Source organism: Flavobacterium saccharophilum, assembly GCF_900142735.1.
In the GTDB taxonomy this organism is placed as follows: Bacteria; Bacteroidota; Bacteroidia; order Flavobacteriales; family Flavobacteriaceae; genus Flavobacterium; species Flavobacterium saccharophilum.
This window is the reverse complement of record NZ_FRBY01000003.1, coordinates 576,716-634,386: the sequence shown is the minus strand read 5'-3', so window position 1 is coordinate 634,386 and position 57,671 is coordinate 576,716. Positions and strand designations below refer to the sequence as shown.

Genomic DNA, 57,671 nt, shown 5'->3' with positions numbered 1-57,671 from the left:
CTTCCGGTTTTAAAGCCTTGCCTAAATTTTTGTACATGCCTGAACTTCTGGGTAAGTCAACATTAAAATGATGATAGACATAACTAATAAATCCGGAGCAGTCAAATCCTGTTTTAGGATCATTTCCTGCATATACATAAGGCGTTCCCATGTATTTTTTAGCATAAGTTGCAATAGAATCCCTGGCGATATCCCTATCGGTTTTTTGTAGTTGAAATGTTTCTGTTTTAGGTTCTTCTTTTGAAGTAAAACAAGAACATAATACGACTGTTGAGAATATAGAGATGTAAAAGAATGATTTCATTTTTTTTGAATGTAGGTTTTTATAAAGATAGCTTCTTTTTAACTAGCAAAGAAGTGCTTAAGATGAATTTGTAAGAATAAAGAATAAAAAAGAACGATTTGATGTATTTATGTGGTGTTTTTTTATTGCATTTTGACGTTTTAGTATCTTTCTGACTTGTTCATTTCAAATATATTTGTGAATACTATTTCTATTTAACCAATAAATTATGTTTATCAGAAAATTTTCGTTTTTAATTTTGTTTTTGTTGATTTCGACCCTTTCGATTTCGCAGAATAAAACAACTTTTTTATATGCTGGCCGAATTGAAAAACTTCAAAATGACAATGTTGTTTTGATTGGAACGGCTTCCTCAGTTTCGTTTAATTTCACTGGAAACGAATGTTCAATTAAACTACAAAGTGTCGATTCGTACGAGCATCATAATTATGTTGCTATAGTTTTAGACGGAAAATATTTAGGAAAAATTAAAATTGAAAAAGGCGCTGCACAATCGTTCCCGATAAAAGTTACTTCAAATAAAAAAGAGCATCATCTTGAAATATACAAAAATACAGAAGCGCAAAGCGGTAATGTTTTATTTGCCGGAACAACTGCAAAACTGACTTCAATTTCATCTAAAAAGAAAAAGAAAATCGAATATATAGGCGATTCTATAACCTGTGCGGCAGCGAGCGATTCGGTTGATTGTGATAAAGGAGAATACATGGACCATCATAATGGTTATTATGCGTATGGACCGGTGATTTCCAGAGAAATTGACGTTGATTATCTTGTAAGTTCCGTTTCCGGAATCGGGATGTACCGCAATTGGAATGATGAGAATAAAGAGGAAGCCATTATGCCGGAGGTTTATCAAAATTTGTATTTGACGAAAGACCATTCAAAACCCAAATATGATTTTGCTTTTCAGCCAAATATTATCAGCATTGCTCTAGGAACAAATGATTTTTCTGGTGGAGACGGAAAAAAGGAACGTTTACCTTTTAATGCCGAAAAGTACATTTCTAATTACATTAATTTTATAAAAATGCTTTACGAACATAACCCAAAAGCACAAATTGTAATTACAAATAGTCCGATGGTTGGAGGCGAAAGAGGAATCGTTTTTGAAGATTGCCTGAATAAGGTTAAAGCAGCTTTTGCAGCAGATAATACTCATAAGGAAATCAAGATTTTCAAATTCAAACCCATGACACCAAAAGGCTGTTTAGGGCATCCTGATGTTGCAGATCAAAAAGTAATGGCTGATCAGTATGCCCCGTTTTTAAAAAAGCTGTTAAATGAAAAATAATATATTTAAGTTTGTTTTCTTTCTGATGATTTCCAGTACTATGATGGCAAACGTTTCCCTTCCGAATATTTTTGGCGACAATATGGTTTTGCAACGCAATTCTGAAGTAAAAATTTGGGGTTGGGCTAATCCAAAGGAAGAAATTAAATTGGTTTCAGGCTGGAACAATCAGGAATATAAAGTCGTTGCCAACAATCAGGCACAATGGGAACTCCATATCAAAACGCCGGAAGCGGGCGGACCTTATACCATTTCTATAAAAGGATACAACGAAGTTATTCTAAAAAATATTTTAATTGGAGAAGTTTGGGTTTGCGCCGGACAATCTAATATGGAAATGTCGGCAAGCTGGGGAATTGACAACGGCGAGGAAGAAATGAAAAATGCGACGAATCCAAATATTCGTTTTTTTACCGTTCCGAAATTAACCGCAACTACACCCCAAAATAATTTACTTGGAAACTGGACGGAATCGACTCCGGAAACCATGAAAAACTTCAGTGCCATTGGTTATTTCTTTGCCAAACGCCTGTGTGAAGATTTAAAAAATGTACCAATTGGATTAATTTCATCCAATTGGGGCGGAACTCCGGCGGAAATTTGGATGCCGGAAGAAGTCGTTCAGAACGATCCCATTTTATTAGAAAATGCCAAAAAACTAAACGAACAAGAATACGGACCAAGACAACCCGGACGTGCTTACAATGCTATGATTTATCCTTTTATCGGATTTAAAATTGCGGGAACGCTTTGGTATCAGGGCGAATCGAATGTAGGTTCTTTGGTTTACGACAAAACATTATCGGCTTTAATCTCTTCCTGGAGAAAAGCCTGGCAGGACGAATTCCCTTTCTACTTCGTCCAAATCGCACCTTATAAAACCGGTAGCAACAACTTCTCGAATGTTACGGTTAGAAATTCTCAAAGAAAAATATTAAATGAAGTTCCGAAAACCGGAATGGTTCTAACAAGCGATATTTCAGATACGATTGATATTCATCCAAAGAATAAAAAAGATGTCGGAATTCGTTTGGCCAATTTGGCTTTGGCTTATACTTATAAAGTCAATTCCAATTTGGTAAACGGACCACTTTTTAAAAACATTAAAATTGAAAAAAACAAAGTAGCCGTTTCTTTCGATTATGCTGACGGATTGTATTTTAAAAACAAAACATCGAATCAATTTGAATTGGCTGGAGCCGATGGAGTTTTTTATACGGCAGAAGCTTCGATAAAAAATAACAAAGTGATTTTGATGAGCAAGAAAGTTCCAAATCCAGCGAAAGTGAGATTCGCCTGGGGAAATACGATTCAGCCTGATTTGTTTAATAAAGTGAATTTGCCAGCTTCTTGTTTTATTACGGATTGATTTTTTTAGAGAATAGAACATAGAACATAGAAGATAGAGGCAAGAGTCAAGATTTTAGATTTTAGATTTTAGATTTTTTGCGCATTTTTTTTCACACTAAGAGATCCCGAGGCTTCGGGAAAAGTTCCGCAAAGTTTAGACACAAAGTATGTCATTCCGAGGAACGAGGAATCTCCACAAGTGGCTCTATAAAGATTGGCAATTCACTGTGTGGAGTTACTCGCGGGGATTCCTCGTTCCTCGGAATGACAAAAAATGCGAGGAAGCTTAGAGTTTTTTATATAAGTAAAAAACAACATTCTCATTTACCGTAAATCGCGTGAGGGATTGAGGCGGTATCCTTTTGTGAAGTGGAACGGAACAAAAGATATAGCCGAAAGCCCGACCCGGAGGGACACGCCCAAAATATAAACCACTATCTAACCATGAAAAATAAAAAATTACTAATTATTGGCGTTTTCGCCCTGTTTACTGGAAATATGAATGCACAAAAGAAGCCGTATCTGGATAAAACTAAAACCATTGAAGAACGTATCGATTTGCTTTTACCGTTGATGACTTTGGAGGAAAAAGTGGGGCAAATGAATCAATATAACGGTTTTTGGGATGTTACTGGGCCCGCTCCAAAAGGCGGAACTGCCGAATTAAAATACGAACACTTGCGAAAAGGATGGGTGGGATCGATGCTGACGGTTCGTGGCGTGAAAGAAGTTCGTGCGGTGCAGAAAATTGCAGTGGAAGAGACCCGTTTGGGAATTCCGCTGATTATTGGTTTTGATGTAATACATGGCTATAAAACGTTAAGCCCGATTCCGTTGGCAGAGGCAGCGAGTTGGGATTTAGAGGCTATTAAAAAATCGGCGGCGATTGCGGCTGATGAAGCTTCAGCATCTGGAATTAACTGGACATTTGGTCCGAATGTCGATGTGGCAAACGATGCGCGCTGGGGACGTGTGATGGAAGGTGCGGGTGAAGATCCTTATTTGGGGAGTAAAATTGCCATTGCGAGAGTAAAAGGTTTTCAGGGAGAAACTATTGCTGATTTGGCAAAAGTAAACACCATTGCAGCTTGTGCCAAACACTTTGCTGCGTATGGTTATGTTGAAGCGGGATTAGAATATAATATTGTAGATATCAGCAATTCTAAATTATACAACTCGGTTTTGCCTCCTTTTGAAGCGACTGTACAAGCTGGAGTTCGAACATTTATGAATTCTTTTAATACTTTAAATGGCGTTCCGGCAACCGGAAATACATTTTTACAAAGAGATATTTTGAAAGGAAAATGGAAATTTGATGGTTTTGTGATTTCAGATTATGCTTCGATTCGTGAAATGATTGCGCACGGTTATGCAAAAGACGAAGCCGATGCAACTGCAAAAGCGGTAAATGCGGGTTCTGATATGGATATGGAATCGTACTTATATGTGGCAAAATTGACTGGTTTGGTAAAAGAAGGAAAAGTAAAAGAAGCTTTGGTTGACGATGCCGTTCGCCGAATTTTGAGAGTGAAATTTGAATTGGGATTATTTGATGATCCGTACAGATATTGCGATGAAAAACGTGAAAAAGCAACGATTGGAAATAAGGCCAATAATGATGGTGTTTTGGACATGGCGAAGAAGTCGATTGTATTATTAAAGAACGAAAAGAATTTGCTTCCGCTGAAAAAATCAGGACAGAAAATTGCCTTGATTGGTGCTTTGGCAAATGATAAAAATAGTCCGCTTGGAAGCTGGAGAATTGCGGCGGATGATAATACTGCGGTTTCGGTTCTAGAAGGAATGCAGCAGTACAAAGACAATCAATTAACTTTTGAAAAAGGAGTTGATTTGTTGTCACAAAAAGCAACTTTTTTAACAGAAACGGTTTTCAACACAACAGACAAAAGTGGATTTGAAGCTGCAAAAACGGTTGCAAAAAATGCCGATGTTGTGGTAATGGTTTTAGGAGAATATGGTTTTCAGAGTGGCGAAGGACGCAGCAGAACAGATCTTAACTTGCCCGGTTTACAACAAGAATTATTAGAGGAAATTTATAAAGTAAATCCGAATGTCGTTTTGGTTTTAAATAACGGTCGTCCGCTTTCTATTCCTTGGGCTGCAGAACATGTTCCTGCAATTGTAGAAGCCTGGCATTTGGGAACTCAGACAGGTAATGCAGTGGCGCAGGTTTTATACGGAGATTATAATCCGAGCGGGAAATTACCAATGTCGTTTCCGAGAAACGTAGGACAGGTTCCAATTTATTACAACAAATACAGCACCGGAAGACCAATTGACAGCGATAAAAACGTGTTTTGGTCGCATTATATGGATGTGGAGAAAACGCCTCAGTTTCCGTTTGGTTTTGGTTTGAGTTACACTAAATTCGATTATAAAAATCTGAAATTGAGTAAAACTTCTTTTGCAAAAGGAGAAAAAGTTGAGGTTACAGTTGAGGTAACCAACTCAGGAAATTATGACGGAAAAGAAGTGGTGCAATTGTATATTCATGACCAGTTCGCTAGTATTGTTCGACCAATAAAAGAATTAAAAGGTTTCGAATTAGTAAACCTGAAAAAAGGAGAAACTAAAACTGTGACTTTTACTTTAACGGATAAAGAACTTGGTTTTTATGATAACGAAGGGAATTATTTAGTAGAGGAAGGAACTTTTAAAATTATGGTCGGAGGAAGTTCTGATAAAGGTTTGGAGAGTGGTTTTGAAATAAAAGGCTAGAAGTTTTTTGCCACAAAGACGCTAAGACACAAAGTTTTTTTTCGCCACGAATTCACGAATTATTTGTTCAAAAATTCGTGAATTCGTGGCGATTTCTATTTTAAATAAAAAGCTTAGCGTCTTAGTGTCTTTGTGGCAAAACTTCGTAAGTTTTTTTTACCTTTAAAACCTATTAAACGACAACCTTAAAACAATATAATGAAATATAACAGATGTGGAAAAAGCGGGTTACTGTTACCTGAAATTTCTTTAGGATTATGGCATAACTTCGGATCCGTAGATAATTTTGATAATGCCGAAAGTATCGCTGTGGAAGCTTTTGATAAAGGAATCACTCATTTTGATTTGGCGAATAATTACGGACCAGTTCCGGGTTCTGCAGAAACTAATTTTGGTAAAATTCTTTGGCACAATTTTCAGGGAAATTTGCGTGATGAAATCATTATTTCAACCAAAGCCGGCTACACGATGTGGGACGGACCTTACGGAGACTGGGGTTCAAGAAAATACTTATTGTCAAGTTTAGATCAGAGTTTAAAAAGAATGAAAGTCGATTATGTTGATATTTTCTATTCGCACCGCCCAGATCCGGAAACTCCAATTGAAGAAACTATGCAGGCTTTAGATTATGCCGTAAGAAGCGGAAAAGCATTGTACGTCGGAATCAGTAATTACTCGGCGGAGCAGACTCGTGTTGCAGTTGATGTTTTAAAACAACTGGGAACGCCATGTTTGATTCACCAGGCGAAATATTCAATGTTGGAACGTTGGGTAGAGAATGGTTTGTTGGATGTTCTGGAAGAGAAAGGAGTAGGCTGTATTGCCTTTTCGCCTTTGGCACAAGGACTTTTGACAGATAAATATTTAAACGGAATTCCGGAAAACTCAAGAGCCCACAATCCAAATGGGCATTTAAAGGAAAATGAAGTTACCGCAGAAAGAATTCAAAAGTTAGTTCAGCTGAATGAAATTGCTCAGAATAGAAATCAATCTTTGGCACAAATGGCTTTAGCATGGCTTCAAAAAGACAAACGAATTACATCGGTTTTAATTGGAGCAAGTTCTGTAAAACAATTGTGTAATAATATTGATTGTTTGCAAAATACAGAGTTTACATCAGATGAATTGAATGCGATTGAAAAGATATTATCGTAACAATTTTTAGATATGCATAATCGTAGAGACGCACAGCAGTGCGTCTCCGCCATGCATTAGAAGCACTGCTATGCGCCTCTACGGTAAAAAAGGACTTATTTTTTTAATTTTAAATTATAATTCCTGACAATCTCCAAAGTAGATTTATCCGAAGAAAAAACCGAATTCAATCCTTGTGGTTCTTGTGGCGGATCCGTTGTTAAAGGATCGCCCGGACTCCATTTTCCACTTTCATTTATGGCTTTTCCTTCGCCGCCAAATCCCCAGAAATTGGCGCCTTGCAACGGTCCATTGTTTTTAACGCTTTCGGCAACTCGACCAAAAATATAATTGTAAAAAACATCTCTGTTGGCAACCGATGCTGTTGGTAATAAACTTTCGTTTTCTCTTCCCAAACCAAACTCTTCTATAATTATAGGGCGTTTTAAATGATTGGCCACAGCGACATGTTTGTCAATATATTTCCCGGCATTTTCTAAAGTCGTTGGCAACGTTTTTTCAGCATTATCCGCTTTAAACCAATTCCAGTTTTTTGGCCAAATGTGCATTGTCAAATAATCAATATTCGGATTTTGATGCGTTCTTTCAAAAATCCCAATGTCATCATTCGAGCTGTTCAATCCTTCAGAACCTGTCGAAATCAAATGATTTTTATCCAAACTGTCCATCAAATTGACAATATTATTTAGCCAAACGGTGAATTTTGCTTCATTTTCTGGCGTAAAAGTGCGGGGTTCATTTCCAACCTGCCACGCCATAATCGTGTTGTCATCCGTATATTTTTTATGAGAATACGCATTCGTTCTTCCCATAATAAATTTTACATGATTTTCTAAAGCCTGCATACAAGGTTCGCAACTGTGAAACTGTTCCGTATACGCCATAAATTGTGGCCAGGTATTAGGCGCAATTCCAGGTACCGGAACCGGACCTTTGCCGTTCCATTCCAAATATTGCGACATTCCGCCCGACCATTCCCAGTTATTCGTCAAATACAAAACAGCGTACATTTTACGTTTTCGCATTTCGTTCATCAGGAAATCCAGTCCGTCAAGCAAATCTTCATCATACTTTCCCTGTTCATATTGCAACGCTGGACGAACGGTAAAATCATATTTTCCTCCATCGCCTCCAACCAAAATTCGAAGATTATCTATGCCGTTTTTCTGCATCAGCTCCAATTCGCGAAGTAATCTTTTACGATCGCCTATTTTTTTAGAAGCCAACAAACTTCCGTACCAATAATTTGTCCCAATGTATGCGTATGGTTTGTCGCCTTTGTAAAATTGCGTTCCTTTCACCGTAATTCTTTCCTGCGCCTGACAAGCCATTGAGGAAAAAATTAAAGCTAATCCGAGGGTTTTTAAAAATGTATTTTTCATTATTATGTTTTTTAGGAGCTATTTCCCGCTGTTCCTTCCAATCTTTTGTGCCGAACCCCGGCACAAAAGGATTTTCCCTCCCATCGGGGCTAGGGGTTTACGGTTTTTAAGAATTTTTTTTTGTTCAATTTCTTTAATCAATTCCAATTTCGTTCAGTTTGTCATTCCGAGGAACGAGGAATCCCCACAAGTAACTCCATCCAGTGAATCGCCAATCTTTGTCGAGCTTCTTGTGGGGATTCCCCGTTCCTCGGAATGACAAAAATGGAGAATAAAACTAGTGCAAATCCGTCAAAATCTGCCAAATCTGCGTGAAATTAAACCCTACTTCGGCAATTCATACATTTTCGGCAAAGAATTCACCAAAGCCGATTTTGTTTTTGAACTAAATGTTTTAAAATCACTTGCGTTCGAAACTGTGCCATTCGGAACCCAATAACCATCTTTGGTATTATTCCAAAATAGTACATAACTCACTTCAATATTGTTTGATGTCAAAGCACTGTATAAATAGGTAGAAAACCAATCTGCAACCGGAGGTTTTGTACTGGTAACCTGATAACCGGTTTCGGCCAAAGCTGTAATTTTTACTTTGGTTTTAGCCAAATCAGATATTATTTTTAATTTAGAATTAGCGATGTTTGCTCCGGCTGAGCCTTGATTGTCAAAATCTCCGTAATTATCCATTCCTAAAACATCTACATATTTATCGCCCGGATAGCGACTTAAATAATCAGTTTGGGTAGTAAAAGATCTGTCAGGTGAAAAAGCGTATAAAATATTATGAACGCCTTTAGTGTTTTTCAAATAATCAACCGTAAACTGATAAGCCGTTTTGTATTCATCAGGAGAGCAAAAACTAGCTCCCCACCAAAACCAACTTCCGTCAAATTCATGAAAGGGCCTGAAAATAATCGGAATCAATTCGCCATTTGCACCTTTTAAATTAGAAACTACACTGGCAATTTTGTCCAGTTTTTTCTTGTACCATTCGTGATTTGATCCGTTAGGCAAAATACTTTTAAAAGCAGTTGCTTTTTGTTCTGATGTCATTTCGGAGGTGTAAAAAGTTTCTTCTTTAGCAGGTTCTCTTAAATGCCAGCTAAACGTATTAATCATGCCTTTGGCGTAAGCAAGTTTCACATCAGCTACAATTTTTATTTCCTCTCCATAAAACCAGTTACCTACTTGATTATTGTTTGCTTTATCGGCAATAAACATAAAGTCTGAACCTAAAACAGCAGGATCATAACCCGTATTTTTTTTAATATCAGAATCTCCGCCTGCATCTTGGTAAAAACTATTAAAAGCTGCTTGCTGGCCAATAGCAAATTTAGTTTTGGCTAGTTTTTTTAAATTATAAAATAAAGCTACGGTTTCTTTTGTTGCATTTGCATCAACTAAATAAGATGCTGCATTTGCGGTGGTCAACGGATCAGTATCAACTATAACTGGTGGATCAACGACAACTTCCGGATCTGATTCGTCATTAGAAGAACAACCTGAAATTGTTAAAATAGATAAGCTTAAAAAAAGAATATTTAGAAGATGTTTTTTCATTTTGATTTGTTTTAAAAGCTAGTTTGATATACATGTTTTAGTCTTTTATTCTCTGAATAAGTTCCAGACAAGCGCGGCTGTTATGATAAGGACATTTCCAGAAACCTGCTTTGTCTTTTTCAATTAAGGAATAATCGCGATAAACGCCCCAAAACCATTCTCCGTTTTGCTTATCTAAAATGTATTTTTTTGTAAAATCCCAGTTTTTCAAAACGAGGTCTAAATACTTTTCGTCACCGGTTAATTGGTAAGCGTTATAAAAACCTATTAAAGCTTCGGCCTGAACCCACCAATGTTTTTCGGCAATCAATTCGTTATTTTCCGGATCTAATTCATACCATAAACCTCCGTCAGTATCCAAACCTTCCTGCGTAACTTCTGCCATTTGAATGGCGTGTTTTTTATAATTGGCAATTAAAGTTTCATCTTCTGAAATTTCAGCACAATGCAATAAAAGCCAGGCTGCTTCGATATCGTGTCCATAGGAGATCACGTCTGGTTTTTCGACCCATTCTTCATTAAAAAACAATCTTAAATGACCGGTTTCAGCATTGATAAAATGTTTCTCGATCGTTTGTAATAACGCAACAATAACATTTTGTAGCTTTTTGTCTTTCCAAACCTTAAACAAATTTGCATACGCTTCAACGATATGCAAATGGGTATTCATCGTTTTTTTTTCGTTGGCATCTTTCTCACTAAGACGCAAATCGGCAATAGGTTTCCATTCTCGTGTAAAAGCTTCTAAGTAGCCCCCATTGATGGAGTCGTAACTGTGTCTTTCTATTTGTAAATATAGATTTATGGCAATCTCCAGAGCCTTCTCCTCTTTAGAAATAACGTAATATTCTGATAGTCCATAAATCGCAAAAGCTAAAGCATAAATCTGATTTTTAGTATCTTTTGGAGTTTTATCAGCATTAATACTCCAGAATAAGCCTCCAAATTCAGCATCATAAAAATAGTTTGAAAGAAATTCAAATGCTCTGGTGGCTATTTTTTTATGTTCTTCATTTTTAGTAACCTGATAGCTTGCAGAAAAAGACCATAAAATTCGGGCATTCAAAACAGAACCTTTTTCTGCAGTAGCAATCAAATGATCGTTAAAATCAATCTGACCAATAAAACCTCCATTTTGATTGTCAAGAGTATGTTTTGACCAATATTCTAAAATGGAATCAAGTTCAGCTGATAATTCAGATTTAAGCTCTTTTAGTTTTGACACGGTAGAATTTATATGGCGTTATTTTTTTCAATTTGATTGATGATTGTTTTTACAGAACCTGCTGAAATAAAGGTGTCAGCTGGTGTATTAGTAACATAATCAACTAGTTTTGCAACAGATGAAACCGCAACATGCATTCTTGTATCTGATGAAGCGTAGTATACGTAAACAGTTCCGTCGGCATCTTCAATCCATCCGTTTGAGAACAAAACATTCGAAACATCACCAACTCTTTCAATACCTTCAGGTCCCATAAAATGACCCGCTGGTACGTGCGTTACTTTTGTAATGTCATTCAAATCAGTCATAAACATATAAAGTGTGTAACGTAATCCTGCAGCGGTATTACGAACACCGTGTGCCAAATGCAGCCAGCCTTTATCTGTTTTGATAGGAGCAGGGCCAAGACCATTTTTCAATTCATAAATGGTATGATATTGTTTTCCAAAGATGATCTTCTCGTCTTTTACAACCGGATTTGTCATATCATCAACATAACCTAAACCAATTCCGCCACCAGCGCCAACATCAATAAAGCCATCTTGCGGACGTGTGTATAAAGCATATTTTCCGTTTACGAATTCAGGATGTAAAACAACATTTCGCTGTTGACCTGTGTTTGAAATCAAATCAGGAAGTCTTTCCCAATTCACTAAATCTTTAGAACGGACGATTCCCGCATTGGCTACAGCCGAACTAGTATCGCCTTTAGGTGCTTTAGGATCTTTTCTTTCGGTACAAAAAATACCGTAAACCCAGCCGTCTTCATGATTGATCAAACGCATATCGTACACATTGGTGTCCGGTTCTGCCGTTTGTGGAATCACGCATGGTTTCTCCCAAAACTTGAAATTATCGACTCCGTTTGGGCTTTCCGCAATAGCGAAAAAAGATTTTCTGTCAATTCCTTCCACACGAACAGCCAATAAATATTTGCCATTCCATTTCATGGCACCGGCGTTAAAAGCAGCATTCATTCCGATTCGTTCCTGTAAAAACGGATTTGTTTTTTCGTTCAAATCAAAACGCCAGTTCAGTGGCACGTGAGCCGCTGTAACTACCGGATTTTTGTAGCGTTGGTATATGCCGTTTCCGGCATTTTCTTCAGGAGCATTTTTTTGCTCTATAAGGGTTTTATGTTCTCTCTCTAATGCTACTTTTCTATCCTGAAATGTAGTGGAAGTGGCTATTGTTGTCATAGTAATCTTTTTCTGGTATCTGTATGATTTTAAAGGATCTGGTTTCTTTTTTCGTTTAAATCTTGTTCTATGATTTGGAGTTTTTCTTCAGATAAAGGATAAAACAAAATAAAAGCGACTGATATAAAAGCTGCAATTGCAGGAAGTATACTTAACATTAATTGAATTCCGTTTTGGGCAACAGCAGTTTGTTCGACATTCGCCTGAAAACCGTAATAACCTAACAGCCATCCGGCTCCTGCACCCCCAATAGTCCAGCCAAATTTTTGTGACATGGAGGAAGCAGAGAAAACTAATCCTGTAGCTCTTCGGCCTTGTTTCCATTCCGAATAATCGGCGCTGTCGGCGTACATAGACCAAACAAGCGGGAAAAAGCAACCGGCGCAAATACTAATTAAAAACTGAAAACTCATTATGAGTAAAATATCTTCTTTTCCGAAGAAATAGAAAACTAAACTTAAAATGGAGCATAAAGCCATAGCGCCAATAAAGGTTTTCTTTTTTCCGATTCTATTCGCAATTGGCGTAGCAAGAATAACTCCGATGATATTAGCGGCCTGACCCAGAATCAGATATATCGACGTTGGAGTCATGTGAAAATCAGTTCCAAAAAGTGAAAAATCAAAATTGACACTACTGCTTACATAATATTTAAAGTAATAAACGGCAGCGCCATCACGGATAGAATTGAAAATTAAGGCACCAATTCCGGCGCCCAATAAAATCCACCACGGTCTGTTTTTTAATAAATCCCTTAAGTCTGCTTTTAAGTTGCTTTGTTCATCAGCAATAGGTTTCACTCTTTCTTTTGTGAAGAAAAAACAACCCCAGAAAAAAGCGGTTGTCATTACTCCAAAAACGGCAATTGTTGCCAACCATCCTGTTTTAGAGTTTAGGCTTCCGCCGAAATAATTTACAAGTGGTTCAATTAACCAAAGTGCTAATAAACTTCCTCCAAAAGCAAAAACCATTCGATAAGAAGATAACGTGTTTCTTTCTTTTCTGTCAGATGACATTACGCCTAAAAGCGAGGCATACGGCACGTTGATTAGCGAGTAAATCATCATCATTAAAGAATACGTTACATAAGCATAAATTATTTTTCCTTTTTCGTCAAAATCAGGCGTGTAAAAAGTTAAAACTCCAATTACGGCAAAAGGTATGGCGACCCACAATAAGTACGGTCTGAATTTCCCCCATTTGCTTTTAGTTCTGTCGGCAATGATCCCGACAATTGGATCAAAGCAGGAATCCCAGATTCTGGTGATTAAAAACATGGTTCCTACGACGGCTGGTGCCAATCCGAAAACATCGGTATAGAAAAAGAGAAGGTACATGCTGAAAATTTTCCAGAACATGGATGATGCAGCATCTCCAAGACCGTAACCTACTTTTTCTTTTAAACTAATTTTGTCGTGCATTGGGTTCTTTTTAGAGGTTGTAATTTAGATTTGGTTATTATTTTAATGCTTTCTGAATGTCTTTTTCAAATAAAGTTTTGTCGAGGTTGTAAAAATCAACAAAGTCTTTCTCGCTTAACTGACCTGAAAAGGGAGCGTAATAATGCATTTTTTGTTCTTTTTCCTGCCAGCCATGATTTCGCCACAATAAAACATAGGAGATTTTATAATCTCCAATGGCTTTGTCTAAAGTGCCTGTCCACCATTTTGGGTCTGGAACGGCTTCGTAACCAGCTTCGGCGATAGCAATTAATTTGTGTTTTTCTATCCCGATTTCGTTTACGATTTTAAGCTGATTCTGCACTTCGTTAATGAATTTTGTACCGTCTTTATCGTCATTATTCTGATAGGAATCAAAACTTAACATGTCAGCATAATCGTCGCCTGGGTAATGCATTAAAAAATCTTCTTTGGAGCTGAAGCTACTTGTGTTATAGACATAAATTAAATTATGAACGCCTTTTTTTTGAAGATATTCAATAGTGAATTTCCATAAAGATTTAAACTCTTCGGGAGTGCAATTTCCTTTTCCCCACCAAAACCAGCCACCAGTAAGTTCATGATAAGGCCTGAAAAGAACTGGAATGTTTTTTCCTTTTTTATCTTTTAAGGATAATAGGTAATTAGCTGCTTTGTCCAGCCAAATGGTGAATTTTTGATGATTTTTTCCGCCGGGTAAAACTGTTTTTGCAGCACCTGGTGTGTTGTCCCAGGCACTTTTTCCTGTTGCCGGATTGTCAAAGTGCCAGCTTATGGTGGTAATTCCACCTCTTGCATGGCTCTCTTCAATATATTGTTTCATTTTTGTAAATGGAATTCCATCAATATTGTTTGGACTGTCTTTTTCTAGTCCTGCTAAATCCCAACCGTATACTGCAGGATAATCTCCAACTACATCTTTTATGTCACTTCGGCCGTCTTCGTATTTCCATTTAACACCATAAGCCAGGTCATCCTGATGACCAAAAAGATAGCCTTTTTGAACTAATTGATTTAGTTTTTTATAAAGAGAAACAGTTTCAGGTGTCGCTTTTTTATCTGAAAGTGACAAATTAGTATTACTAATAATAGGTTTAGAAGAACATGAAGTTCCAATAAGTACTGTAAGTATTAGCATTTGTATGTTTTTTTTCATTCGGAATGATTTGTTTTTCAGTTCAATAAGTGTATATGTTACAATTGATAAATGTATAATAAAACCTTCAGTTTTTCAATCTTTAAATTGATATTGTTTTTTAGTTAAACTTATTGAAACGTTAAAAACTTATTATATTAAAAATGATTAATGTTTATTATTGATATACTTTTTGTAAAAATGATAATTCTATTTTTCAAAGATAATCCGATGTTTATCGTATAATTAGTATTATTTTATCAATTATATATCATATTATTGCAAATCAAAATGCAAGAATTATTTATTAAAATTGATTTTAAAGATGAGTAGTGCTAAAAATTTTTACAGGGAAATTGCTCCGCTTTCGGAAGGAGATAGTTTTTTGGTTTTCGACAGAGTTAAAGACAGTTTTGATTTTCCGGTGCATTATCATCCGGAATTTGAGATCAATTTTATTTTAAATGGAAAAGGAGTAAAGCGTGTTGTTGGAGATAATATAGAAGAAATTGACAGTGTCGAATTGGTTTTAATTGGGCCAAATTTATATCATGGTTGGGAATTAAGTAAATGTACAAGTAAAAAGATTCATGAAATTACAATTCAGTTTCATAATGATTTATTTCATGAATCTTTATTGTCCAGGCGAATTATGAATCCGATTCGCGATATGTTTAATCGTTCGATTCATGGTATTTTATTTTCTAAAAAAGTGGCCGAAGAATTAACGCCGAGGCTTGTAAGGCTTTCTAAACTAGACGGAATGGATTATTTTTTGGAAATTACTTCCTTGTTATATGATCTGGCTAATTCAAGAAATCAACGTTTGCTTTCTACTTATACTGTAGATTATGATACGTTTGATGATTATGATAAAATGAAATTGGTTTATGAATATGTCCAAAAACATTTTGCTGAAAAAATTACTTTAGAAGATGTTGCCGGTGTTGCCAGTATGTCGATAATTTCCTTTAACAGATTTATTAAAAAGCGAACCGGAAAAACTTTTGTCAATTATATAAATGATATTCGGATTGGATACGCGGCGCGTTGGTTGGTTGAAAAAGATATGAGCGTTTCAGAAGTTGCTTTTAAATCAGGTTTTAATAATATCGCCAACTTTAATCGTAGTTTTAAAGCTATTAAAAATTGTACACCTAGTCAATATAGAGAAGATTTTTCTGGATTAAAACGTATTTTGTAATGATACTTTTTTTGCACAAACAAATATTATTTTTAACGAAATCGTTTGCTTTTTCGATGATTCGTTAGTTTTAATTTATAATTTATACTGATTCATGATGGTGTGATTACGAAAAATGCAATTTTTTAATGTTTTTATTTTCATATATGTTTTTTTAAACTGATATAGTAAAAATATTATCATTAAATGATATAATACTATTGATTTGATGTTTGGTTCTGTTATAGATTTGTTAAATAATTTAGAAAATAAATCATACCCTTTTTATTAACTAATTATGAATAACAAATTTAAACTAACCAACATTTATTATGAAAAAACTAATGACTAACTTTATTCATTGGAACGCTAACCACAGAGCGGTTCCTTTGATCTTATTCTTGTTACTGACTAGTAATTTTATTACTGCTCAGGTAAAAATATCAGGAGTAGTGTCTGACGACAAGGGACTGACCATTCCTGGTGCCAACATTACTGTTGTTGGAACTAAAACTACAGCGTCATCAGACTTTGACGGTAAATATAGTATTGATGCTCCTGCCAATGGAACTTTAGTAGTATCATTTATAGGATTCGATTCGCAAAAAATAGCGATCGCGGGCAGAACAAAAATCAATGTTTCTTTAAAATCAAGTTCTGAAGATTTAAAAGAAGTTGTTGTAATTGGATATGGAACTCAGAAAAAGAGAGATGTCAACGGTGCAATATCTTCGGTTAAATCGACAGACATAGAGAATTTAAAACAAGTATCTGTTGATCAAATGCTTCAGGGAAAAGCTGCCGGTGTTTCTGTAACCAATAACTCAGGACAACCTGGGGGAGCGGCTTCTGTAAGGGTTCGTGGAACGACCTCGATTACCGGAACAAATGAGCCATTATATGTTATTGATGGTGTGCCAATTTCTGGCGACGCCACAGGAAAAGCAACAAGTGGTCAGACATTGGCCGGAAGAGATGGTTTTTCTTCTTCGGGAGGAAGTGGAAATACTGCTATGAGTCCGCTTTCTATGATTAATCCAAATGATATTGAGTCGATGGATATTTTGAAAGATGCTTCTGCAACTGCGATTTATGGATCTCGTGGGGCAAATGGAGTAATCATTATAACAACTAAATCAGGTAAAAAAGGAAGTGGTAAAATATCCTATGAAAATTATACTTCTTTTGCATCTGTAACTAATAAATTAGACGTTTTAACTTTGCCTGAATATGCAACTTTAAAAACAAATCTGGCTAAATTATGGGGTTTTCAAACGCGTCAGGAATTTTCTCATCCCGAATTATTAGGTCCAGGAACTAACTGGCAGGATGAGGTTTATAGAACTGCGCTTTCAAACAGCCACCAATTATCATTTTCCGGAGCTAAAGAAGGAACGAGCTATTATTTATCGGGAAGTTATTTGGATAACGAAGGAACTATTATAAATTCCGGTTTAAAAAGATATACGGTAAGATTAAATTTAGATTCTAAAATTAAAAGCTGGTTGAGAATTGGAGGAAATCTTACTGGAGGTATTACGAATGAAAGAATCACAGTAAATCAAAGTTACTCCGGGTTAATTTCGAATACATTATTACAATCACCTGATATTCCAGTTCGAAATGCTGATGGATCTTTTGCGGGACCACCTTCATCAGAACAAAGTGTAACTTATTATAACCCGGTTGCGGAAGCGCTAACCAGAGAAAATAAATTAGTCAGAAAAAATTTCTTAGGAAATATTTATGCTGAAGCGGAAATTTTTAAAGGTTTTAAATATCGTCTTGAAATTGCTGCTAATACTGAATTTTCTGAAAATGATGATTTTAGACCTTCATACGCCTGGGGAAGCCAAACTAATTTATTGGCAGATCTTGATGTAAGAAGACAAAACTGGTATTCAACTAATATCAAAAACTTATTGACGTACGAGAAAGCGATTGGTAAACATAAATTTACAATTCTTGCCGGGCAGGAAGCAAATGATTCTCATTGGGAAGGTTTAATTGCATCAGCTCAAGGTTTTAAAACCAATTCAATCCATACGATTAATTTGGCCGATGTTGATAATAACACAATTACACAATATAAAGGTAGTGCTTCGCTTTCATCACTTTTTGCTCGTGTTATCTATGATTTTAATGACAAATACAGTATTACAGCTTCGATCAGACAAGACGTTTCGTCTAAATTTGATCCAACAACAGACAACCAGAAAGGTGTTTTTAATGCAATTTCAGGATCATGGAGATTGTCTAGCGAATCTTTCATGGAAGGAACACGTAAATATGTAGACAATATTAAATTTAGAGTTGGTTACGGAGAAACAGGAAATCAACAAATTCCAAACAATAGTTATTCTGCTATGTTGGGAACTCAGAATTCAGGTTTAGGAAGCGGGTTTCTTCCATCCAATTATCCAAATCCTGATTTAGTTTGGGAATCATTGAATCAAACCAACTTTGGTATAGATTTTACAATGTTCGAAAATAAATTTTCAGCAAGTTTTGATGTTTATGACAAAAAATCTGAAGGTTTCTTATTTCAGGTGCCATTGCCTCTTTATTTAACTGGAGGAGGAGGTCAATATGGAGGAGTTTCTGCGCCATATTCTAATTTAGGTACAATGAGTAATAAAGGTTTTGATCTTACATTAGGTTATGATATGAGATCGACGGGTAATTTCAACTGGAATGCTTCTATGGTTATTTCGCAGTATAAGAATAATTTAGATGAAATTGCTAACGGAATTGTATTAACTCAGGAAGTAAATACGAATGGATATCAGCCAGTTGTGGTTACTAATACAACAGTTGGAAATCCAATTGGATTATTCTACGGATATAAAACAGCTAGTTTATTCAAAGATCAGGCAGCTTTAAATAGCGCACCAATTCAATTTGGTCAGCCAGTAGGAACCGGAGCCGGAGAAACAGCTTTAGGAGATGTAAGATATGTGGACGTTAATAATGATGGAAAAATTGATGCAAATGATAAAACGTTTATCGGAAATCCGCATCCAAAATTCACTTACGGTTTTACCAATAACTTCAAATATAAAAATGTAGATCTTTCTGTTTTTCTTCAGGGATCGTACGGAAATGATGTAATGAACTTAACCAGAAGAGGAGGTACAACTAATGCATCTTTATATGACAATCAATTAGTCGAAGCTTTAGATTATTATTCGGCAACTAATATGGGTAGTAATAATCCTCGTCCAATTGCAGATTCGGCAAACAATAATTTACTTATTTCTGATCGTTATGTTGAAGATGGTTCTTATTTAAGAATCCAAAACATTACACTGGGCTATTCTTTGCCTCAGGATGTTATTTCAAAATATAAAATGTCAAGATTAAGATTATACGCATCAGCTCAAAACTTATATACGTTTACAGACTATTCTGGTTACGATCCGGAAATTGGTTCATTTAATCAAAATGTTCTTTTGTCAGGAATTGATAACGGAAGATATCCGGTTGCCAGAACATTTTTAGTTGGACTTAACGTAGAATTTTAAAAATTAAAGAAAAATGAAAAAGAAATCTTTTTTAAATAGATATAGCTTGCTACTTATGGCAACGGCACTATTGGCTTTTGGATCATGTCAGGACGATTTTACAGACCGACCTTCTGAAGACGGAATAAGTTTAGATTCTTATTACAGCACAAACGATCAGGTAACATCAGCTACAAATGGTATGTACAGCAGGACCTGGTTTCAAATGTATAATAAGTTTTGGTGGGCATTAGAAGTAGGTTCTGGAAATATGTATTCCGGTTCTCCGGATGTTAGTGGATTAAGAACATTTTCATTAAACGGAAGTGATCCTGAGCTAGTAAACGGATGGTCATCATTATGGGCAAACGTACAACAATCGAATATGATTATTAACTTTTTGGAAACGAGAGTTGGTCCGGATGTTTCTGCAAGTGTTTTAAATAATACTATGGGAGAAGCTTATTTTATGAGAGCGACTGCTTATTTTGATTTGGTAAGATTGTGGGGACCAGTGCCAATTATTGAAAATCCCTTAGAATACACAAGTAATCCTTATGTAAACACCAATACTGTTGCGGATATTTACAAATTAATAACAATGGATTACTTAAAAGCAATTGATTTATTGGTTGATAAAAACAGAGGCGCTAATTATGCTAATAACGGACATGTTTCTAAAGGTTCGGCAAAAGCAATGTTGGCAAAAGTATATTTGTATCAAAAGGATTATGCTAATGCCAGAGCAATGGCTGAAAGTGTAATTAATAGCGGTGAGTTTAAACTTTTAGGAGGTGATCAATTGTCTTCAAAAAGCTTTGCTGATTTGTTTACTTATGCAAACAATAATAATGAAGAATCTATTTTTGCAATTCAATGGAAAGGTGATGGCGCTTACGGATCGGCGAATAATTGTAATACACAATTCGGTTTTCAGGACGGTACATTATCAACTTCAAATGCCTCTTATGCGGGAGTGTTTGGTCCGAGTCAGGATGTAATGCTTACATTGTATGATGCTGCTGATAAAAGAAAACATGAAACTGTAATGGTTGGTGGGGATACTTATCCAAATATTAAGACAACACAAGGAATTGGTTTGACGGTTCCAACGGGTAAAGATTTGGCTCAGGCTTCAGGCGGTGCGATTAAAAAATATTGTATTGGTGTTGTAAACGGAAATGTTACCGGTCAAGCCGATGGATGGGCAATGATGGATAATAACACTTATGTTATGCGCTATGCCGAGTTGTTGTTGATTCATGCTGAAGCTGTCCTGGGTGCTGGAGCAAGTACTACTGATGCTTCTGCTTTAAGTTCAATAAATGCAGTTAGAAGAAGAGCTGGTTTAAGTAACTTGACTTCAATAACTTTTAATGACATCTTTTTGGAAAGAAGAAAAGAATTATGTTTTGAAGGTGATTATTGGTTTGATTTAGGACGTATTGATAAGGCTAAAGCTATCGATATTATGTCAAAACAAAATAGAGGTGACAGATATGGTGCGCGCTATTACACTCCTATATATAGTGAAGATCATGCTACAAATGATTTTTATATGGATTATCCGGATAATGAGGTGGCGAAAAACCCAAAATTATTGCAGGCACCAGTTCCATACACTTTTAAATAATTATTAAAATTTGAACATTATGAAAAATATAAAAATAAAATTCCTTTTGCCTTTATTCGCAATGGTTGCGATGGTAATAGGATTGTTTTCTTCCTGTGATAATGATGACTCAGCTTCTGGAGGAAGTGGTGGTGCGCCATCTATTACAAGTGTAGCAAAAGCAGTTGAAGGTGATTTAGTTCCAACGAAAGTTGGTGACCCTAAAAACTATTATATCATTAGCGGTACTGGTCTTTCAACGGTTAAGAAAATTTATTTTAATGATTTTGACACTTATTTCAATCCTGTACTGGTTACAGACACTGAAATATTTGTTTTAATTGATGAGAAAACGCCATATGCAAATGCTAGTAATAAATTAAAGATTGTTACCGGTCGCGGAACTATTCTCTACGATTTTGTGGTAGCACCGCCAACACCAAAATTTGGAAGTTATAATCCGATAAATGCTTCAGAAGGGGAAGTGGTGACTGTTTACGGAGATTATTTCCTAAACCCGGTCATAAAAGTTGGAACGGAAGATGTTCCTGTGATTTCTTCTACTTTAACTGAAATCAAATTTAAAATGCCGGCTAATGCAAAAGACAAGTACGTTACAGTCACTAATATTTCAGGATCAACAGTTTCTAAAGCTGCAATTGGGTCTGCTATATATGATGATGTCTCTTATTACGGATTAACTTTTCCTTCTTGGAATAATCATACGTATCCGGTTGATGGTACGGCAGCACAAGGATTGGTTTATATAAAATCAAAAATGGCTGCCTGGGGAAGTTTGCAGGGCGATTGGTCGTGGTTTGATCAATTAAGTTCTTATGGAGGTATTCGCGTTACAATAAAAGCAGCGGTTCCTGGTGCTGTGAAATTTGTTTTTAATGGAGATTGGAATGATGCAACTGCTCCTGTATTGAATGTTACAACAGAATGGAAGACTTTTGACATTCCGTGGTCTGCATTATCTTCTTCAGACCGTGTTCAGAATATTACATTCCAAAATATGACTAAGAATGCAGACGGAGACGGTATAGAGAATACCTTTTCTATAGATGATATTGGTTTGTTTTTAAAATAAGAAGCATTAGTTTTTTTTGAGTTTTGTTCTAGTATTCCCTAATCTTCTCAATTAGGGAATCTTTTTTTTAGATATAATTAATTTGAATTTTTAAAGATGAAAAGAATCATAATAATAATTGCCTTGAGTTTTTCGAGTTTTGTTTTTAGTCAGGGAAATACACATGCGCAAGGAGCGGGTAAATTTGAAGGTTTGGCTATGACACCCCCAATGGGCTGGAATTCCTGGAATACTTTTGAAACCAATATCGACGAAAAATTAGTAAAGGAGACGGCAGATATTATGGTTTCATCCGGGATGGCTGCTGCAGGATACAATTATATAGTACTGGATGATGGGTGGATGACCAAAGAGCGTGATACTAATGGAGATTTGGTTCCGGATCCGGCTAAGTTTCCCGGAGGAATGAAAGCTGTTATTGATTATGTGCATAGTAAGGGTTTAAAATTTGGATTGTATAATTGCGCAGGAACGCAAACTTGTGCCGGTTATCCGGGAACACGCGGTTACGAATATCAGGATGCTCGTTTTTACGCTAAACTCGGAATCGATTTCTTAAAATATGACTGGTGTAATACACAAGGTATTACAGCCAAAGAAGCTTACACAACAATGAGTAATGCACTTAAAACGGCTGGTAAACCAATTGTTTTTAGTCTTTGTGAATGGGGTGATAATCAACCATGGGAATGGGGAAAACCAGTTGGGAATCTTTGGAGAATCTCAGGAGATATTTATCCTTGTTTCGATTGTGAGTACAAACATGAGGTAGGAAATTGGTCTTCATGGGGGTTTATGAAAATTGTAGATATGCGAAAAGACATTCGTAAATACTCTGGTCCGGATCATTGGAATGATTTTGATATGATGGAAGTGGGTAATGGAATGACAAATATTGAAGATAAAGCTCACTTTGCAATGTGGTGTATGATGGCATCACCTTTAATTGCAGGTAATGATTTCAGAAAAATGTCTAAAGAAACATTGGCCATTTTAACTAACAAAGAACTAATTGCGGTGAATCAGGATAAATTAGGAGTTCAGGGATTCAAGTATAGTGCAGAAGATGGTTTAGAAGTTTGGGTGAAACCTTTATCAGATGGAAATTGGGCTGTGACATTTTTAAACAGAAGTGACGTTGCTAAAAAAATCAACTTCGATTGGAAAAAGAATACTATTAAAGATGTTGATTTTGACTACGAAGCAGATTTCAGTAAGTCGGTTTTTAAATTAAAAGATCTTTGGAGGAATAAAGAGATTGGCAATACAAAAAAGAATTTTCAGGCAGATATCGCTGCTCATGATGTAATTGCATTAAAGTTAATTCCCTAAACATGATTTAAAATGAAATCAAAAGCTAATTTTTTTACACTCATAATGCTGTTTGTGTTTTGTACTTCAAAAGCGCAATTTGTAAAACATCATGGGCAACTTCATGTGGAAGGAACTCAATTAACAGATCAAAATAATAATCCAATTGTATTACGTGGAATGAGTTTTGGCTGGCATAGTATGTGGCCGAGATTTTATAATGAAAAGGCGGTAGATTGGCTAAAGAAAGATTTTAATTGTAATGTGGTTCGTGCAGCAATGGGAATTGAACTTGGGAAAATGGCTTATATAAAAGAACCGGTATTTTCAAAAGAGAAAATTGAAGCCGTTGTAAATGGCGCAATTAAATCAGATATATATGTTATTATCGACTGGCACAGTCATAATATTAATCTAAAGGAAGCTAAAGTCTTTTTTGCAGAAATGTCTAAAAAGTATGCTAAGTATCCCAATATAATATATGAAGTTTTCAACGAGCCAGATGACGAAGGTTGGCCAGAAGTTAAGGCTTACGCCGAAGAAGTAATAAAGGTAATTCGAGAAAATGATTCGAAAAATATTATTTTGGTTGGTTCGCCACATTGGGATCAGGATGTTAATCTTCCTGCCGCTGATCCTATAAAAGGATACAGTAATATAATGTATACCATGCATTTTTACGCGGCCACACACGGTAAGGAATTACGAGAAAGGACAGATGAAGCTCTGAAAATGGGTCTTCCGATATTTATTTCAGAATCTGCAGGAATGGAAGCATCTGGTGATGGATCATTAAATAGGAAAGCATGGAAGGAATACATAGAATGGATGGAAGATCGAAAGCTAAGTTGGCTAACATGGTCAGTTTCTGATAAAGAAGAAACGTGTTCTATTCTTAACAAATCTGCAAAATCTGAAGGAAAATGGAAAGATGAGGATTTAAAAGAATCCGGAATACAAGTTCGTCAATTTTTAAGAAAATATAATTCACAAGACTAGAAAAAGTTATTTTTAACTTAAAACAGCCTGTTCAGTTTATGAGCAGGCTTTTTTTGTTTTAATTGTAAAACTTTCCGCTTTTGATTTGAAAATTATATTGAGTGTTTTAAGCTTCTAAGAAGGTTTTTGATTGTTGTTTTTTGTAGGAATTTTTAATTCATAAATATAACGCATTCAAATATTTTTAAAAATTTAAATTCAATGATAAATTCTGTAAAAAATTCATTTACCCCTATTTTGTTAGGGTCTTTATTTTTTTTAATGCGTTTATTGGTTCTTTTTTGGTTGTTTTAGTGCTGTTTTTAATCGTGTACCCTAAAAATTTTCTGATTTTTATCAAAATTGCGTTAGGGATTTTTCAAAATTAAATCAGTATTAATGTCAAATAACGATTATTGTTAATTTAATTTTTGTAATCCATAATTCTGCTTGTAAAACGTCAAAAAAATAGACTTCAATTCTTTTACTCATACAAAAGTTAATAAATTCGCTAATGAAAATGAAGAGGTTTTAGGGGGAGATTAGAGGTTTTAGAAGTGACTTATAGTAGCATATACATATATAAAAGATTAACTAACCAGAATCAATTAATAACTAAAAACCAATTAGAACATGAAAAAAGTATTACACATTTTAGCCGCGATGTTAACGAGTTCTTTTGCATTTGCTCAAGAAGATGCAGAAACTCCAGTTTCACCTGCGACAACTTGGGGAGGATCAGCGGATGCTTATTATAAATATGATTTTTCAAAACAAATGAATGGATTAACGAGCTTTACCAACTCACAAGATTCATTTGAATTAGGAATGGCATCTGTTAATGCTGGTCATACTTTCGGAAAAGCATCTGTATTTGTAGATTTAGGTTTCGGAAAAAGAGCGGGAGAATTTTCATATAATGAAACAACAGATAAAGATATAAATGCAAAATTTTTAATTAAACAATTATTTTTCACATACCAACTTACAGAAAAATTTAAATTAGTTGCGGGAAGTTTTGGAACTCATATTGGATATGAGGTGCTTGATGCTGTAGGTAATAAAAACTACAGTATGTCATATGCGTTTTCTTATGGACCTTTCTTTAATACAGGAGTTAAAGCGCAATATACTTCAGGAAAGTTTACCGCAATGTTTGGTATAACTAATCCAACTGATTTTAAATCAGCTATGGATGCAGGTTCATCACAAAAAACATATATAGGCCAATTAGGATATATAGGTGAAACAGGAAGTGCTTATCTAAACTTTACGTCAGGAAGTTCTAATCCAGCATCTGATGAAAACAAGACGCAATTTGATCTTGTGGCTTCTAAAACGATAAGTGATTCTTTTGCTTTAGGATTTAATGCTACTTATGCAAAAACGGCAAATGATTTTGACAGCACTTTAGATGGTGATTGGTTTTCATTAGTTGGATACGCTAATTATTCATTTAATCCGTCTTTATTATTGGCTTACAGAATAGAATATTTTGATGCTAAAGATGCTGCTCCAAGTTTAGGGACATTAACAGGATCAAATGTATTTGCAAACACGATTTCATTGAACTATAAAGTTGGAAAACTTACTATAATTCCAGAGTTTAGATATGATGCTGCATCAGAAGATATCTTTTTAGATAGTGATGCTGCTCCAACAGGAGGGTCATTCTACGGATTAATTGCTACGACATACTCTTTCTAGAGATAAAGATTGATATTTTTTTTTTTTTTTTGGAGCTGTCAAAACATGTAAATGTTTTGGCAGCTTTTTTATTTTTACTTTTTTGCTACACATTAAGGGATTAAAAGATTTTCCTGGAGTAATACGAAAACCTGTGTAGAGGCAAAATTAACGCAAAGCGCGCCAAGGTTTCTTCTGTTTTATGTTGTGTTTGCAGGGTGATTATGAAGTTCGCAAAGCTGTATGTGATTAACCTTTGCGGGCCTTGCGTAAACCCTTTGTGAACAACGCAATTAAATAAGCCTAAACAGGAGAAAAGTAAATAAATCCTTTTAATCCTGTAATCTGCGACTAAAACGCTCCATTTTTAATTCGTGTAAATTCGTGTAATTTGTGGCAAACTTCTATAATTCTACAACAAAAAAAACGCGTTTCTAAATGTTTAGAAACGCGTTTTGTATTTTTATTAATGATCTTTATTGAATTTGCTTTTTGTAAATCGAATAAATAGTATCGATCGTTTTTCGATCTAAAACAGATGTTGCATCTGTTTGAATATAGTGTAATTTAAAAGCTTGAATTGCCGCTGACAGATTTTTGGTATTATAACCAATAATACGCAAAGCAGGTTCTATTTTGAAATCAAAAGGAGCTTCTTCCAGAATTTCATCCGGCCAGATTCCAAATCCCTTTTCTGCAAGAGTTTTCCATGGAAATAATGCGCTTGGATCTTGTTTTCTTCCTGGCGCAATATCAGAGTGTCCTAAGATATTCTGAGTCGGAATATTATAATCTTTTTTCAGTTTTGTTAAAAGTGCTACAAGGCTGCTAATTTGCGCTTCGGTAAAAGGTTTAAAACCATTGTTGTCAATTTCTATACCAATAGAGCATGAGTTTAAATCTGTATTTTTACCCCAGGTAGATGCACCTGCATGCCAGGCTCTTAAATAGTCGTTTAGCATTTGTACCACCTTTCCGTTTTCAGAAATTATATAGTGCGCACTTACCTGTGTTCTTGTTTTTGTAAAAGTGCTTATGGTCTGTTGTACAGAATCTTGTGCTGTATGATGGAGAATAATAAAGCTCGGTTTTCTTAAATTAAAATTAACCGTACCAATCCATTCTGTGTTAATGCCATTTAATAAAGCAGTTGAACCTGTTTTTGATAAGGTGTCTTTTACAATTCCTAATTGCGAAGCATACGAAGTGTCAATAACCACAGGACTAACAGCGGGAATTGTTTTGGCTTCTTTGCTTGTAATTTGATTTTCTAAAGTTTTAAGCTGTTGGTCGTAAACTTTTTCAGTAGATTTATAAGGATTTGTTGAGCAAGAAGTTATTATAATTGCTAAAATCAAATAATAAAAATGCTTTGTCGTCATGATTAGTTACATTTTAGGATAGGTTAAAACAATTATTCGTGAACTTTTGTTGCTTCTGTTTCCTCTTTTATTTTTTTTACTTCTTTTATGTCAGAATCTTTTTTCTTTTTATTTTTCGTTTTCTTTACCTCTTTAAAATTTGCCATGAAATTGGTATATTTTTCTATTTGATCAGGGTTTAGAAATGCAGTGATTTTTTTAGTAGTACTTTCTCTTAAAGCAGTCATTTGCTCAATTTTTTGATCCTGACTGCTCTCTTCGTTTTTCAAAAGAATTCCTTGCTCCCTAACGCTGTCAGCGATAACATTTGTAATTGCAATAGCTTGTAAGTCATCCAATTTTACCTCGGGTCTCATTTGCTCAACAATTTTTGCAGCAGTTTCTTCAGCCGGAATTTCTTTAGGTTTGCTAGGAGTGCTTTGTTGGCCAGCCATCATACTTCTATCCATTCCCATTCCGCCACCTCTACCGTAACCGCCACCACCGTAGCCATTATTATATCCATTTCCATATTGCGCCGAAACAGAATTGAAACACAATAAAGTGAAAACTAAAATAAAAAGTGTGTGTGTAGGTTTCATAAAGATATTTTATCTAAAATTGATAATAGTTTACCGTAAATTTAAGCAGGTTCTCCGTATAAATCAAATTCTGTTGCTTCTATTATGCGTATATTAACAAATTCTCCTGTTTTTACATAATGCTTAGAGGCATCAATTAAAACTTCATTGTCTACGTCCGGACTGTCAAACTCTGTTCTTCCTACAAAGTGTGCGCCTTCTTTTCTGTCAATAATACATTTGTAAACTTGTCCAACTTTTTCCTGATTCAAATCCCATGAAATTTGAGATTGTAATTCCATGATTTCATTCGCTCTGGCTTGTTTTACATCGTCTGGTACATCATCTTCCAATAAATAAGCATGTGTATTTTCTTCATGAGAATAAGCAAAACATCCCATTCTGTCAAATTTCATTTCCTGAACGAAGTCTTTTAAAATTTCAAAATCCTCCTGTGTCTCTCCTGGATAACCAACGATCAAAGTAGTTCTGATGGCCATTCCCGGAACTGCTGCACGGAAATCTTTTAATAATTGAGTTGTTTTTGCTTGTGTTGTACCACGACGCATCGATTTTAAAATAGAATCTGAGATATGTTGTAGTGGAATATCAATGTAATTACAAATCTTTGGTTCGCGTTTCATGACTTCCAAAACATCCATTGGGAAACCGGTAGGGAAAGCGTAGTGCAAACGAATCCATTCAATTCCTTCCACTTTTACCAATGCTTCTAAAAGTTCAGCAAGATTTCTCTTTTTATAAATATCAAGACCATAATAAGTTAAGTCCTGAGCAATTAAGATTAGTTCTTTTACACCATTTTTAGCTAAACCTTCTGCTTCTTTAACTAATTTTTCAATTGATTGAGAAACGTGTTTCCCTCTCATTAAAGGAATCGCGCAAAAACTACAAGGTCTGTCGCAGCCTTCTGCAATTTTTAAATAAGCGTAGTTTTTAGGAGTTGTGGTTAAACGTTCTCCTAGTAATTCATGTTTATAATCGGCTCCTAAAGCTTTCAATAGTTGAGGTAACTCAGTTGTACCAAAATATTGATCGACATTCGGAATTTCTTTTTCCAGATCCGGTCTGTAACGTTCCGATAAACATCCGGTTACGAAAACCTTGTCAACTAAACCTTTGTCTTTTTTATCTGCATATTCCAAAATCATGTTTACTGATTCGGCTTTAGCGTTATCAATAAAACCACAAGTGTTGATTACGATAATGTTTCCTTCCTCGGCTGCAGGCGCTTCATGTTGTACTTCTTTGCCATTGGCACGAAGTTGTCCCATTAATACTTCACTGTCATATACATTCTTCGAACACCCAAGAGTGATTACGTTAATTTTGTTCTTTTTTAAAGACTTGGTTCTCATACTTTTATAAATTGGAGTGCAAAATTACACTTTTTTATTCAAACACCACTTGTTTCGGTTTCTTTTAGATGATTTTTGTGAAGCTAATCTCCCGAAATTTAGGGATTCGCTAAATCGTTTACTCATTCCTCTTTGTAAAAGAAAAATCCGGGAGGTTTAAAAAGGGTATCTTACGAAGTTTTTAGGATTATCAGGGCTAAAAAAAATCCGCCAAGCCAGGCCTGACGGAAATTTCAAATTAATCTATTTTAATTTAATTACAATTCAAATAATAAAGTCAAAGAAACATTATTAAGTTTCGATGAAATGTTGGCGCCATCAGTAAAGCCGGTGGCAAAAAATCCCTGATTTGATTTTCTTTCTAAATAGGAATAAGCTAAATCTATTTTAGTGGCTCCAAAGCTATAACCTAAACCGCCTGAGTAGCTGTTTATGTCTCCAATTGTTGATCCGTTTTTGTAAGGGCTTCCTTCAAATCGGTAACCGCCTCTCAAGCTTAATCGGTTTATTTTGTATTCAGCCCCAACTCTTAATTCACCATTAGTAGTTAATTGATTGCTAATGTCTCCATTTAATCCGCTAAAGCCAGGGTCGTTTGTTGGTTTGTATTTTGTGTTTGAATAATCTTTGATCGCATAATCAACACTTATTAAGCCTGATTTTCCAAATACATAAGCACCGCTAAAAGTCCATTTGGCCGGAGTTTGTAAAGTATAGCGTTCGTAAACGTTTATAACGTTCGGGTTTATATTTGTATATAATTCAGGTCCGTTTGTGGCTTGTCTTGTTGTATATAAACTTTGATGAACTTCGTCGTAAAGTTCGTACCATGTATTGGATTCATATGCTAAACCAAGACGGAAAGCTTCTGTAACTTTGCCAATTGCTCCAAGTTGAAAAGAAAAACCGTTTCCGTAAGTATATAATTCATTATTGAAAGTTACGTTAGAGATAGTTTCTCTAGGGACTAATGGATTATCGTTAGATTCGTAAAAAGTAGTAGATTTTCTGTAATCGGTAACATGAACATTTAAATTGGCTCCGAAATAAATTCTATCCTTGTAGGATGTGGCAATATTGAAACTAACTTTACTATTGTATCCGCTGGTATACACTGAATTTTCCTGGTAATATTTTTCTCCTGAAGGGATATTGGTAACATAAGGGCTGTTAGGATTGGTTGTGTCCTCAGGATTTATTATAAATCCTTGATAGCCTAACATGGCTTGCTGTGCGGAGTAGCCTGACAAGTTTGGATATTGGGAATTAGGCAAGTTAGCACCTAGAAAGCCATATAGGTCACTAATTGATTCTCCTGGTTCAAGATTAACAAATTGTTGAGGCACGGGAGCTCCTCCATTGCTATTGTTTGCATATGCTAAGAAATAACCATCAATAGAATTGGGGTTTACTCCAGCTGAAAAAACTTCATTATTAAAGTTGTTCGTGTTTTCGTAAGTTGCTCCAATAGCAATTTTTTTCCAATTATTATTTGGGTTTCGATCATTGAAAACAAATACGCCACCAGCCTGATTTAAGATAAAAGAATTTTCTTTATCACTGGTTTGAGTTCCATTATAATTAGAATTGTTTTTAATGTTTTGATTGCTAAAAGTTACACCGGTCTGATTGTTTGTGAATATTGCAGAACCAGCAGGGTTTACGGTTAAAGAAGATAAATCCCCTCCAACAGCACCAAAGGCACCACCCATAGCTCTAAATCTTGCGGTTCCGGTTATATTGTCTTGTGCATAACGAACAGCATCTGATACTTCCTGAGAATGTGAGACGCTAAAAGTTAGTCCTGTAATAAAAAGGAAAAGTATTTTTTTCATGTGGTTAAGTTTTAAATGTGAGTTGTCTGATTAGTGAGAAGGAGAAATTATCTTCTTCCACCACCGCCACCGCCAGATCTTCCACCACCGCCACCGCCGTATGAGCCGCCGCCACCACCGGACGATCTCATGCTTCCTCCGCTGCTATTCATTGAGCGAGATGGGCTAGGAGAGTAGGATCTTGTAGAGTTACTATTGGTGTTGTTGTAACTTCTGTTTGTAGTCGTGCCAGATCTTCTGTAGTCATAACTATTGCTTTGTCCTTGTGCTGTACCTCTTCTGTTTGTGAAAGTCGGGCTTGAGTAGTTTCTTCCATTTGCACTTGAACTTCTTCTAAAGTCTGAGTAGTCTGTACGTCTATTAGTAGTGTATCCGCTTCTGTTAGTAGTATAGTTTCCTCTTCCGGCATAACTTCTGCCAGTGCTGTTATATGGGCTTCTTGTAGAATATCCTCTGGATCCGTAATAAGCTGCAGATCCTCTTCTTCCATAATTATAAGAGTAGTTATTATATCCATAACCGTAACCTGGATAGTAGCCCGGATAACCCCAGCCTGGATAATACCCAGGATAGCCCCATCCGTAATATGGATAGCCCCATCCGTAGCCGTAGCCATAACCATAATATGGGTATCCCCATCCAAAACCAATTCCCCATGACCACATTGGATCGGAGTAAACGGTTACAGATACATCTGAATTAGCGCTTCCCCAAGCAGGATAAGCTTTCGCTGTAGTTTGTGTACTGTCATTTTCTGCATAATTACCATAACTATCTACATCAGTAAATATTTCTGTAGGCTGATCGTCAGTGTCTTGTAGTGATTTAAAATAATCTTTATATTGGTTGTTTGCAGAATTGTTTGTTGATTGTGCGTATGTTCTTGTCGAACCACCATAAACGCCATCACTGTCCTGATAGGATGTATTTTGATAAGAACCACACGATGCAACTAGTAAACTCAGTAATCCAATTAAGTAAAAATGACTTGAGTTTTGGCGGAGAGAAGTAGAAGTTTTCATATCTGTGGTGTTTTTTATTGTTGCACATTACAAAAATAGTTAGTTTTGTCAAACTATTTAGTTAAAATTATTAAAACAAAATTTGTGCCAAACTATTCAATATGAGTAAGAACCTCACTACAAGATCAGAAGATTATTCGAAATGGTATAACGAACTGGTTGTTAAAGCAGATTTAGCTGAAAACTCAGGAGTTAGAGGATGTATGGTTATTAAGCCGTACGGATATGCTATTTGGGAAAAAATGCAGGCGGAGTTAGATCGAATGTTTAAAGAGACAGGACATCAAAATGCATACTTTCCTTTGTTCGTGCCAAAAAGCATGTTTGAAGCGGAAGAGAAAAATGCAGAAGGATTTGCAAAAGAGTGTGCAATCGTAACACATTATAGATTAAAGAATGATCCGGATAAACCCGGAAAATTAATGGTTGATCCAAATGCTAAATTAGAGGAAGAACTTATTGTTCGTCCAACCAGTGAAGCTATTATTTGGTCTACTTATAAAGGATGGGTACAGTCTTATAGAGATTTGCCTTTATTGATTAATCAATGGGCTAATGTGGTTCGCTGGGAAATGCGTACACGTTTGTTTTTAAGAACAGCAGAGTTTTTATGGCAAGAAGGGCATACAGCGCATGCTACAAAAGCAGAAGCTATAGAAGAGTCTGAAAAAATGATGAATGTTTATGCTGATTTTGTAGAAAACTTCATGGCAATTCCGGTTGTTAAAGGTATAAAAACAGAAACCGAGCGTTTTGCCGGTGCAGATGAGACTTATTGTATTGAGGCTTTAATGCAGGACGGAAAAGCTTTGCAAGCGGGTACTTCTCACTTTTTAGGACAAAATTTCGCAAAAGCTTTTGATGTGAAGTTTGCTAATGCTGAAGGAAAACAAGAACATGTTTGGGGAACTTCATGGGGAGTTTCGACTCGTTTAATGGGAGCTTTGGTAATGACGCATTCCGATGATCAGGGATTGGTTTTGCCTCCAAATTTAGCGCCTATACAAGTTGTGATTGTTCCTATATATAAGACAGACGAGCAATTAGCTGAAATTACAGCCGCGGTTAATGACTTAACTGCGAAATTGAAAAAGTTGAAGATCTCAGTTAAATATGATGACAGAACAACACAAAAACCAGGATTCAAGTTTGCTGAATGGGAATTGAAAGGTGTGCCTGTTAGAATTGCCGTTGGACCAAAAGATTTAGAAAATGGAACTTTTGAAGTTGCAAGACGTGATACATTGACAAAAGAGGTGGTTTCTGCTGAAGGAATCGTTACTTATGTAAATGACCTGTTAGAGCAGATTCAGGCAGACTTATTTAATAAAGCATTAGACTATCGTAATACACATATTACGGAAGTAAATAGTTTTGAGGAATTTAAGGAAGTTTTAGAAGGTAAAGCAGGTTTTGTGTCAGCTCATTGGGATGGTACTGCTGCTACTGAAGAGAAGATAAAAGACTTGACAAAGGCAACGATTCGTTGTATTCCTTTGAATAGTGTAGAAGAAGTGGGAACCTGCGTATTTACTGGTAATCCGTCAACAAAAAGAGTGTTATTCGCAAAGGCATATTAATTTTTTTTAATTTTTTTTGCATCAGGTATTGTACATCTTAAAAATAGTTGTATTTTTGCATCCGCATTAGAGAAGCAGGCCCGTTCGTCTATCGGTTAGGACGCATGGTTTTCATCCATGTAAGAGCGGTTCGATTCCGCTACGGGCTACTACTTTTTCTGCGAAATTGTTCTTAAAATACTGAGAATTAAAATGGCCCGTTCGTCTATCGGTTAGGACGCATGGTTTTCATCCATGTAAGAGCGGTTCGATTCCGCTACGGGCTACAATAATACCTCTATTTAATTATAGAAAAACTTAGAAGGATATGGTCTGTTCGTCTAGGGGTTAGGACTCCAGGCTTTCGTCCTGGTAACAGGGGTTCGATTCCCTTACAGACTACTGAATTAGTTGTAAATAAGTTTTGTAAAATAAAAGTTGGTGTCTCGATTTTTGTTTTATTAGTTAAAACCAAAGTGATTGTTTTGCAATTGTGGGAGGTTTTTCTTTTTTAACTAGTATTTATAATAATTATTACATCTAAAATTAAAAGAAAATGGCAAATCATAAGTCAGCGTTAAAAAGAATCAGAAGTAACGAAAAAAGAAGAGTTCTTAACAGATACCAACATAAAACTACTCGTAATGCGATTAAAGCATTAAGATTAGCTACTGAAAAATCTGATGCTGCTTCTAAATTATCAACTGTAATTTCTATGATTGATAAATTAGCTAAAAAGAACATCATTCATGATAATAAAGCTTCTAACTTGAAGTCTAAATTAACTAAGCATGTTGCTAAATTGTAATTAATTACAATTTCCTAAATATATGAAAGCCCTGTTTTAGAGGGCTTTTTTTGTTTGTATAAAATAGGATAAATTCTAAATAAAAAAATCCAAATTCCAATACTAAGCTTTCAATTAAAGCAATATTGGAATTTGGATTTTTTATTTTATTTGAATTTTCTAAATATCTATCTTCTTTTTAAGATATTCTAACATTGGCAAGGTAATTGGCTTTGAAAGGAAATCAATAATTATGGGGTATTTTTTTGCTTTGGCTAAATCATCAGGATCAATTGTTGAAGATAAAACAATAACACTTGCTGCGTTGCTGAACTCAGTGTAGTCTCCGGAAGTAAAATGGTCCAGGAATTCCCAGCCACCCATGACAGGCATGTTTAGGTCTAGAAAAATTAATTCGGGTTTTTTGCTTACTTTGTTTTTGTTGTTGGTGTATTTTAAGGTGTTGAAGTGGAGTAGTGCTTCTTCGCCATTTTGAGCCGTAATAATTTCATTCGAAAATTCCGATTTTGAAATTACTTTTTTGCATAGCATTAAAGTGATTGGGTCATCATCGATGCATAAGATTTGCTCAAGCATAATAGGTTAATTTTTAAATGTTATTGTAAATGTGGTTCCTTTGTTGACCTCGCTTTCGATGCTTATGGTGCCACCCATGGTTTCGACCTGTGATTTTACCAGATATAATCCTAGACCTTTACTGTCAGGATAATTGTGGAATCTTTGATATAGGCCAAAAACTTTGTCGCGGTTTCTTTCTAAATCAATGCCAATTCCGTTGTCTTTAAAAGTTAATATGGCTTTATGATCTATTTGTTCGGCCATTATTGATATTTTTAATTTTCGATTTTCTGATTTGTATTTTATGGAATTCGTTAGTAAATTTAGTAAGATACTTTCTATGTAAGCTTTGTTTGTATTTAATAATGGAACTCTGTCGAACTTGAGTTTTATGATTGGTTTGTGTAATTCTATTTGAAATGATAATTGACTAAATACGTTTTCGAATACTTCTTGTAAAGAAACTTCTTCTTTTTGCATTGAAGGATTGTCTTTAATAATAATGACTTTTACCAGGTCATTGATTGTTTCGTTTAGCAGGTGTGTCGATTTCGTGAATCCCGCAATGATCTCTTCGAGTTCAGTGTTTTCGACAGGTATGTCTTCAATAAGATTTAAAAGACCGATTAAATTGGAAAGAGGGGCTCTAAGATTGTGTGATGTAATGTATGAGAATTGTTTTAAATCCTTATTGTTTTGTGTTAATTCGCGAATAAGATGTTCCTTTTCTGTTTCCAGTTTTTTCTCATCGGTAATATCTCTTTGTATTGAAATCCAGTGTGAAATTACGCCTTCATTATTGAAAATTGGAATCATTGAAAATCGAACCCAAAATTCTTCTTTCTGTTTAGTGTAGCTAATGGTTTCTATTAAACATTCTTCTTCATTTTTTATAGCTCTTAATAGTTTTTTTAGTTCTTCTGAATCTGATTTTGGTCCTTTGAAAATATTTGGAGATTTTCCTATTATTTCATTAGACTGGTATCCTGACATTTGAGAAAATGCAGGGTTTACGTAAACAATCTTCGGAATCCTGCGGGCTACGGAATTTGCTTCTGTGATTAAAATAGAGTCTTTAGATTGTGTAATTACAGTTTCTAAAAGTTTTAATCGTTGTTCCTCTTCTTTTTGTTTTGTGATATCCTGGATCGCTCCAATCATTCTGATGGCTCTTCCTTTTTCATCTTTTAATAAAAAGCCTCTGTCTAATACATATTTATAAGTTCCGTCGGCACATCTGAAGCGATATTGATCCTGCCATTTTTCGGTTTTTTGCTCAATGAATGAATATAATTTTATAGACATCCTAATGCTGTCTTCAGGGTGAATTTTATCAAACCACCATTTTGAAGTTTTGCCAACATCTTCCTGGTTATAGCCAAATATCCCTTCAATACCTCTGTTCCAGCTGATGCTGTCTTCCTGAATTTTCCAGTCCCAAATGGTGTCGCTTGTTGCTTTGGCTACAATATCATATTTTTCGTTAGATTCTTTAATTTCTTCGTTAGTCTGTTTTAGTTTTTCAAAAACAGATTTATTTTTGACTTCATTTTTAGAGAGTATATATTTGAATACCAGTCCTGTGGCTAAAATAAAAAAAATATCTTTGGCAAGGAATAAATTATAGTTTTCTGTTGGTGAAAAGTAAATCGTGAGTAATTTATGACAGATTATAGTCATAAATAACGAAATGATAATATAAATCAGAGTAATTTGGAGAGTTTTACTTTTCATCACTCAAATATAGTTAAATTAACGATAATTCAGCAATTATTGAATGTCAATTTGACAGTTAAATTTACATTGTTCAGTGAACTAATTAGTTGGATATACGCAAACTATCAAAGAAACGTTTTTTATATCAAAATAAAGTGTACCTTTGCACCCATTAAAAATCACAGATGGAATCTATTAGAAACATTGCAATTATTGCCCACGTCGATCACGGTAAAACCACTTTGGTTGATAAAATTATGTATCACTGTCAATTATTTCGTGACAACGAAAATACAGGTGATTTAATTCTTGATAATAACGATTTAGAGCGTGAGAGAGGAATTACTATTACTTCTAAAAACGTATCAGTTCAATATAAAGGAACAAAAATCAATATTATCGACACTCCAGGCCACGCCGATTTTGGAGGTGAAGTAGAACGTGTATTGAACATGGCCGATGGTGTATGTTTGCTAGTGGATGCTTTTGAGGGTCCAATGCCACAAACTCGTTTTGTACTACAAAAAGCTATTGATTTAGGTCTTAAGCCATGCGTAGTTATTAATAAAGTAGATAAAGAAAACTGTACTCCTGAAGAAGTTCATGAAAAAGTTTTTGACTTAATGTTTGAATTAGGTGCTGAAGAATGGCAGTTGGATTTTCCAACAGTTTATGGTTCTGCTAAAAACAACTGGATGTCTGATCATTGGGAAAACGTAACTGATAATGTTGAAGCATTATTGGATATGGTTGTTGAAAATGTGCCAGCTCCTAAAGTTTCTGAAGGAACACCACAAATGTTAATTACTTCTTTGGATTTCTCTGCCTTTACAGGTCGTATCGCTATTGGTCGTTTAGAAAGAGGTGTTCTTAAAGAAGGTATGCCAATCTCATTAGTAAAAAGAGATGGTACTGTATCTAAGTCTCGTATCAAAGAACTTCATACTTTTGAAGGACTTGGTCGTAAAAAAGTACAAGAGGTTATTGCTGGAGATATTTGTGCAATCATTGGAGTTGAAGGTTTTGAAATTGGTGATACTATTGCTGATTTTGAAAATCCTGAAGGTCTAAAAACGATTGATATCGATGAGCCTACAATGAGTATGTTGTTTACAATCAACGACTCACCTTTCTTTGGTAAAGAAGGTAAATTTGTAACTTCTCGTCATATTAGAGAAAGATTGACAAAAGAATTAGAGAAAAACTTAGCGATGAAGTTAGGTGAAACTGATTCTGCAGATAAATTCATGGTTTTTGGCCGTGGAGTACTTCACTTGTCTGTTCTTATTGAAACAATGAGAAGAGAAGGGTATGAGTTACAAATTGGTCAGCCACAAGTTATCATCAAAGAAATTGATGGTAAAAAATGTGAGCCAATTGAGGAATTGACAATCGATTTACCAGAATCACTTTCTGGAAGAGCAGTTGAATTCGTTACAATGCGTAAAGGAGAAATGCTTTCTATGGAAACTAAAGGTGAACGTATGATTGTAAAATTTAATATTCCATCACGTGGAATTATTGGATTACGTAACCAATTACTTACTGCAACAGCTGGTGAGGCTATTATGGCACACCGTTTTATAGGATATGAGCCTTACAAAGGAGAAATTGCCGGACGTAACAAAGGTTCGTTGATTTCTATGGAAAAAGGAAAAGCTATTCCTTATTCTATCGATAAATTGCAAGATCGTGGAAAGTTTTTTGTTGAACCAAATGCTGAAATCTACGAAGGTCAGGTAATTGGAGAAAACTCTCGTGGTGATGATATGTGTGTGAACGTAACTAAAGAGAAAAAACAATCTAACGTACGTTCTTCTGGAAATGATGAAAAGGCCAGAATTATTCCTCCAATTATTTTCTCTCTTGAAGAAGCTTTAGAGTACATTCAAAAAGATGAATATGTAGAGGTTACTCCTAAATCAATCCGTTTAAGAAAAATTTATTTGACTGAAACTGATAGAAAAAGATTTAAAATCTAATATTTAAATTTTCAATATTTAAAATCCCAAATTCCAATTAAGGAGTTTGGGATTTTTTTTTGGAAATTTTGCAATTAGAAATTTACGGTGTTTGAGAGATCGGAATTTCTGCGCATTATCTTTTTAAGCTAAAATGACCTTTTGCTTCCCGATTATCTTCTAGTTTTAAAGTGTACCAGTAATCATCAGCTGGGAGAGGATTGCCAGTAAATGTTCCATCCCATCCTAAACTTGAAGGTTGAATTTGTTTTAATAATTTTCCATAGCGATCGTAAATAAGTATGATGGCATTTTTACTGTTTTCGTTTAGTCCCTCGATATTCCAGTAGTCGTGATAACCATCATCATTTGGGGTGAAATATTTTGGAGCTCCAATTACTGCAGTCGTTTTATGTACAGTACCACAATTTTTCTTGTCGTTTACATACACTTCATATATTCCAGGCTCCACATTATTGAAAATGTTAGATTCTTGAAATGGACCATCGGGCAAATTCAAACTAAATTCATAATCGCCTTTTCCAGATACATTTACTGTGATTTTATTTTCGTCTGATAAATCAATAATTTCAATGTTTTGAATAGTTGCTGTGTTCGATTCAAAAACCTCTATAATTCTCGTTTTGGAACAATTTGTTTTATTGGTTACTATTACTGTATAGATCCCCGTTTTGGTGACATTCAAAACAGAAGTTGTTTCATTCGGGATTGTTGTACCGTCTTTGGTCCATTTGTAGGAAAAATTGTTTACTGAATTATTAATTATTCCAGCGTCTAAATGCACTTGATACAAAGTGTTGTTTTCGCATACATTAGTACTTGTATGCGATTGTATGTTTGGCAATTGATTAACCTCTAGTTTTATTTTACTAATTCCAAAACAACTATTTTGTTCTTCAACCCGTGCAAAAACAAATTGGTTGTAGGGTGTTTCATTGTGGTAGGAAGCAGGATCTGTAATCTCATTTTGTTCTAATAAAGCATTGTTTTCATTAGAGAAATATTTTATATTTTGTGTTGTATTATACGGAATATTCGCCTTGGTTAAATCAAATACATGAATTCCATCTTCGAGGCCGTCATCATCACAGGCTGGATTAATAAAATATTCTGGCAATGTAATTGGATTTGTTTCTAAAGTTACAGTTGCAATACTCCAGCATTTAGTATCTAAATTGGTTATTTTGGCAAAAAGGGTTTGTGGATTTATAGTATTATGAAAAGTTACGTCAAGAGGATTTTGGTTATTTGCAGCATCAAAATTACTAAGAAAAAACTGTGTTGATAATTTTGAATCGTTATTAGTCAATTCAGCATTGGCCTGATCTAAATTATATAACACTAGTCCCGTTTGATTTTTGCTTGAATCACATTGAATTAAAGTGGTATGTGTTACAGGGGGTAGTGTATTTACTATTAATGAAATTTTCTGTGTCGTTGTACAGTATTTGTGGTTATAAGCTTTAGCGTAAATATATTGCTGATTTGGAGTTGTATTGTAAAAGGAGTTTACGAGCTCATTTGAATTTGTATTGGCATCGTTTAGAGCTGCATAATATTTAATAACTAAACCATCTTTCTCTGCATTTGGGAAAAGTGTTTCTGTAATATTTTTGAGATAAAAAACAATTTTTCCATTTGTACTGCTTCCATCACTCGAGTCATCACAATTATTAACTGAAGTAATAGGAAATTGAAGTTTGTTTTTAGTGACCTTTATTGTGAATTCTGTTGTTGAAAAACACTTTGTTAATGTATTTGTTAATCTCATGTAAATTTGCTGACTAATTGATGTGTTTGCAAATGCGCCGGGATTTTGAATGGCATTCTCGCCTGTGATTACATCATTGGCAGTTGTGTGAAATGTAACCTCTATATCTTGCAGGTTATCAACTGCAGCTTTAATGTTTGGAGTTAAATCAAATACAGTGGAGTCATCATCGATAATATCAGTATCGCATTTTTCGAGATCGAACGTGGTGCCAGGCTCCGGAGCTTTAAAAGTTGGTGGATCAAATAATAGTGCTGTTCCAGTCCATTTTATTGAGAATTTTGCGGTACCTGAAAATCGAGAAATCACAATAAAATAGCTATCGTTGTCATTTGTATATAGCCATCTGACAAAACCATTTCCAGTATATCCTAAATCTTTGCAATCATCTCTTGTGCCAATTCCGTCAAAACTTTCAGTTGCTGCACCATCCATTCCTGTGGTATTATTAGGAAGATTTGCGGCCACTGGACTTGTATAAGAGTATCGTATTGGAGTCTTCAAATTATCGCATGATACATTAGGGCCAAATACAAAAAAATCAAAATCAACATCCAGATTCTTGTTTTCAGGAGTTAATATAAATCCTAATGTTCCACCCTTTTTTACATCGATTTTTAACCAAAGACTATTGTATTCTCCGATTTTGCAACGACTAATATTGCTGAAATCTTCAATTAAGCCAGTTCCTTCAGCTGTCAAATCAGATAAATTGCTATTTCCACAAACCGTTATCATGTCGTGACAATCATTTTGCGCATAAAATAGGTTTGAAGAGAAAAATAAAAGCAAAGAAATTTTAACTAGATTCATCTTATAAAAATAAGATGCAAAAATAAGATAATGTGGATGTTATCTTATTTTTCAACACTGTTGTTTGTTGAGCGTTTTGAGCTTTATGTTGAATTTTTATAATTATTGTGTTAAAAAGAATGTTATTTTTTAATTTTGTTATTAAAAAAATGATGTTAATAGTTTTTTTGATTTTACCTTTTTAAACTAAAATGACCTTTAACATTTTTGCCGTTATCAAAAGTTAAAGTAAACCAATAATCGTCTGAAGGTAGTTCCTGACCATTAAATTGTCCGTTCCATCCAGTGCTACTTTTGTTCATTTGTTTTAATAATTTACCGTAACGATCAAAAATAAAAATTTTATAATCAGGAAGCAGATTAGAATTTTCAATTGCCCATAAATCATGATAAGTATCTCCGTTTGGTGTAAAGTATCTTGGGTAGTCTAAAACAATTACCTGAAAAGTATTAGATGGTCCGCAACCATTTTTATCACTTGCAATTGCATTGTAAATACCTGGTTTTACGTTGTTGAACATTGGGTCGTACTGAAAGTCCTGGCCATCTATTGAGAATTCATAATTTCCAGCTCCGGTATACTCGAGTAAAACCGAATTGTCATTAGCAGAAAAATCCTTGATTACTGCGCCAGTTATGGTTGCAGGCTCTGATAAAATAACTTTGAAAGTTTTAGTTTGTTTGCAGCCATTAGCGTCTTGTACGGTGACCAAATAATCGCCGGCATCATAGGCTATTAGTGAATTAGTGTTATTCGTAGGGTCAGTATTCCATGAATAGCTACTGAAACCTGGGTCGACAGTTAATGGAATATTGCCATCTTTACATAAAATTACTGACTCGTCCTCAAAATTAGGTGGATCAAAAGTATTTACAACAAGTGTTATGGGTGTGATATCATAACAATCTGGCCCGTTTACAACTCTCGCATAAATCGTCTGGGAAAAAGCGGTAGTGTTTTTAAAGATATTAGGAACGGCACTGGTTTCAGTTACTGCATCAATTGCAGTTAAATAATATTGCACAGTTAGCCCGTTTGGTAATCCGAAAACGATTTGAGGAGTTGCTAATGCATTCAGATCAAATTGATAAAAACCATCCTGAATTCCATCTTCGTCGCATGTTATTATTGGATTTTGGTTTGCTACAGCTGTATTTGAAATTTGTAGTGTTACTTCGGCAATTTTATAACAGCCGTATTTATTTTCTAATCTTGCAAAAACAACCTGATTAGGTGATTTATTTTCGTATTTATCAGGAGTTAAAATAGGATTTGTTTTTGCTTCAGCATTGGCTAATGATTCGTAATATCCATTATTTAAAATTTCGGAATCATTATTTTTTACAATGTTATCTGCTTTGGTTAAATTGAAAATAGATATCCCATCTGTATTATCATCACATTGTACTACAGTAGTATTTGTGGAAGAAATTTCCGGAGCATAATCAATTTTTATTTCACCAGATAATATACATGTTGTACTTATAACAGTTGCTTCAACCTTGTAGGTTCCGGTTTCTGTAACTTCAAAAGTTGAATTTGTACCCAGAATGGTAGCAGGATTGTCTTTTTTATACCATTTAAACGTATAGTCTGTAGGAGAAAGTTTGCTGTCTAAAAGGATTTTTTCTTTAAAACAAGCGGGATTATTGGTTGCCATTGTACGATCTTCTCCAAGAACAATTTTTGAAGCAAAACTGCCTGCTTCGAGGAAAATTGCCGAATTTTGATATCGAACGTCAGCATCGCCGATTACCAATTTTACATGGTATTTTTTTCCTGTAATCACAGTGCTTTGAGCAGTCATAACAATAGTTTGTCCTGCATAATTTATTGGACTAGTATTGGTGTTTAATCCATTAAAATAGCTTGCATTTGAAGCTTCACAGCCTGTATAAGAAATGCCGCCAGGTCTTGTCCCTGGTTCAATTTTCGGATGAATGTTTATAGATGAAACTGGTATACTGGTATTGGGTATTACAGCTAAATTTTTATACGGATCAGTACTTTCTGCTTCTTTTATTAAAAAAGCAAATCCGTCGGAATATTGGCAAGGATAATTATATTGATATTCATTTGAAGCAAAAATATAATTAAAGCTTAATAAACTTGTGTAAGCAATAAAATCAAACTCTAAAACTGTAGTATTCAGAGAATTAATGCTGAGTATCGCATCGAGATCGCTGTCATTACCCCACTGAGGACTATCGCCAGCACCTTCATTTGCATCACTAAGAAATGGTCCAACTGCACTTTGAGCTGTTGATGTTACTAAAACAATACCTTCATTAAAAGGAAAACTAGTTCCGTTGTTATTAAAATAAGCAAAACTTTTTTTTCCCGGGGTAAAAGTGTCTCCGCTACCAGAAAAATTTGAAGCGGAGGCACAAGAGCTATTGACTAAAGTGTTTTCAATAAGTTGTTGCGGTGATCTTTGATCATCAATAGTTATGACCTGTGCATTTATCTTTCCAGATAGACAGCATAAAAATAAAACGATTAAGAAACTTTTTACCTTATTCATAGTATAACAAATATACTATAAATCTCGATTTTTTAATAATTTGTAAGAGAAGTAAACAAATAAGAATGTCCAGACTAAAACAATTAAAATGGAAGAAAAATGAACATCATAATCTTTTATGTCATTAACTCCCATTTGTGTTCCGATGTTTCTAATTACAGATAATCTTGTAAAAGGCTCAACAATTAAATTAGACATTGCTTCTAATGGAAAAAACTTCATTATAGTATATCCTATAGTGCTTTCGGGGAAGATTTTAAAAACTAAAACTCCTTTTGCGATGGCCTCAAAAATACTCCAAACCAATAAAAATCCTAAGGCAAAAGCAGAACGTTTTACTAAAATCCCAAGAAATAAACAGAAAGAGAAGAAACCGGTAAGTTTTACAAAAAAGGCCAAAAGATAATCTAAATCACTAAAAACAATTCCGAATTCTGTGTAAGATGAAAAACTCAATCCAAGAATCAAGCTCATAACGAAAATGAAAATAGTTGAAAACAAAGCGAAAACAACTACTGTTAAGAATTTGGATAAAATGAATTCTTTTTTACTTAGTCCGTCAATTAAGTTTTGTTTTAAGGTACCATAACTATACTCATTTGCCATCATGGAAACGATTACAATTGCTAAGAAAAATTTAAGCCATGCGGCGATATAGGTATTAAAGTGCCAAATAAAAGGAAAGTTGAAAATTCCCATTTCGGCTAGATGAAATTTAATTACGCCAATGTCAAATTTTATAGACGCAATTAATGCAATGAAAGAAAGTAGAATAAAATAGGTTAAGGTAAGAACACGGCTGGCTTTGTTTTTCCAGATTTTTTGAAGTTCTATAGAGATAAGTCTGTTCATGGTTTAGTTTTTTTGGATGGTGGCGTTTTTTGTTAATTCTAAAAATTGTGCTTCTAAACTGTTTTTGCGTTTTACTAAATGGCCTAAAGCAATATTTTTAGAAAATAAAAACTGATTTAATTCTGAAGCTGATAATTCTGATTTTAAATACACCAAAACTCTTCCGTCTTCGTCAGCAATTCTGTCTATTGCAGGATGTTCTTGTAAAGCTGTTTTCAAAAGTAAATTGTCATCGGCCTGAACTTCAAAGAAACCTTCATTTGCCGACATTCCGTCAACTGAACCGGAATATAAAATTTCTCCTTTTCTCAGTACAATTACGTGTGAACATACTTTTTCTACTTCATCTAATAAATGAGAAGCCAATAAAATGGTAGTTCCCTGTGAAGCGATCTTTTTAATAATATCACGAATCTGATGAATTCCCTGGGGATCTAATCCATTTGTTGGTTCATCTAAAATCAAAATTTCAGGATCGTTCAAAAGTGCCGAAGCAATAGCTAAACGCTGTTTCATCCCTAATGAAAAAGTACTGAACTTGCTGTCTTTTCTTTCCGTCAATCCAACCAAATCAAGTTTTTCATTGATTTTAGCGTAGTTGATGCTTTTTATTTTGCACACCAATTTTAGATTTTCTTCAGCCGTCATATACGGGTAAAAGTTAGGTCTCTCAATAATAGCTCCCACTTTTTTCAACGCTTCATGTGTTTGCATTTGGCCGTTAAACCAGCGATAATCGCCTGAACTTCTGTTTACAACACTAAGTACAATTCCTAAAGTAGTCGATTTTCCACTTCCGTTTGGGCCTAGAATTCCATAAACACGGCCTTTTTGTATTTCAAAAGATACATTTTTTAAGGCCTGAATGCGCCCGTATCTTTTACTAAGATTTTCAATGGTAAGAATGGTTTCCAAATTTATTTCGGTTTTAGTTTTTAGTATGACGATCCAACTTGTATATTGTTACGCTAAATTTATTTATATCGTGCGATTCATGTAAATTTGTACTAAAGATATTTAAAAAATGAGTGAACCTTTAATGGTTTTAAAAAAACCGTCTTATCCTTTAACACCTTCTCTTTTAAGTTATTTAGAACGCTACGAACGGATCTCAAAAGTATCTGTGTTCTATGATGATTTGCTGCGATTTGCCGGTTCTATAAATGTCTACGATAAAAATGAAACGGATACTTTATGGATTCGCGTTTATTACAGTGAATTTGAAAGAAATGAAATTGACTTAAATCTTAAAAAAATCTATTCCCTTCTGCATTCTGATGGGAATAGTGAGATTATTCAGTTTCTAAATATTGATGCAATAGATTATTGTACTTTCGGAAACTCAAAACCTTTCCGAATTAAAGTCCGAAATATTCTCAATGATAATTACGTTCATTTTTATATTAAAAAGGCAGATGCTTCAAGAATTTATGGTTTAGAATTAGAAGATATTCTTTCGCCTGACAAAATCAATTTTCTGGTTTTTAAGGATACTTTAATCGAAGAACATATTATCGGAATTCCGGGTGATGTTTTTATGGATACATTACTAGATAGCTGTACCGAAACTGAAAAGTCTCAAATTGCAAAAGAGTTTGTGAAATTCAATGAACGCTGTATGATTCGTCTTTTAGGAGACATGCGTGCGTATAATTATGTAATTGTCCCGATTCATGATTTTGATCAGGTGGTTTATAAAATACGTCCGATCGATTTTGATCAGCAATGTTATGAAGGGAATTTTAAAGTTTATCGTCCACAGTTTTTCAAGGAAAATTATCCGATGATAAAACTGATTAAGGAGAAATTAGAAGAACGTTCGATTATTCAATATAAAGATGAAGAAAGGGCAATTCTGGCAAAACGTATTCATTCTGCCGAGAACAGAATTAAAAAACTATTGAATATAATGTGTCACGATACCATTTCGACAGAGGAACATCTTAATCAACTAAAAATGGAATTGTACCGTTATACCAATGATATGAAGTTTAAAAATGCCAAATCAATGGGACATATTATGTTCGCAGCATTTGAATTTATTACTCGTAACTTTAAAAATACAAACCTGATTTAAATTGTGATTGTAAAGGCCGCAAAGGGTTTATGCAAAGTTTTATTCGCATAGCTTTGCGAACTTATTAAAGCAATTGTAAACACATCAATAAAAAAAACTTTTGCGTGCTTTGCGGTAAAATTAACTGCAAACAAAGTCCGTTAAGATTTACATAAAGCTCTCAAAGCTATTGTTTGAAATGCTTAACTTTAAGTGCACAAAGGTTTTAATTAAACTAAAATAAGATTTATGAAAAAGTCTCTTTTATTGATAGCTTCTGTTTTTTTATTAGCTTGTCAACAACAATCGGATAATGATTTAAAAACACTTTATTCGCTTCCAAAAAAATTAAAAGAAGTGTCTGGAATTACTTATTTTCCTGAAAAGAAACTAATTTATACTTTAGAAGACAGCGGAAATAAAAATGCTATTTATGCTATAAACTCTGAAGGCAAATTAGATAAAACGATCACGATTTCAAATGCAAAAAATGTAGATTGGGAAGATATTACTAAAGATAAAAACGGGAATATTTATATTGGCGATTTTGGAAATAACGACAATGAACGAAAAGATCTTTGTATTTACAAAGTGAATAAAAATCAGCTTAGTAAAGATCAGGCTTCCGCCGAATATAAAATTTCATTTTCGTATCCGGAACAAACCGAATTTCCTCCAAAGAAAAAAGAAATGTTTTATGATGTTGAGGGCTTCTTTGAACACGGAAACTACTTTTATCTTTTTACAAAAAACAGAAGTAAGGGGTTTGACGGAACTGCTTTTATTTATAAAATAGCAAACAAGCCCGGAACTCAAAAAGCAACTAAAATAGGTGAGTTTAAAACTTGTAATAATTACAATCATTGCGTGTTAACCAGTGCAACCATTAGCCCTGACGGAAAAAAAGTAGTGCTGTTAAGCCATGATAAAATTGTCTTGTTTAAAGGTTTTAAAGGCGATTTATTCCATAAAGGAACTCAGACAGAAATTAGTTTAGGTAATTTTTCTCAAAAAGAAGCGATCGTTTTTAAAGATAACAACACTTTACTTATAGCCGACGAAAAAACGAATAAAGTAGGAGGTAACCTTTACGAGTTCAAATTAAAATAGTCTAAGTTTCTGAGATCCTAAGTAGCTAAGATGCTAAGAAAAAAGTTAGCCACGAATTCACGAATTTTTATTACAAATAATTCGTGAATTCGTGGCTAAAAAAACCTTTGTTACTTTGAGCCTTTGCAACTTTGAACCTAAGAAAAAACCTCAGAACCTTAGCATCTCAGAATCTTAGCAACTTTTAAAAGCTATATGCCGCACCAAAAATAACTCTTCCCACTTCATCAGGAGATTGGAAATAAGAGATTCTTGCTGTGATCACATTGATGGCATTTAACCAAAGTCCACCTCCGTAATCCTGATGCCATTTTTTAGAATCTTCACCGTCAAGCCATATTCTTCCGTAGTCAAAACCACCTAAAATACCATAGGTTAAAGGCGCAACAGTACGTTGAATTTTACCAATAGTATATCTTAAATCAGAACTCTGAGAGAAATAAGAGTTTCCTAAAAAGCGGTCATTTCTATAACCACGTAAATCAGTATCTCCTCCTAGAGCCGCACCATGATAAAAGTCAAAATTATTATTTAAAATGGCTTTTCCTTTAAAAAGTGTAGCCAAAACTAGCTTTCCATTATGATCAATTCGATGCGTAAAACCTAAAATACTTTCCAGTGTTGGGAAATTTTGTTTCGTATCATTTAAATTGGTTTGCCAGGTTGCTGATGCCATAAAAGCGATTCCCAAAGTTGGTTTAGATGCAAAATCAGCATTTTTAAATAAATATTTGACTTTTAAGCCTCCATAGTTCTGACTATCAAAAACAATTGGGTTCACTATATTCGGAATATCAATATATCGGTTTTCTGTCTCTTCAACTGTCATTCTCTGGAAAATAGGCTGTACACTAAATTCGCTTCCATAGCGTCCTACATGTCTGATGGCGCCGGAGATGTTAAACTTTCGAATTCTTACACGATTATAGTCTAAATCGTCTTCATTATCATATGGAGTTTCATTTCCGAATCCAAAATAGTTCATTGCAAAATTTGGTGTTGTATATAAGGATTCAACATCAATAACCCATTTCCCTAGCAAACCCGGAAAATGTGCAACATAATTAAATTCTAAACCTCCTGTAGCAAAATAATAAAAAGCATTTAAAACATGTCTTTGAGTATACGGGTTTTGCTTGAAGTTATTTACAGTATAGTTCAAATTAATTCCCAATTTTACTCCGTCATCAGGGTTGAATCCAATATTTGGTAATCCTGAAACCACATTATATTTTGGTTTTTCGTAATTGTATAAGTTAACATCGTAATCATCTGTCAACTCGGTTTTGGTTTTAGAATCTAAATTATAAGTGTTTTCTTTTGATTTAAAATCGTAAACAATAACTTTTCTTCCGTTTTCAATGTTGTAAATATCATTGTTTTGACCTCCAATCAAACGGATTTTAATAGCAGACTTTTGTTCTCCGGTAACCTGAAAAACATCGGCATCATCTAAACCATAAATCCATAGATTTTTAGTTTTTTTGTCATTTACAGTTTTGGTGTAAATCAATTCATCACCATCTTTCTTCATTCTGTAAACCTGAATTTCGATACTTTTACGGCCATTATGATTCAAAACGAATTTATCTTTTTTGTCAGTTCCGGCAATCATGACCGTTTTATCAAGAACATCTGAATATTCCGAAGCATATTTCTGAAGCTCTTTTTTTCTGCTCTTTAGTTTTTGCTTGATGTCTTCAATTGTTCCGTCCTGAACTTCTTTAGGTAAATTTTTAAATGCATTATCAATGTCGCTGTCCGATAAATTTTCCTGAATATATTTAGCTTGTTCAATCCAGTCTTTTTCTTCTGCTGTTTTTAAGAAAGCTAAATCTAACGGATAAGGTTCTCTATTAAGCCACTTTACATTATCGATTTTGCTTTTAAAAGTTCGCATATGACGAATCGCCGGAACGTTCATTAAGAGTGAAAGTAAAGTTCCGTCGTATTTAGGGAAAGCCTGATCGCGATCGCGTGGAATAGGCGTATAGACCACTTTGTCACCAATCTTGTGTTCTGCCCAACGCCATTGATCACTATGTCTGTCCCAGTCGCCAATAAGCATATCAAATAAACGAACCTTTATATATTCTTTTTGATCAACTGAATATTTTTCGTCTTTGTGAAGGTTCATCATCATGTCATCAGTGCTAATAATATTGGTTGGTTTGCCAAAGTTTTTTCCGTCAAGATGATTGTCTGCAGGTCTCTCTTCAACCATATATAGTTGGTCACCAAAATTCGAATTGAATTCTTTCAGTCCATTTTGTTTCGGAATATAATATAAAACCGGATTGGTGTGTAAAAGCCCCAATTGATCAGACAAACTAGCTATTGCAAAAGGTGTGTAAGGATGCGTTGTAGTATAAAAATCCAAAAGAAAATCTTCTGCATAGGTTTGATCAAAATCATTTACAACATATTGGTCCTTAAAAGCAACTGATTGCAAAAATACGGTTGCACTTTTTTTCATTGCACGCATTACATATTCTCTTCCTTTTGGATCAGACATTCTTAAAGAAACTGATTGATGTCCTCCGCCTTCACGAATAGGTTTTAAACCACCTTTTAAAGTGTCTAAAGTAGCTGTTCTGGCTTCAATTGGCATGCTGTAATATTTTCTGTAATGTTGACCGAACAGGAATTTATGAAACAAACCCTTATCCGTCATTTTAGTTGAATAAATAGAAGTCGTAACGGTTGGCGGAAACTTATTGTCTACAGTTGCAGCCCAGTTAATTTCTTTAGCTTTGATAATTTCACGTTCAAAAAGCATTTTTTCATGATTGTTTTCATTTCCAAAGAAAGCCACTTTCGCATCACCACTTTTAAATAAGGTTAGTGTTGCATATCCATTACCACCATATGAAAAATCATTTGGATTTATGGCTCTCGCCGCTTCAGATTTGGAACCGGCACCGCTAATAATCTGCGTGATGTTTTCATTGTTTATATATTGGAGATTGTGATCATGTCCGGATACTACAATAACATTTTTCTGGCCTTGCAAGAGCGTTTTAATTCGCTTAGCATAAATAGTATATTGTTTGTTTTGAAGATCTTGTGGACTTACCCCGGAAGTCTTTCGAAGTAAATTAATAAAAGAACCTATTACTGGTAGTGGAATCTTTTTCTCTAAAGGAAACAATTGTTTTTCCCAGGAATACTGCCCTCCATGTGATCCGTTGCTTAATAACGGATGATGAATGGCTAGAACAACTGTTTTTTCCTGATTTTTATTTAAAATATTTTCCAGCTCGTCAAAAAAAGCCTCACGTGTTTTAATGTCACAATTGTCGTTTATTGTTGGATGGTTGTCCCAATCCTCCAGAAACCATTCACTGTCAACGGTAATTAAGGTGGTTGTACTATCAATTTTTACATCTTCAATTGGACAACTTTTTCTAGGAAGGAATGCTTTTTTTTCATTGAGGTATTTGGTCACAAATTCAGCCTGATTTTCTAAACCTTTTATACCGCTGTACCAATCATGGTTTCCGGGAATTACAATGGTTTTTCCCTTAAAACCTTTAGTTAATTTTAATTGATTGGTTAGTTTGGTTTCGGCCAAAGCTTTTTGTGAATCATTTTTATCAGCAGGAAAACCTTTCGGATATATATTATCACCTAAAAAAACCAAAGTCGATTTTTTATTTGCTTTTTTTAATTTTTGATGCAATAATTCTAAGGTTTGCTGCGCCTGTTCTTCATCTGCATTTCCGGCATCACCCACTAAAAAAAGCGTGTGGGCAATTTTTATCGTGTCTGTTGCGTTCTCCGTTTCGTTAGCGCTTACATTTTTGCCATATTGAGCTTTATGTGTCGCACAAGAATTAAGTAAAAACAGTAAGGTTATTACAAAAGAATACGTTTTAATCTTCGTAATAAAATGGTTATACAAAAACAATTTCATAATTTAGTGGTATAAAAATATTCTCAATGAATCTTATAGAACAATCCGAAGATTTCGTCAGTAATTTACTCAAAGATAAACTTTCTAATTTATATTCTTATCATAATCTCAATCATACTTTAACAGTTGTTAGTGCTGTAAAAGAGTTATGCAAAAAAGAGGAAGTTAAAGGAGAAGAAAAAGAACTTCTTCTTGTGGCAGCTTGGTTTCATGATACCGGATACATTGTAGGTTTTGAAAATCATGAAAAGGAGAGTGTAAAAATTGCGACTGCTTTTTTGAAAGAGAAAGATCAATCTGATGATTTTATCGAAAAGGTTTCTACCTTAATTCTGGCGACTGTTAAAGAATATATTCCGAAAACACATTTGGAAAAAATTATAAAGGATGCTGATTACGCACATCTTGTTGGAGCTGAGTATGAAATTACCTGTGAGTTATTGCGTCTGGAGCTAAAAAACGCTTTAAATGTTTCCTATTCGAATACAGAATGGGCGAAAGAGAATTTGAGTTTTTTAATGAACAAACATCGTTTTTATACTGATTTTGCATTGAAAAAATGGCAGCCTCTAAAAGAAAGAAACATACTTTTTGTGCAGAAAAAAATTGAAAAACAAGAACAGAAAGAAGCTGATAAAATTGAAGAAGAGAATAAAAAGAGAGATAAAGTCGAGAAACCAGATCGCGGTGTTGATACTTTATTCCGCGTAACTTTAGGAAATCATACCCGATTAAGTGGTATTGCTGACAGTAAAGCGAACATTTTGTTGTCAGTAAATGCTATTATTATTTCTATTGCGCTTTCATCGATTATTCCAAAACTAGACAGTCCGAAAAATGCGCATTTAGTGATTCCGACTTTTATTATGTTGATTTCTAGTGTTGTGACCATTATTTTTGCTATTCTTTCGACACGTCCAAAAGTAACTTCTGGTTTTTTTACACGTGATGATGTCGAAGCAAAAAAAGTGAATTTAATGTTTTTTGGGAATTTCTATAAAATGCCATTGGTAGAATACGATTGGGCGATGAACGAAATGATGAAAGATCGTGATTATCTGTATTCAACCATGATCAAGGATTTGTATTATCTTGGATTGGTTTTGCAGCGAAAATACAACCTTTTACGAATCGCCTACAATATTTTTATGGTTGGACTAATCGTAACGGTAATCTCGTTTGTTATTGCTTTTAAATCAATTTAATTGTGGTTAAGAATTTTAAACACATAGAAACATAGATACTGAGAATCTGGTAAAGGCGTTTCACTAATCTAAAAACACATAGCTATGTGTGAGAAACATGTTTCTTTTATATATCCTTTTTTCAACACATAGAATCTATGTTTTCTATGTGTTGAATTAAAATTTTAAACAGAAAATTCAAAAAAGCTCAACTAAATTAATTGAGCTCATCTAATAAATCCTGATAGGTAATTTTTTTTGCCGGACTTGCTGTATTGTTAATCACTTTGACACGAATCGCTCTTAATCCTGAAACACCCTGAAGATCTTCAACTTCAAATTGTTCGATAGCGGGTTCCAGAATTTTTTTGTGCTGTAAATATTTGATATATTTCAAATACTCCGTTTCTTCGTTATTTTGAGAATAAACAATTGTGATTTTTTCTTTTTCTGTAATTCGTTCTTGTGTGCCTTTGATATTCGCTTTGTCAATTCGTTTTTTCACGACTTCATATCTGGCATTGTAAGTGCCGTCAACATCAAAACGTTTTTCATCCATTCTAAAACGAATCGAAAGTGGTGCACTGAAAACCAAAATTAAAGAAGTCACATCCAATTCGTATGGTAGTGATTCCTTAAGCTGATGATGCTCTAATTCCATTTCGCATAAAGTCTGCAATTGCCACAAACGTAAATTGTGCAAATACATAATATCAAAAGGTTTTGTCGGCGCAATTGAGGCTCCAATGTACAAATTATGCTCAACACCATCTGTTTTAAAACGTTCGTAATAATGAGGGTAAATTTGCTGTGCGTCCAATTGTTTTCTATCTAGAACAGAAGCTAATTTCTTATTGATAATAGACATTGCATTATCAAACTTCTTTCTCTCCTGATAAAATAAACCTGTTTTTTCATCTAAATTTTCAAAATACAATTGTTCTAATTTTTCATTTTTAGCAGAACCTTTTGTGTTTTTTAAAATCGGATGAATTTCTTCTTCAATATATCTTTGAATATGTTGCTCTGTATCTGCTTTTAATGGAAAATCCAATTCGTTTCGAAGGGACTCCAACTCAAATTTTCTTTGTTCCAGCAGCACCAGATTCGTATTTGGTTTCTGATTATCAAAAATTTCCAAAAGGGTACTCAGCTGACTTTTTAAATCTCTTTTTACTGTTTCATTTCGATGTTCAGATGAACCTTTAATATCGATTTGACCGTATAATGGATATACATTTTTAAAGACAATTTCTTTAAAAATATAATCTTTTGAAGGATTGTTATTTTGGAAGTAGTTTTGAGATTCTTTTCTAAATTTCCAATAAACACTAGGGTGTATCGTAGTATATTCACGTTGAATGATCGCTTCAATCTGGTGTTGCATATCCGTATTATAACGATCGATAGTATCTGTTAAATAGGGAAGGACCAATTCAAGTTTTTGAGCATTCACGCTATTTAGGGCTCTTGAGTTTGAAGAAACCAATTCTAAAACACCCAATAAATGATCGTCTTTTATAACCGGCGCAAAAATACAGCTTTGAATATTTTGACTTAGTAAATGCTCACCCAATTTTCTGTTTGGAGATTCTGCTATGAATTTGTTTACATTCGAAATAACAAACGGCTCTTTATTATTTAATAGATTTTCAAAAGAACATCCAAAGAAAGCATTTTTACAATCTATTTCCTGATCGTGTGAAAGTAAGAAACTCTGCAACTGACTTTCTAATTTTGCAGGTTTAACAAATTTTTCTTCTTCTGTATTGTAAATAATGAAGCCTACTTTTAAATCAGGAATTTTAAATATTGATCTGAAAATATTAGCTACAACTTCATCAGTTGTCACAGATTCTCTATCTTTTTTCAATAAGTTACTTTTCAAATTAGAGATAGAACTTTCTGTAGTGGCATCAAACAAAGAAACAATTCCAAAACCTTTTAATATCCAGCTTCCTTTCGGGAATTTAGATTTCCAAAGTTCAAGATCATCATAGTTGTCAATTAAGTTATCAATATCATCCTGAGTTAATTGTATTGCATTTTCTGTTGGAGTAATTTCCATAAAATCTGCATTGTACAAAATTCGATAATGTTTTTCGATACCTTCTTCATCCGGAATGTCATAGAAAAAAGGTCTGTTGAAATCGATGTGTTGTTTGTAATAACTGCTTAGAATTAAACAACAGTTGTTGATATAGAATTGATGATCATCAAAATCACGAATTTCCATATAAAACTCGTCACCGGCATTACGAAGAATTTTTTTGAAACGCTCTGTATAATTAAAAGATATATTTTGAAAAGGAATCGTAACGGCTTTTATTTCATTTTGAGTTAAAGCTGTTGGGAATAAATCAGCTAAAATATATTTGATTAAGCCTTCATTGTTTTTAATTATGGAATAATCCTCAATTCCTGTTCTTAACTCGGGAATTGATTCTATTTGTTGTAATATAGCCTTAGCATAGTTTGCACGATAGTCGATATTTGAGGAAGCTATTTCTTCAAAAGATTCGATTAGCTTGTGAAAAGAAATGATAGTTTTAAAAGGACTTTCGTTGTGTAAATGAATATCCATCTTATTTTGTTTTTAGAGTTACAAATTTAAGCAAAAATTAAGAATCTTTTGCATTTTGCCATTTGTTTCGTTTATAGTGTTATAGGCAATAGTTCTTTTATTTGGCTATGATATGTTTGAAATTATTTTCAGAATGTTTTGGTTATGAAGTTGTTAAAATAAAAAAAACGGCAGATACAATTTGTAGCTGCCGTTTTCTTTTGTAGTAAGTAAGTAATAGAAAATGAATGACTTCTTAGCTTTTTTCTTCTTTATTGAAATACACTAAGTAGTAATACATTTGTTTTTCTTCATCCCAACCTTTTTCAACAAATTTCTCTGCACTTTCAGGGTTGATGAAATCCATTTTAATCTGAATATGAGTATCCAGGTTAATAACGTTTTTAATCGATTTTCTGGCGTCAGAAACTGCTGCGTTTGCAATAGGGAATGAGGTTACATCTTCGATGCTGTATTTTTCTCCTTTATCAACTTTATAGTTTTTAAATTCAGGAATTAAGTCAGGATTATCTAATACTTCATTCAGGAAATTTTGCTCTTCAAACTGATCATTCTTAGCGAAATAATTCACAGATCGGTTCATGAACATCACTTCCTCTTTCTTGTCTTCTGCTGGCAAAACAACATCTTTTGCGAAGTTCTGGCAGAACTTTAAATATTTTTTAGTGATGAAGTTTTCATCTTCAAAAGCATCAACAGATAAAAAGTGCTCTAACCAGTAGCGCGCATCATAACGGTTACTATCAACAGTTAGAATTTTATATCCTTCTTCTTTTTTATAGTTGAAAATCAAACATCCTTTATCTAATTTACTCAGGTTAATACCTTGCTGTAAAATCATTTCGAGGTTGCTGTCTTTTTCTTCAAATTGTAAAAAGTCAGCTTGTAACTCACTTTTAAAAATTCCGATAGCATCAACAACGTTATTGTCGATACTTAAATTGGTTAAGTACGTTACATAAACCTCTCCGTTTTTAATATGCGGATGATTCGATTGCTCAAATAAATGTGTAGTGATTTTTTTTGAGATCTCTTGTAAATTCCCCGGATTGGTGAAAATCTCAGTTGCATATTTAAACATGTCGTTGTAATCCAAATCGACTTCGTGCGCAAACTGATAATAGTTTTCTTCTTTCTCTCTAAAAGGTTTAAAAAAGTACTCTTTTATCAGAGGCACAATTTCATCATTCAAATTAAAAGGCTGTTCCGATAAAAAAATCGCTTCGTTTCTGCTTTTGTTTCCTACGCGGTGTATCGCAAGCGTCTCGATGTGGGTGTTGAAAAGGTTGATCATATTTTGTTTAGGTTCAAAGTGGCAGAGGTTCAGAGGGGCAAAGGTTTATTTTCGGTCTTTTATTTTTCTGATAAAAGCACTTAACATTCGCTCTATTTCCCTGCTTTCTCCATTTGTCTTATTAAATTGAATTTGATTAATATATTTTAGATTATATGAAATTTCAAGTTGTGTTTGTATCTCAAACAATGATGAAATAGAGATATTTAAAAATCGTAAATAATCACTATTTCCATCTCTTCCGTAACCTTCTGCTATATTACTTGGTATTGATATTGCACTTCTTCGAATTTGTGAAGATAGTCCATAAATTTCTTCTTTAGGAAATGAATTTGTTAATTGGTAAATCTCAGTTACTAAGCTCATAGATTTTTGCCAGATTAAAAGGTCTCGAAAAGTTTTCATATTTGATATTTAAAAAATTAAACACAAAAATAAAAATATTCCTACATTTTAAATCAAAGATTTAAAACTCTGAACCTTTGCCCCTCTGCACCTTTGAACCTAGAAAAAACTAATTCCAATTCTCCTCAAATCCATAATCCTCAAAGCTGTCATCGCCTTCGAACATATCTAAGTCGTCTTCGTCCAGATCGTCTTCAAATTCTCCGTAGATGTCG

At 34.4% G+C, this 57,671-nt stretch carries 40 protein-coding genes and 3 tRNA genes (2 of these 43 running past the window's edge); 20 read left to right on the top strand and 23 right to left on the bottom strand.

Annotated features, from left to right (window positions below; genetic code table 11):
- Positions 1–304, bottom strand: the 5' portion of a protein-coding gene (locus BUA98_RS12725) for a C40 family peptidase (protein ID WP_072973017.1). It extends 209 nt beyond the left edge of the window; the window shows 304 of its 513 coding nt (coding positions 1–304); the start codon lies at positions 302–304; its stop codon lies off the left edge, out of view.
- Between the two features lie 208 nt (positions 305–512).
- Here BUA98_RS12725 and BUA98_RS12720 point away from each other — a divergent pair, with 208 nt between their 5' ends.
- From BUA98_RS12720 to BUA98_RS12705, 4 genes are all read left to right on the top strand, one after another.
- A complete protein-coding gene (locus BUA98_RS12720) occupies positions 513–1,598 on the top strand; it encodes an SGNH/GDSL hydrolase family protein (RefSeq protein ID WP_072973016.1) in 1,086 nt (361 codons plus the stop codon).
- Positions 1,588–2,967 carry a sialate O-acetylesterase gene (locus BUA98_RS12715; protein WP_072973015.1) on the top strand — a complete coding sequence of 460 codons (1,380 nt, stop codon included), beginning with the start codon at positions 1,588–1,590 and terminating at the stop codon, positions 2,965–2,967. The genes BUA98_RS12720 and BUA98_RS12715 overlap by 11 nt, the downstream gene beginning before the upstream one ends.
- Before the next feature lie 425 nt (positions 2,968–3,392).
- Positions 3,393–5,687 (top strand): beta-glucosidase BglX, encoded by a 2,295-nt coding sequence (gene bglX, locus BUA98_RS12710; protein ID WP_072973014.1) that lies wholly within the window; start codon positions 3,393–3,395, stop codon positions 5,685–5,687.
- Between the two features lie 198 nt (positions 5,688–5,885).
- Positions 5,886–6,842, top strand: coding sequence for an aldo/keto reductase (locus tag BUA98_RS12705; protein WP_072973004.1), 957 nt, complete (start codon positions 5,886–5,888; stop codon positions 6,840–6,842).
- Between the two features lie 95 nt (positions 6,843–6,937).
- On the opposite strand, the gene BUA98_RS12700 is transcribed toward BUA98_RS12705, so the two are convergent.
- The 6 genes from BUA98_RS12700 to BUA98_RS12675 form a co-directional block, all read right to left on the bottom strand.
- Positions 6,938–8,224 (bottom strand): glycoside hydrolase 5 family protein, encoded by a 1,287-nt coding sequence (locus BUA98_RS12700; RefSeq protein ID WP_072973002.1) that lies wholly within the window; start codon positions 8,222–8,224, stop codon positions 6,938–6,940.
- A 324-nt stretch (positions 8,225–8,548) separates the two neighbouring features.
- Positions 8,549–9,784, bottom strand: a complete 1,236-nt coding sequence (locus tag BUA98_RS12695; RefSeq protein ID WP_086065273.1) for a glycoside hydrolase family 26 protein — start codon at positions 9,782–9,784, stop codon at positions 8,549–8,551.
- A gap of 37 nt (positions 9,785–9,821) precedes the next feature.
- Positions 9,822–11,009: an AGE family epimerase/isomerase gene (locus BUA98_RS12690; protein ID WP_072973000.1), complete on the bottom strand. Its 1,188-nt coding sequence runs from the start codon at positions 11,007–11,009 to the stop codon at positions 9,822–9,824.
- Between the two features lie 8 nt (positions 11,010–11,017).
- The gene (locus tag BUA98_RS12685; RefSeq protein ID WP_072972998.1) at positions 11,018–12,208 is read right to left on the bottom strand and encodes a glycoside hydrolase family 130 protein; all 1,191 of its coding nucleotides are present in this window, start codon (positions 12,206–12,208) and stop codon (positions 11,018–11,020) included.
- A 29-nt stretch (positions 12,209–12,237) separates the two neighbouring features.
- The gene (locus tag BUA98_RS12680; protein ID WP_072972997.1) at positions 12,238–13,629 is read right to left on the bottom strand and encodes an MFS transporter; all 1,392 of its coding nucleotides are present in this window, start codon (positions 13,627–13,629) and stop codon (positions 12,238–12,240) included.
- A gap of 37 nt (positions 13,630–13,666) precedes the next feature.
- Entirely contained in the window at positions 13,667–14,803 is a 1,137-nt protein-coding gene (locus tag BUA98_RS12675) for a glycoside hydrolase family 26 protein (RefSeq protein WP_244279202.1), read from the bottom strand.
- 304 nt (positions 14,804–15,107) lie between these two features.
- Here BUA98_RS12675 and BUA98_RS12670 point away from each other — a divergent pair, with 304 nt between their 5' ends.
- From BUA98_RS12670 to BUA98_RS12640, 7 genes are all read left to right on the top strand, one after another.
- On the top strand, positions 15,108–15,986 hold the full coding sequence (locus tag BUA98_RS12670) for a helix-turn-helix domain-containing protein (RefSeq protein WP_072972995.1): 879 nt from the start codon (positions 15,108–15,110) through the stop codon (positions 15,984–15,986).
- A gap of 311 nt (positions 15,987–16,297) precedes the next feature.
- The gene (locus BUA98_RS12665; protein WP_072972993.1) at positions 16,298–19,489 is read left to right on the top strand and encodes a SusC/RagA family TonB-linked outer membrane protein; all 3,192 of its coding nucleotides are present in this window, start codon (positions 16,298–16,300) and stop codon (positions 19,487–19,489) included.
- Positions 19,490–19,502: 13 nt separating this feature from the next.
- Positions 19,503–21,101, top strand: a complete 1,599-nt coding sequence (locus BUA98_RS12660) for a RagB/SusD family nutrient uptake outer membrane protein (RefSeq protein ID WP_072972991.1) — start codon at positions 19,503–19,505, stop codon at positions 21,099–21,101.
- Positions 21,102–21,120: 19 nt separating this feature from the next.
- Positions 21,121–22,173: an IPT/TIG domain-containing protein gene (locus BUA98_RS12655; RefSeq protein ID WP_072972989.1), complete on the top strand. Its 1,053-nt coding sequence runs from the start codon at positions 21,121–21,123 to the stop codon at positions 22,171–22,173.
- Positions 22,174–22,269: 96 nt separating this feature from the next.
- Positions 22,270–23,505 carry a glycoside hydrolase family 27 protein gene (locus BUA98_RS12650; protein ID WP_072972987.1) on the top strand — a complete coding sequence of 412 codons (1,236 nt, stop codon included), beginning with the start codon at positions 22,270–22,272 and terminating at the stop codon, positions 23,503–23,505.
- A gap of 12 nt (positions 23,506–23,517) precedes the next feature.
- The gene (locus BUA98_RS12645) at positions 23,518–24,483 is read left to right on the top strand and encodes a glycoside hydrolase family 5 protein (protein ID WP_072972985.1); all 966 of its coding nucleotides are present in this window, start codon (positions 23,518–23,520) and stop codon (positions 24,481–24,483) included.
- Positions 24,484–25,095: 612 nt separating this feature from the next.
- Positions 25,096–26,169 carry an outer membrane beta-barrel protein gene (locus BUA98_RS12640; protein WP_072972984.1) on the top strand — a complete coding sequence of 358 codons (1,074 nt, stop codon included), beginning with the start codon at positions 25,096–25,098 and terminating at the stop codon, positions 26,167–26,169.
- A 455-nt stretch (positions 26,170–26,624) separates the two neighbouring features.
- Here BUA98_RS12640 and BUA98_RS12635 read toward each other — a convergent pair whose 3' ends face one another.
- The 5 genes from BUA98_RS12635 to BUA98_RS12615 form a co-directional block, all read right to left on the bottom strand.
- The gene (locus BUA98_RS12635; RefSeq protein ID WP_072972982.1) at positions 26,625–27,530 is read right to left on the bottom strand and encodes an N-acetylmuramoyl-L-alanine amidase; all 906 of its coding nucleotides are present in this window, start codon (positions 27,528–27,530) and stop codon (positions 26,625–26,627) included.
- 32 nt (positions 27,531–27,562) lie between these two features.
- Entirely contained in the window at positions 27,563–28,111 is a 549-nt protein-coding gene (locus BUA98_RS12630) for a hypothetical protein (protein ID WP_072972980.1), read from the bottom strand.
- A 41-nt stretch (positions 28,112–28,152) separates the two neighbouring features.
- On the bottom strand, positions 28,153–29,466 hold the full coding sequence (gene rimO / locus BUA98_RS12625) for a 30S ribosomal protein S12 methylthiotransferase RimO (protein ID WP_072972978.1): 1,314 nt from the start codon (positions 29,464–29,466) through the stop codon (positions 28,153–28,155).
- A gap of 257 nt (positions 29,467–29,723) precedes the next feature.
- Positions 29,724–31,301 (bottom strand): OmpP1/FadL family transporter, encoded by a 1,578-nt coding sequence (locus BUA98_RS12620; RefSeq protein ID WP_072972976.1) that lies wholly within the window; start codon positions 31,299–31,301, stop codon positions 29,724–29,726.
- 47 nt (positions 31,302–31,348) lie between these two features.
- On the bottom strand, positions 31,349–32,323 hold the full coding sequence (locus BUA98_RS12615) for a hypothetical protein (protein WP_072972974.1): 975 nt from the start codon (positions 32,321–32,323) through the stop codon (positions 31,349–31,351).
- Between the two features lie 101 nt (positions 32,324–32,424).
- Between BUA98_RS12615 and proS the strand changes: the two genes are divergently transcribed.
- The 5 genes from proS to rpsT all read left to right on the top strand — a co-directional run bounded on the left by proS (position 32,425) and on the right by rpsT (position 34,690).
- On the top strand, positions 32,425–33,903 hold the full coding sequence (gene proS, locus BUA98_RS12610) for a proline--tRNA ligase (protein WP_072972972.1): 1,479 nt from the start codon (positions 32,425–32,427) through the stop codon (positions 33,901–33,903).
- A gap of 77 nt (positions 33,904–33,980) precedes the next feature.
- Positions 33,981–34,052, top strand: a tRNA-Glu gene (locus BUA98_RS12605).
- A gap of 45 nt (positions 34,053–34,097) precedes the next feature.
- Positions 34,098–34,169, top strand: a tRNA-Glu gene (locus BUA98_RS12600).
- Positions 34,170–34,212: 43 nt separating this feature from the next.
- Positions 34,213–34,284, top strand: a tRNA-Glu gene (locus BUA98_RS12595).
- Between the two features lie 154 nt (positions 34,285–34,438).
- On the top strand, positions 34,439–34,690 hold the full coding sequence (gene rpsT, locus BUA98_RS12590; protein WP_007803459.1) for a 30S ribosomal protein S20: 252 nt from the start codon (positions 34,439–34,441) through the stop codon (positions 34,688–34,690).
- 159 nt (positions 34,691–34,849) lie between these two features.
- Here the strand turns inward: rpsT and BUA98_RS12585 are convergent, their stop codons facing one another.
- Positions 34,850–35,266, bottom strand: a complete 417-nt coding sequence (locus tag BUA98_RS12585) for a response regulator (RefSeq protein WP_072972971.1) — start codon at positions 35,264–35,266, stop codon at positions 34,850–34,852.
- Positions 35,267–35,272: 6 nt separating this feature from the next.
- Positions 35,273–36,982 carry a sensor histidine kinase gene (locus tag BUA98_RS12580; protein ID WP_072972969.1) on the bottom strand — a complete coding sequence of 570 codons (1,710 nt, stop codon included), beginning with the start codon at positions 36,980–36,982 and terminating at the stop codon, positions 35,273–35,275.
- A gap of 167 nt (positions 36,983–37,149) precedes the next feature.
- On the opposite strand from BUA98_RS12580, the gene typA reads away from it, so the two are divergent.
- Positions 37,150–38,946, top strand: a complete 1,797-nt coding sequence (gene typA, locus BUA98_RS12575; RefSeq protein ID WP_072972968.1) for a translational GTPase TypA — start codon at positions 37,150–37,152, stop codon at positions 38,944–38,946.
- Between the two features lie 115 nt (positions 38,947–39,061).
- On the opposite strand, the gene BUA98_RS12570 is transcribed toward typA, so the two are convergent.
- From BUA98_RS12570 to BUA98_RS12555, 4 genes are all read right to left on the bottom strand, one after another.
- The gene (locus tag BUA98_RS12570) at positions 39,062–41,530 is read right to left on the bottom strand and encodes a T9SS type B sorting domain-containing protein (RefSeq protein WP_072972965.1); all 2,469 of its coding nucleotides are present in this window, start codon (positions 41,528–41,530) and stop codon (positions 39,062–39,064) included.
- Between the two features lie 173 nt (positions 41,531–41,703).
- A complete protein-coding gene (locus tag BUA98_RS12565) occupies positions 41,704–44,055 on the bottom strand; it encodes a T9SS type B sorting domain-containing protein (RefSeq protein ID WP_072972964.1) in 2,352 nt (783 codons plus the stop codon).
- Between the two features lie 15 nt (positions 44,056–44,070).
- Entirely contained in the window at positions 44,071–44,907 is an 837-nt protein-coding gene (locus BUA98_RS12560) for an ABC transporter permease (protein WP_072972962.1), read from the bottom strand.
- Positions 44,908–44,910: 3 nt separating this feature from the next.
- Positions 44,911–45,822 (bottom strand): ABC transporter ATP-binding protein, encoded by a 912-nt coding sequence (locus tag BUA98_RS12555; RefSeq protein ID WP_072972960.1) that lies wholly within the window; start codon positions 45,820–45,822, stop codon positions 44,911–44,913.
- 109 nt (positions 45,823–45,931) lie between these two features.
- Between BUA98_RS12555 and BUA98_RS12550 the strand changes: the two genes are divergently transcribed.
- Both BUA98_RS12550 and BUA98_RS12545 read left to right on the top strand, forming a co-directional pair.
- On the top strand, positions 45,932–46,984 hold the full coding sequence (locus BUA98_RS12550) for a hypothetical protein (RefSeq protein ID WP_072972959.1): 1,053 nt from the start codon (positions 45,932–45,934) through the stop codon (positions 46,982–46,984).
- A gap of 228 nt (positions 46,985–47,212) precedes the next feature.
- Complete coding sequence (locus tag BUA98_RS12545) at positions 47,213–48,073, top strand: SdiA-regulated/phytase-like domain-containing protein (protein ID WP_072972957.1); 861 nt, start codon at positions 47,213–47,215, stop codon at positions 48,071–48,073.
- A gap of 184 nt (positions 48,074–48,257) precedes the next feature.
- On the opposite strand, the gene BUA98_RS12540 is transcribed toward BUA98_RS12545, so the two are convergent.
- A complete protein-coding gene (locus tag BUA98_RS12540; protein WP_072972956.1) occupies positions 48,258–51,989 on the bottom strand; it encodes a metallophosphoesterase in 3,732 nt (1,243 codons plus the stop codon).
- Between the two features lie 26 nt (positions 51,990–52,015).
- Here BUA98_RS12540 and BUA98_RS12535 point away from each other — a divergent pair, with 26 nt between their 5' ends.
- A complete protein-coding gene (locus BUA98_RS12535) occupies positions 52,016–53,194 on the top strand; it encodes a Pycsar system effector family protein (protein ID WP_072972954.1) in 1,179 nt (392 codons plus the stop codon).
- 196 nt (positions 53,195–53,390) lie between these two features.
- On the opposite strand, the gene BUA98_RS12530 is transcribed toward BUA98_RS12535, so the two are convergent.
- The 4 genes from BUA98_RS12530 to BUA98_RS12515 all read right to left on the bottom strand — a co-directional run.
- Positions 53,391–55,757: a GAF domain-containing protein gene (locus tag BUA98_RS12530; RefSeq protein WP_072972952.1), complete on the bottom strand. Its 2,367-nt coding sequence runs from the start codon at positions 55,755–55,757 to the stop codon at positions 53,391–53,393.
- A gap of 235 nt (positions 55,758–55,992) precedes the next feature.
- Positions 55,993–57,051: a nucleoid-associated protein gene (locus BUA98_RS12525; RefSeq protein WP_026984812.1), complete on the bottom strand. Its 1,059-nt coding sequence runs from the start codon at positions 57,049–57,051 to the stop codon at positions 55,993–55,995.
- A 45-nt stretch (positions 57,052–57,096) separates the two neighbouring features.
- Positions 57,097–57,456, bottom strand: a complete 360-nt coding sequence (locus BUA98_RS12520) for a four helix bundle protein (RefSeq protein WP_072972951.1) — start codon at positions 57,454–57,456, stop codon at positions 57,097–57,099.
- A 109-nt stretch (positions 57,457–57,565) separates the two neighbouring features.
- A protein-coding gene (locus BUA98_RS12515) for an IS1096 element passenger TnpR family protein (RefSeq protein ID WP_072972949.1) crosses the window boundary here: on the bottom strand, positions 57,566–57,671 show its end. It continues 434 nt past the right edge of the window; 106 of the gene's 540 nt are visible here — the last part of the coding sequence; its start codon lies off the right edge, out of view; it ends in the stop codon at positions 57,566–57,568.

Bases quoted from the DNA above. Each gene is read 5' to 3' on its own strand.
- BUA98_RS12720 (WP_072973016.1), top strand. From the start codon at position 513: ATGTTTATCAGAAAATTTTCGTTTTTAATTTTGTTTTTGTTGATTTCG.
- BUA98_RS12715 (WP_072973015.1), top strand. From the start codon at position 1,588: ATGAAAAATAATATATTTAAGTTTGTTTTCTTTCTGATGATTTCCAGT.
- bglX (WP_072973014.1), top strand. From the start codon at position 3,393: ATGAAAAATAAAAAATTACTAATTATTGGCGTTTTCGCCCTGTTTACT.
- BUA98_RS12705 (WP_072973004.1), top strand. From the start codon at position 5,886: ATGAAATATAACAGATGTGGAAAAAGCGGGTTACTGTTACCTGAAATT.
- BUA98_RS12700 (WP_072973002.1), bottom strand. From the start codon at position 8,224: ATGAAAAATACATTTTTAAAAACCCTCGGATTAGCTTTAATTTTTTCC.
- BUA98_RS12695 (WP_086065273.1), bottom strand. From the start codon at position 9,784: ATGAAAAAACATCTTCTAAATATTCTTTTTTTAAGCTTATCTATTTTA.
- BUA98_RS12685 (WP_072972998.1), bottom strand. From the start codon at position 12,208: ATGACAACAATAGCCACTTCCACTACATTTCAGGATAGAAAAGTAGCA.
- BUA98_RS12680 (WP_072972997.1), bottom strand. From the start codon at position 13,629: ATGCACGACAAAATTAGTTTAAAAGAAAAAGTAGGTTACGGTCTTGGA.
- BUA98_RS12675 (WP_244279202.1), bottom strand. From the start codon at position 14,803: ATGAAAAAAAACATACAAATGCTAATACTTACAGTACTTATTGGAACT.
- BUA98_RS12670 (WP_072972995.1), top strand. From the start codon at position 15,108: ATGAGTAGTGCTAAAAATTTTTACAGGGAAATTGCTCCGCTTTCGGAA.
- BUA98_RS12665 (WP_072972993.1), top strand. From the start codon at position 16,298: ATGAAAAAACTAATGACTAACTTTATTCATTGGAACGCTAACCACAGA.
- BUA98_RS12660 (WP_072972991.1), top strand. From the start codon at position 19,503: ATGAAAAAGAAATCTTTTTTAAATAGATATAGCTTGCTACTTATGGCA.
- BUA98_RS12655 (WP_072972989.1), top strand. From the start codon at position 21,121: ATGAAAAATATAAAAATAAAATTCCTTTTGCCTTTATTCGCAATGGTT.
- BUA98_RS12650 (WP_072972987.1), top strand. From the start codon at position 22,270: ATGAAAAGAATCATAATAATAATTGCCTTGAGTTTTTCGAGTTTTGTT.
- BUA98_RS12645 (WP_072972985.1), top strand. From the start codon at position 23,518: ATGAAATCAAAAGCTAATTTTTTTACACTCATAATGCTGTTTGTGTTT.
- BUA98_RS12640 (WP_072972984.1), top strand. From the start codon at position 25,096: ATGAAAAAAGTATTACACATTTTAGCCGCGATGTTAACGAGTTCTTTT.
- BUA98_RS12635 (WP_072972982.1), bottom strand. From the start codon at position 27,530: ATGACGACAAAGCATTTTTATTATTTGATTTTAGCAATTATAATAACT.
- BUA98_RS12630 (WP_072972980.1), bottom strand. From the start codon at position 28,111: ATGAAACCTACACACACACTTTTTATTTTAGTTTTCACTTTATTGTGT.
- rimO (WP_072972978.1), bottom strand. From the start codon at position 29,466: ATGAGAACCAAGTCTTTAAAAAAGAACAAAATTAACGTAATCACTCTT.
- BUA98_RS12620 (WP_072972976.1), bottom strand. From the start codon at position 31,301: ATGAAAAAAATACTTTTCCTTTTTATTACAGGACTAACTTTTAGCGTC.
- BUA98_RS12615 (WP_072972974.1), bottom strand. From the start codon at position 32,323: ATGAAAACTTCTACTTCTCTCCGCCAAAACTCAAGTCATTTTTACTTA.
- proS (WP_072972972.1), top strand. From the start codon at position 32,425: ATGAGTAAGAACCTCACTACAAGATCAGAAGATTATTCGAAATGGTAT.
- rpsT (WP_007803459.1), top strand. From the start codon at position 34,439: ATGGCAAATCATAAGTCAGCGTTAAAAAGAATCAGAAGTAACGAAAAA.
- BUA98_RS12585 (WP_072972971.1), bottom strand. From the start codon at position 35,266: ATGCTTGAGCAAATCTTATGCATCGATGATGACCCAATCACTTTAATG.
- BUA98_RS12580 (WP_072972969.1), bottom strand. From the start codon at position 36,982: ATGAAAAGTAAAACTCTCCAAATTACTCTGATTTATATTATCATTTCG.
- typA (WP_072972968.1), top strand. From the start codon at position 37,150: ATGGAATCTATTAGAAACATTGCAATTATTGCCCACGTCGATCACGGT.
- BUA98_RS12570 (WP_072972965.1), bottom strand. From the start codon at position 41,530: ATGAATCTAGTTAAAATTTCTTTGCTTTTATTTTTCTCTTCAAACCTA.
- BUA98_RS12565 (WP_072972964.1), bottom strand. From the start codon at position 44,055: ATGAATAAGGTAAAAAGTTTCTTAATCGTTTTATTTTTATGCTGTCTA.
- BUA98_RS12560 (WP_072972962.1), bottom strand. From the start codon at position 44,907: ATGAACAGACTTATCTCTATAGAACTTCAAAAAATCTGGAAAAACAAA.
- BUA98_RS12550 (WP_072972959.1), top strand. From the start codon at position 45,932: ATGAGTGAACCTTTAATGGTTTTAAAAAAACCGTCTTATCCTTTAACA.
- BUA98_RS12545 (WP_072972957.1), top strand. From the start codon at position 47,213: ATGAAAAAGTCTCTTTTATTGATAGCTTCTGTTTTTTTATTAGCTTGT.
- BUA98_RS12540 (WP_072972956.1), bottom strand. From the start codon at position 51,989: ATGAAATTGTTTTTGTATAACCATTTTATTACGAAGATTAAAACGTAT.
- BUA98_RS12535 (WP_072972954.1), top strand. From the start codon at position 52,016: ATGAATCTTATAGAACAATCCGAAGATTTCGTCAGTAATTTACTCAAA.
- BUA98_RS12530 (WP_072972952.1), bottom strand. From the start codon at position 55,757: ATGGATATTCATTTACACAACGAAAGTCCTTTTAAAACTATCATTTCT.
- BUA98_RS12525 (WP_026984812.1), bottom strand. From the start codon at position 57,051: ATGATCAACCTTTTCAACACCCACATCGAGACGCTTGCGATACACCGC.
- BUA98_RS12520 (WP_072972951.1), bottom strand. From the start codon at position 57,456: ATGAAAACTTTTCGAGACCTTTTAATCTGGCAAAAATCTATGAGCTTA.